The organism is Saccharopolyspora hordei (assembly GCF_013410345.1).
Classification (GTDB): domain Bacteria; phylum Actinomycetota; class Actinomycetes; order Mycobacteriales; family Pseudonocardiaceae; genus Saccharopolyspora; species Saccharopolyspora hordei.
Map to the genome: position 1 here is coordinate 4,896,970 of NZ_JACCFJ010000001.1, position 45,531 is coordinate 4,942,500.

Here is a 45,531-nt window from a genome sequence, read left to right on the forward strand (position 1 = left end):
GTGGGCGGGCCCGGGACTCGGCGTGCTTCGACTCACGGAGGTCCGCAGCATGAGCGTCGTGAGTGCGGAAGCCGGTTGCAGGCGGCTTCCGCACTCACGAGCGGGGCGTCAGCCGCAGTGCTCGAAGGGGCTCTCGTAGGACTGGGAGCCGACCGAGCCTCCCCACTTCACGCAGGTGGCACCGGCCTCTTGGCGGACCGGGCCCGCGTAGTAGGTGAAGTCACCGGAGTCGGTCGTCCGCTTCCCGCCCTGGACCTCCAGGAAGGCCGCCGTCGGGGACGCCTTGCCCAGCGAGGTCGACTTCAGCGTCACCACGCAGTTGTTCTTGTTCGAGCTGTTGTACAGCAGGTAGACCGTGCCGGCCCCGGACAGGCCCTTCTGGTCGATCACGCTGTAGCCCGAACCGCAGACCTCGGTCGGCGTGTACGGGTTGCCGCTGCAGTTGTTCTTGCTGGTGAACGGCGTCTTGGCGAAGTACGGCACGGCCACGCCGTTGAGCTTGGCCTTGACCACCGTCCCGTTCTGGCGCTGCTCGTAGTGCAGGTGCGGGCCGGTCACGCCACCGGTGGCGCCCGCGGTGCCGATCTTCGCGCCCTGGGAGACCTTCTGGCCCACCGAGACGGTCTGCGTGGACAGGTGGGCGTAGCGGGTGCGCCAGCCGCCGCCGTGGTCCAGTTCGATCCAGCGGCCGTAGCTGGTGTTGCCCTCGTTGGCGACCCGGGTGACCGTGCCCGCCGCCGAGGCGAGCACCGGCATGCCGGTGATGCCGTCCTTCTGGAAGTCCACCGAGTTCGCCGGGTTGTGGCCGCTGAAGGTCGCGGCCGTCACCGTGACGCCGCACTTGAACGGGACCTGGAAGTTCGGCGCGGCGGACGCGGGCGCCTGTCCGAGCCCGACCACGCCGAGTGCCGCGAGCGCGACTGCCGCCACGCCCGAACCTAATCGACGCAACATGAACCACCTCCAGAGTTCAGTTCAGGGAGGGATCCATGCGATCACGACGATCCTGGGAAGAACAGACCTGTTAGGCGGATTCTTGGTTAATCCTTCCCAACCACACCGTGGTCGCGCCGGGCAGCACGCCGTCCCAACTGGTCGCGGCGTCGCTGCGGCACAGCAGGCCACCGGGCAGGTCCAGGGAGACGGGTTCCGCGCCGAAGTTCGTGGCGCACACGAAGTCCGCGCCCCGGCGGAAGACCAGCACGCCCTCCGGGGCGTCCAGCCACTCCAGCTCCCCGTCACCGAGGGCCGGGTGCGCGCGCCGCAGCGCCAGGGCGTCGCGGTAGGTGCGCAGCACCGAGCCCTCGGTGCGCGCCTGCGCGGCCACCGTGGCGCTCGCCCACTCCGCGGGCGCCGGCAGCCAGCTCTTCCCCGTGCTGAAGCCGAACGGCGGCTCGTCGCCCGACCACGGCATCGGCACCCGGCAGCCGTCGCGGCCCGGGTCGGTGCCGCCGGAGCGCTTCCAGATCGGGTCCTGGCGGGCCTCGTCGGGCAGCTCCAGCACTTCCGGCAGCCCGAGCTCCTCGCCCTGGTAGACGTAGACCGCTCCGGGCAGCGCGAAGCTGAACAGCGCCGCGGCCCGGGCCCGCCGCAGGCCGAGCTCGCCGCCGCCGTAGCGGGTCACCGGGCGCTGCACGTCGTGGTTGCCGAGCACCCACGTGGTGGTGGCGCCGACCGCCGCGGTGGTGGCCAGGGACTCCTCGACCACCCGCCGGAAGTCCGGGGCCGACCAGGGCACTTCGAGCAGCGCGAAGTTGAAGGCCTGGTGCAGCTCGTCGGGCCGCACGTACCGGGCCAGCCGTTCGCTCGTCGACGCCCACGCCTCGGCCACCCCGATGCGCGTCCCCTCGTAGGAGTCGAACAGCTGCCGCCAGTCGCGGTAGATGTCGTGCACCTCGTCCTGGTCGAAGTACGGCAGCTCCCCGCGCCCCAGCAGGGAGATCTGCCCGTCCAGCCCGGTGTCCGGCAGGTCGGGGTGCTTGATCATGCCGTGCGCGACGTCGATGCGGAACCCGTCGACGCCCCGGTCCAGCCAGAACTCGAGCACCTTGCGGAAGGACTCGCGCACCTGCGGGTTGCGCCAGTTCAGGTCGGGCTGCCGCGGGTCGAACAGGTGCAGGTACCACTGGCCGTCGGCGACCCTGGTCCAGGCCGGGCCGCCGAAGACCGACTCCCAGTCGTTGGGCGGCAGTTCGCCGTGCTCGCCCCGGCCGTCGCGGAACAGGTACCGCTCGCGGGCGGGATCGCCGGGCGCGGCGGCCAGCGCCTCGACGAACCACGGGTGCTCGTCGGAGGTGTGGTTGGGCACCACGTCGACGATGACCCGCAGGCCGAGCTCGTGCGCCTGGGCCAGCAGCGCGTCGAAGTCGGCGAGGGACCCGAACAGCGGGTCCACGTCGCAGTAGTCGGCCACGTCGTACCCGCCGTCGGCCATCGGCGAGGGGTAGAACGGGGTCAGCCACACGGCGTCCACGCCGAGGTCCACCAGGTGCGGCAGCCGGTCGCGGATCCCGGCGAGGTCGCCGACCCCGTCACCGTCTCCGTCGGCGAAGCTGCGCACGTAGATCTGGTACACGACGGCGTCACGCCACCACTTCGTCATCCCTGCTCCTCGTGAGGTCGCGGCACGGCAGCCCGGCGGTCACAGCGGCCGGGTGGATTCGCGGACGATCAGGTTCGGCCGGAACATGCGGCTGAAGTTGGTCGAGGTCCGCGGCGGCTCGTCCGGGTCGAGCTGGCGGGTCAGCTCGTCGACGGCCGCGGCGGCCATGTCGCGGATCGGCTGGGCCAGCGTGGTCAGCGCGGGCTGGCAGTACGCGGCCAGCGGGATGTCGTCGAAGCCGACCACCGAGACGTCCTCCGGCGTGCCCAGTCCGCGCCGGCGCGCCTCCCGCATCGCGCCGAGCGCCATGACGTCGGAGGAGCACAGCACCGCGGTCGGGCGCGGGCCGTCGAGCAGTTCGCCCATCGCCTGCGCGCCGCCCTCCGCCCCGAACGGCGCGTGGGCGACCAGGTCCGCGCTCGGCTCCACCCCGGCCTCCTCCAGCGCCGCTGCCCAGCCGGCCCGCTTCATCCGGGACGGCAGGGCGCGCGCCGGGCCGCTGACGAAGCCGATGCGGCGGTGGCCCAGTTCCAGCAGGTGCCGCGCCGCGGTGTACCCGGCCAGGTGCTCGTCGACGGTGATGTCCGGGACGTCCAGGCTCGGCGCGCTGCCGTTGACGAAGACCATCCGGATGCCTTCGGCGCGCAGCTTCTCGTAGTAGCCCCGGCTGCGGCGCTCGTCGTTGTCCGGGTTGGCGATCTCCGGCGAGACGAAGACCATGCCCTCGACCCCGCGGGCCACCAGCATCCGCACGTAGTCCTTCTCCGTCATCGCCGCCCGGGTGTTGCACAGCAGCGACGAGTAGCCCGCCAGCGAGGCGCGGCTCTCCAGCGCCTCGGCGAAGGCGGGGAACACCGGGTTGGTCAGCTCCGGCACGAGCAGCCCGATGACCCCGGTGCGACGCAGCGCCCCGGTGCCGCGCGCGGTGTGCGGCATCTGGTTGAGCACCTCGAGGACGCGCTGCCGGGTCTCCTCCTTGATGCCCGCCTTGCGGTTGAGCACCCGGCTCACCGTGGACACGCTCACCCCTGCCGCCCGGGCGATCTCGGCCAGACCCGCCACTGCTCCGCTCCTGTCGCGCTGGAACCACCTGTCGCCACGATCCTGCACGTGACCGCAATGTTTTGCAAACGACCTGTTCCGATCGCGGCCTCTCTGGTGACGGTTTTCCACCAAGAGCCTTGACGTTCACCACATCTGGGGTATGCAATCTAACGCCAAGCGCTCGCAAAAACTTGCACACAGGAGGCCATGATGAGACGCAAGGCCACGGTCGGCGCCGCCCTGGGCCTGGTCGGCGCGCTCGCCGCGGGGTGCGGCGGCAGCAGCGGCGACCCCGGCGAGGTCGTCTTCTGGGACACCAGCGGCCCGGCCGAGAGCGGGGTGTTCCAGGAGGTCGCCACCGACTGCGCGCGGACCGGCGGCTACCGGGTGCGCGTCGAGACCGTCTCCTTCGACCAGGCGCTGAACAACTACAAGACCGCCGCGCAGGGCGGGCAGGGCCCGGACGTGCTGCGCGCCGACGTCGGCTGGGTCGCGCAGCTCGCGCAGGCCGGGCTCATCCAGGACCTGACGGGCACTCCCCTGGCCGCCGACACCGCCGACTTCCTGCCCGCCCCGCTGGCCTCCACCCAGCACGAGGGCAAGACCTACGCCGTCCCGCAGGTCACCGACGCGCTCGCGCTGTTCTACAACAAGGCACAGCTGGCGCAGGCCGGCGTCGAACCGCCGAAGACCTGGGAGGAGCTGAAGCAGATCGCGCCCCAGCTCGGCGGCGACCGGGCGCTGTTCCTCAACAACGACGAGTACTACGCGCTGCCGTTCCTCTACAGCCAGGGCGGCGACCTGCTCGACGTCGACTCCCGCACCATCACGGTGAACTCGCCGGAGGCGGTGCGCGGCGTGCAGGTGGCCAAGGACCTGCTCGACGCCGGGGCCGCCCGCACCGCGCTCGACCAGCCGAACTCCTACACCACGATGAAGGCCGCGTTCACCTCCGGCGACGTGGCGATGGTGGTCGACGGGCCGTGGGCGGTCCCCGAGTACACCCAGTCCGGGCAGTTCGCCGACCCGGCCAACCTCGGCATCGCACCGCTGCCCGGGAAGGGCACCTCGCCGGTCGGCGGCCACGACTACGTGATCCGGCAGGGCAGCGACGCCACCGAGGCCTCCATCAAGTTCGTGCAGTGCATGAGCAGCACCGAGAACCAGGCGAAGATCGCCGCGCGGCTCGCCCTGCTGCCCACCCGGCAGTCCGCCTACGACGACCCGGCGGTGGCGCAGCACCCGGTGGTCTCGGCGTTCCGGCCGCTGGTGGCCGACACCCACGACCGGCCGTGGATCCCGGAGAACGCCGAGCTGCTGGAACCGCTGCAGACCGCCTACGCCGACATCCTGGCCGGCCGCAAGGAGACCGGCGCCGCGCTCGACGAGCTCGCGCGCACCTACCAGACCTCCGTCGTCCCCGACTACGCCCAGCGCTGAGGCCCGAGATGCGACTGCGGAACCTGCTGGCGCGGCACTGGTTCGCCTACGCGATGGTCGCCCCCGTCGTGGCGGTGCTCGCGCTGCTCGTCGTCTTCCCCCTGCTGCAGGGGCTGTTCTTCACGTTCACCGACATCAACGACACCACCATCGCCAACCCGGTGCTGGACCGCGAGGCGAGCTACGAGTTCGTCGGGCTCGACAACTACCTCAACGTGCTGTCCGGGGACCCGGCGCACGGCTCGTTCTGGGCGACCCTGCTGCGCACCGTCATCTGGACCGGGGCGTGCGTGGTCTGCCACTACGTGATCGGCCTGGCGCTGGCCGTGCTGCTCAACCGGCAGCTGCGGTTCCGCGGGCTGTACCGGGTGCTGCTGATCCTGCCGTGGGCGGTGCCGGTGTTCATCAGCGCCTTCGCCTGGCGGTACCTGTTCAACTCCGAGTACGGGCTGGTCAACCGGGTGCTGGAGGCGGTGGGACTGCCGGCGCAGGTGTGGCTGGGGCAGTCCGACCTGGCGCTGGTGTCGGTGGTCGTGGTCAACGTCTGGCTGGGCGTGCCGTTCATGATGGTGGCGCTGCTGGGCGGCCTGCAGTCCATCCCGTCCGACCTGTACGAGGCGGCCGAGATCGACGGGGCGTCGGCGTGGCAGCGGTTCGTGCACGTGACGCTGCCGGGCCTGCGGTCGGTGTCGAGCTCGGTGGTGCTGCTCGGGGTGATCTGGACGTTCAACATGTTCCCGGTCATCTACCTGATCACCGAGAACAACCCGCACACCCGGATCCTGGTCACCTACGCCTTCGAGCGGTTCTTCTCCGGCGCGACCCGCGACTACGCCCTCGCGTCGACCTACGGCGTGCTGATCCTGTCGGTCCTGCTGGTGTTCGCCGCCGTCTACCGCCGCGCGATGCGCCGGCAGGGGGAGGTGCTGTGAGATGACGATCGAAGCGGCCTCGTTGCGCGCCACACCGGCCACCGCCCGGCCGGTGTCCCGGCGCAAGCGGTCCGTCGCGGCCAGCGTCGGCCTGCACACCGCCCTGGTGGTGGCCTCGCTGATCGCGGTGTTCCCGGTCTTCTGGGTGGTCGTGGTGTCGTTCAAGCCGGACGCCGAGGCCATCGCCCCGACACTGTCCGGTGAGACCACAGTGGACAACTACCGGGACGTGCTGTCCGGCGCCAAGGGCGCGTTCCTGAGCTGGTTCGGCAACTCGGTGCTCATCGCGGCGCTGACCACGGTGCTCGGGGTGCTGCTGGCGGCCACCACCGCCTACGCGGCCAGCCGGTTCCGCTTCCCCGGCCGGCAGTGGCTGCTGCTGTCGTTCCTGGTGGTGCAGATGTTCCCGTTCGCGGTGCTCATCGTGCCGCTGTACAACGTCCTGCTGACGCTGGGCCTGCAGGGCAGCGCGCTCGGCCTGGTGCTGGTCTACTGCAGCACCGCGATCCCGTTCTGCACCTACATGCTCAAGGGCTACTTCGACGGGATCCCCCGCGAGATCGACGAAGCCGGGCGGGTGGACGGACTCTCGCCGTTCGGGGTGTTCTGGCGGCTGGTGCTGCCGCTGGCCCGGCCGGGGCTGGCGGTGACCGCGTTCTACTCGTTCATCGTGGCCTGGAGCGAGGTGGCCTTCGCCTCGGCGTTCCTGTCCGCCGAGGACCGGTCGAAGACCCTCGCCGTCGGCCTGCAGGTGTTCGTGCAGCAGAACCGGGCCGAGTGGGGCCACCTGGCGGCGGCCTCGGTGCTGGTGGCCGTCCCGGCGGTGGTGGTGTTCTACCTGGTCCAGCGCTTCCTGGTCGGGGGCCTCACCGCGGGCAGCGTGAAGTCGTGAGCGCCGGTGGCCGCCGCGCCCGCGGGACTCGTGCGGCCACCGGCGGCGGCACTACCCTGGGTGGATGAACGCGTTCCCGCTCGGTGGTGCGACCACGATCCTCGACGGCGGTCTGGCCACCGAACTGGAGGCGCGCGGTCACGACCTCTCCGACGCGCTGTGGTCGGCCAGGTTGCTGGCCGACGCGCCGGAAGAGATCGTGGCCGCGCACGCGACGTTCTTCCGCGCCGGGGCCGACGTCGCCACCACGGCCAGCTACCAGGCCAGCTTCGAGGGCTTCGCGGCGCGCGGCATCGACCGCGGGGACGCCGCCGCGCTGATGCGCCGCAGCGTGGAGCTGGCCCGGCTGGCCGGAGACGTGGAACCGGGGCGGCACCGGTGGGTGGCGGCGTCGATCGGCCCGTACGGCGCGATGCTCGCGGACGGCTCGGAGTACCGCGGCCGCTACGGCCGCACCCGGCGGGAACTGCGCGACTTCCACCGCCCGCGGATGGAGGTGCTGGCCGAGTCCCGCCCGGACGTCTTCGCGCTGGAGACCGTCCCGGACGTCGACGAGGCCGAGGCGCTGGTGGACGCGCTCGACGGGCTGGACGTGCCGGCCTGGCTGTCGTACACCGTCGACGGCGACCGCACCCGGGCGGGGCAGCCGCTGGCGGAGGCGTTCGCGGTGGCCGAGCACGACGGCGTCGTCGCGGTCGGGGTCAACTGCTCCGCCCCGGACGACGTGCTGCCCGCGATCGAGATCGCGCGCGTCACGACGACGAAACCGGTCGTGGTGTACCCGAACAGCGGTGAGGGCTGGGACGCGCAGCGGCAGGCCTGGACCGGCGAGTCGCGCTTGTCGCCGTCCCTCGCGCGCAGCTGGCGGGACGCCGGTGCGCAGCTGATCGGCGGCTGCTGCCGGGTGCGTCCCGACGACATCTCGGCGATCGCCGAAGCGCTGCTCGACCCGGAGGGCTGACAACCGGTCGCCCGCGCGCGATCGTCCGCTCCAACTGGAGCGCACCCGTTCCCAGGGGGGCGCGTGGTTCGGCTGCTTCTCCGGCGAGGACGACAGGCGGGTCCTGGCCGCACGCGTCGCCGCGACCGGGCGGGAGGTGTGCGGTGGAGCTGAACGACGTCGTCGCCCCCGCTACCTGCCCGCGGTGGTCCACGAGGTCGGCGAGGACGTGGTGGTCGGCCAGCACGACCTGGACCCGGTCGGCTTCCGCTCCCGGGGCGCGCGCACCGTCGTCCGCGGTGGCCGCGAGCGGACCGTCCGCTGGTCGGTCCGCTCGTGTGCACCGTCCCCGGAACTGCGGGACCGGTTGCGGCAGGCGGGTTCCCGCGACGTCCAGGCCCTCGGCGAGGACGGCGCCCCGCTGACCCGCGAGCACCGGCGGCGCGTCGTCACCGCCCGCAGCGCACCCCGTGGTGCCGCGCGGCGCCACGGGGTGCTCGGGAGCTCAGAGCTTCGCGCCGACGTGCAGCGCGACGCCGGAGTTCGGCGCGACGGTGGTGGTGAACCCCCCGTCCTCGCCGACCTCCACGGTCCCGCCGGTGCACGCGCCGTCCACCAGCTCACCGCTCATCACGTCGCAGTAGGTCCCGGCGGGCAGTGAGGTCTGGAAGGTCTGCGACAGCTCGCCGCCCTCCCGGTTGACCACCACGAACCCCTTGTCACCGCGGCCGAACGCGATCTGGCCGCCGCCGTTGTCCCACCAGTCGACCAGCTCGGTGCCCTGCACCGCCCCGTGGAACCCGGCCATGCCGGCGATGATCGGCCGCCGGTGCTCGCAGGTCCAGGCCGGGTCGTCGCAGCTGGCCGGGCGCGTGGTCCCGTCCGCCTCGGCGGGCGGCCCGGCGTCGGGGTCGTCGAAGGCGAAGCCGGAGATCAGCTGCGGCGTCCCGTACGGGTAGGCCAGTTCGAAGGCGACCGCCAGGTCGTAGACCTCGCCGTCCTCGTAGGTCAGGATCGGCGAGCTGCGCTGCGTGTCGTGGTTGTCGATGAACACCACGGCCTGGTCGCTGGGCAGCTCCATCCGCTCCGGCAGGTTCGCCAGCTGCGCCAGCGCCCCGTCCCGGAAGGCGTTGGCCACCACGCCGTAGTAGCCGAACTCGGTGACGTCGCCGTTGCCGGTGTACTCGCCGCCGGTCGTGGTGCCGTCGGCGATCACCTCCTGGAAGACGTAGGGGCGGCCGCCCTCGGGGAGGTCGCGCACCGCGCCGAAGATCGCGCCGACGTCCTCCGGCGGCATGTGCTTGACGCCGTCCACCCGGAACCCGGAGACCCCCAGTCCCACCAGGTCGTCGAGGTAGGCGGTCAGCCTGCTGCGCACGTGGTCGGACTCGGTGGCCAGGTCGGCGAGCCCGACCAGCTCGCAGTTGCGCACCTCCCACTTGTCCTCGTAGTCGGCGATGTCGCGGCGGCAGCCGTGGAAGTCGGGGTCGGAGTAGATGCCCGGGTAGTCGTACTTCTCGTAGGTCGAGCCGCCGCTGCCCGGCCCGCTGCCGGCCGAACCGCTGCCGGTCATGTGGTTGACCACCGCGTCGGCGTAGATCTCCACGCCCGCGGCGTTGCAGGTCCGCACCATCTCGGCGAACTGCTCGCGGCTGCCGCGGCGGCTCTCCAGCTGGTAGCTGACCGGTTGGTAGTCCTGGTACCAGGGGTGGCCCTGGTCGGCGAGGACGACGTGCTCCTGCGGCGGCGACACCTGGACGGCGCCGAACCCCCTCGGCCCCAGGAAGTCCGTGCACTCCCGCGCGATGGACTCCCACGGCCACTGGAACATCTGGACGATGGGGCCGCTCACCGGAGCGGCGGTGGGCACTCCCGCGGTCGCGGCGGGCACCAGCGCGGTGCCGCCGATCGCCGCGGAGAGCGCGAGCAAGGCCAATCGCATGACAACCTCCCTGCACCGACGTGTGGGGTCGTCATCAATCACATTTTCTTGCGCGCGTCAAGTCAATCCGCCATCGGAACCAGAGGTGAGCTGCTCCAATGCTTGCAAAAATTTGCAGGACTACGACAACATCGGGGCCACGTCCGCCGCCGCGGCGGCCCCGTAGGCGTCGGTGAAGCGGCGCAGCGCACGACCGTGGTCCAGCGACCACTCCTGCGTCCCGGTCACCTCCAGGACGTGCACCGCGACCAGCGACCCGAGCTGCGCGGCCCGCTCCCAGGACAGCCCGCTCTGCACCCCGGCGAGGAAGCCCGCCCGGAACCCGTCGCCCACCCCCGTCGGGTCGACCCGGCCGCGGTCCGGCACCGCGGGCACGTGCAACCGCACGCCGTCGCGACCGACGACCTCCGCGCCCTTCGCGCCGAGCGTGGTGATCCGGACGCCGACAAGCTCCCGCACGTCGGCCTCGGTCCACCCGGTCTTCTGCAGCAGCAGGCCCCACTCGTACTCGTTGGTGAACAGGTACTCCGCGCCGTCGACCACCTGCCGCACCTGCTCGCCGTCCAACCGGGCCAGCTGCTGCGACGGGTCGCTGGCGAACGGGTAGCCGCGCTGGCGGCACTCGTCGACGTGCCGCAGCATCGCCAGCGGGTCGTTCGGGCCGACCAGCACCAGGTCCACGCCGGCGCGCTCGATCACCGGGGCCAGCTCGACGTTGCGCGCCTCGGCCATCGCGCCCGTGTAGAACGACGCGATCTGGTTGAACTCCTCGTCGGTGGTGCACACGAAGCGGGCGGTGTGCGCGACCTCCGAGACGTGCACGCCCGAGCAGTCCACGCCGTTGCGCTCCAGCCAGGAGCGGTAGTCGGCGAAGTCGTCACCGACCGCCCCGATGAGCACCGGCCGCTGCCCCAGCAGGCCCAGCGCGAAGGCGATGTTGGCCGCGGCCCCGCCCCGCCGCACCACGAGGTCGTCGACCAGGAAGCTCAGCGAGACCTGCTCCAGGTTGCCGGCGACGAGCTGGTCGGTGAACCGGCCGGGGAAGTGCATCAGGTGGTCGGTGGCGATGCTTCCGGTGACGGCGACGGGCACGGCGACCTCCGGGATGTCGCAGCTGGTGATCGGACGCGCACCGAGCGTAGCGCCACCAGGGGTGCCCGGCCGCCGCGCGCGGCCGCGGACAATGGGCGCATGCGCGAAGTGGAGATCCGGGACGGCGCGATCCGGCTCGGCCAGCTGCTGAAGCTGGCGGGACTGGTCGAGCACGGCGCGGAGGCGAAGGAAGTTCTGGAGGAGGGCTTGGTGCAGGTCAACGGCGAGGTCGAGACCCGCCGCGGCAAGCAGGTGACCGCGGGCGACGAGGTCACCCTCGGCGACGAGACGGTCCGGATCGTCAACCGCTGACGGTCGCGCGCCGGCGGCCCGGGCCGCGGGTCACCGGCGGACGCACACCTCCGGAAGAGCGAGGAGGCCGGCACCCCGGAGGGGGTACCGGCCTCGTGCCAGATCGGCTCGCCCGCTCAGTGGAACGAGTCGCCGCAGGCGCACGACCCGCCCGCGTTCGGGTTGTCGATGGTGAAGCCCTGCTTCTCGATGGAGTCGACGAAGTCGATGACCGCGCCCTCCAGGTACGGGGCGCTCATCCGGTCGACGACGACGCCCAGGCCGTCGAACTCCCGCCGCGCGTCGCCGTCGAGGGTGCGCTCGTCGAAGAAGAGCTGGTACCGCAGCCCCGCACAGCCACCCGGCTGGACGGCGATGCGCAGGTGCATGTCGTCGCGACCCTCCTGCTCCAGCAGGGCCTTGGCCTTCTTGGCCGCCGCGTCGGTCAACGTGACACCGTGGGCGGGCGCCTCGCTCTCGGTCGTGGTGTTCGGGGCGGTCATGGACTCTCCCTAGAGGTCTCGCTCATCCGATTCCGGCCTGTGGTGCAACCGCGGACCGGACCAGCCTATTCCCACGGGCGGACCCGGGGACGTGCCGTGTGTCCACGTCCCATGGTGGCACAGCGGGTCGCCGAGCTGGCGTGACGTGGCACGACCCACTCCTCGGGCCCGACGGAGAGGGGACGCGCCCTCCCCCGTGGCGCGGGCCGAGCACCACCCGCACGACGAAGGCTCTCTGACCTGCGGCGATGCACACCGAACACCACCCCGGCGCCGCCGGGGGGTGATCCAGGAAACCGCAGGAAATCGGGCGTACCTTACCCTGTTGGGGTGAGGTTCCTTCGCCGCAGCAGCACTGAGCAGGCCGACAGCCCGGAGTCTGAGAACGAGGCTGCCCAGTCCTCAGCGGAGCACGCCCCCAACCACACTCCCAAGAAGGGGCGCCCCACCCCGAAGCGCCGGGACGCCGAGGGGCGGCGCCGCGGCCCGGTCCCGCCGCCGCCGAAGACGCAGCGCGAGGCGATCAAGCGTGCGCGCGCCAACAAGGAGGAGCGGCGCGCCGCCGCCCGGGAGCGGCGCGAGCGGATGATGCAGGGCGACGACCGCTACCTGATGCCCCGCGACAAGGGCCCGGTGCGCGCCTACGTCCGCGACCTGGTCGACACCCGGCGCCACCTGATGGGCCTCTTCATGCCGCTGGTGCTGGTGGTGTTCGTCAGCACCCTGTCGCAGAACCTCCTGGTGCAGCAGTACGCGACCCTGTTCTGCATGGCCCTGCTGATCATGATGATCGTCGAGGGCACCATGCTGGGCCGCTACGTCAACAAGCGCGTCCGCGCCAAGTTCCCGGACGCCAAGGACGGGTCCTTCGCCCTGGGCTGGTACGCCTTCACCCGGGCGATGCAGATCCGCAAGCTCCGCGTCCCGCGCCCCCGCTACACCCCCAAGGACATCGCCAAGCTCAGCTGATCGGGGCCCGTGGTGCGCACGTTGGTGCTCGGTGGGGCGCGGTCCGGCAAGTCCGCGCACGCCGAAGGGCTCGTCGACGGGGACGCGGCGGTCACCTACGTGGCCACCGCCCGGCGGGTCGAGGGCGACCGCGAGTGGGACGAGCGGATCGCCGCCCACGTCGCCCGGCGGCCGGACCACTGGCGGACCGCGGAGGCGCCGGACACCGAGTCGCTGTGCCGGGTGCTGGCGGAGGCTCCCGCCGGTTCGTCCGTGCTGGTCGACGACCTCGCCACCTGGTTGACCGGGGTGCTCGACGACGCCGGGGCCTGGGACCGGGACGCGGCCGCGATGGAGGTCGTGGCCGGGCGGTGCGCCGAGCTGGTCGACGCCGTCACCGGCTGCGCCGGACGGCTGGTGGTCGTCTCCGCCGAGGTCGGGTTGGGCGTCGTCCCGGCCACCCGGTCTGGGAGGCTGTTCCGGGACGAGCTCGGGGCGCTCAACGCCCGGCTGGCCGAGGTGTGCGACGAGGTCGTCCTGCTCGTCGCCGGTCTCCCGCTCCGACTGCGCTGACATCGACACGGAGGTTCGCTTGCCCGACCAGAACGAGATCAGCTTCCCGGCGGTGCCTGCCCCGGACGAGCAGGCCCAGCGCCAGGCGGTCGCCCGGCACGAGCAGCTGACCAAGCCCGCGGGCTCGCTGGGACGGCTGGAGGAGCTGGGGGTCTGGGTCGCCGCCCGGCAGGGGCTCTGCCCGCCGCGGCCGTTCACCCGCCCGCGGGTCGTCGTCTTCGCCGGGGACCACGGCGTCGCCGAGCACGGCGTCTCCGCCTACCCCAGCGAGGTGACCAGCCAGATGGTCTCGAACTTCCTGGCCGGCGGTGCCGCGGTCAACGTGCTCTCCGCCGCTGCGGGCGCGACCGTGCGGGTCGTGGACATGGCCGTCAACGCCGACACCCCGCCGGTGGTCAGCGCGCACAAGGTCCGGCGCTCCTCCGGGGCCATCGACCGCGAGGACGCCCTCACCGACGCCGAGGTGCGGGCCGCGCTCACCGCGGGGCGGACCATCGCCGACGAGGAGATCGACTCCGGCGCCGACCTGCTCATCGCCGGCGACATGGGCATCGGCAACACCACGCCCGCCGCGGTGCTCATCGCGGCGCTCACCGGGACCGAGCCGGTGGCGGTCGTCGGCCGCGGCACCGGCATCGACGACAACGCCTGGATGCGCAAGACCGCGGCGATCCGCGACGCGCTGCGCCGGGCCCGCAAGGTGCTCGACGACCCGGTGGCGCTGCTGCGCACCTCCGCCGGAGCCGACATCGCCGCGCTCACCGGGTTCCTCGCCCAGGCCGCGGTCCGCCGCACGCCCGTGCTGCTGGACGGCGTCGTGGTGGGCGCGGCCGCGCTGGTGGCCGAGGAGCTCGCGCCGGGCGCGCGGCAGTGGTGGCTGGCCGGGCACCGCTCCGCCGAGCCGGGCGGGCCGCTGGTGCTCGACCACCTCGACCTGACGCCGGTGCTGGACCTGCAGATGCGGCTGGGTGAGGGCTCCGGGGCGCTGACCGCGCTGCCGGTGGTGATGGCCGCGACGCGGGTGCTGGGCGAGATGGCGACGTTCGCCGAAGCCGGTGTCGGCGGCCCGACCGGAGCCGAGGCCACCGGCCCGAAGTCGTGACCCCGGACGGCCTCCGCCTGGCCGTTTCGTGGCTGAGCGTGCTGCCGGTGCGCGCCGGCCGCGTCGACGACGCCACCTGCCGCCAGGCGATCGCCGCCGCTCCCCTGGTCGGCGCACTGGTGGGCGGGACCGGCGCGCTGGCGCTGTGGGGGCTGTCCGCGCTCGGTGCGCCCCCGCTGCTGGCCGGGCTGCTGACCGTGGCGGTGCTGGTGCTGGTCACCCGGGGCATGCACGTGGACGGGCTGGCCGACACGGTGGACGGCCTGGGCTGCTACGGACCGCCGGAGCGCGCGCTGGCCGTGATGCGCGACGGCGGCGCGGGCCCGTTCGCGGTGGTCGCGCTGGTGCTGGTGCTGGGTGTGCAGGCGGTGAGCCTCGCCGAGGTCTCCGCCGACCCGCTGGTGCTCGTCCTGGCGTGCGCGGTCGGCCGGGCGGGCTTCGTGCTGTGCTGCCGGCGGGGCGTGCTGTCCGCCCGCCCGGAGGGCATGGGCGCGCTGGTGGCGGGCAGCCAGCCGACGTGGCTCGTCGCGGCCTGGTGGCTGGTGCTGCTCGCGGCGGCGGTCGCCGTCGACTGGCGCGTGGCGCTCGCGGTCGCCGTGGCCGCGGGGCTGCTGCTCGCCCTCACCCACCACGTCCAGCGGCGCTTCGGCGGGATCACCGGCGACGTCCTCGGCGCGGCCTCCGAACTCGCCACCACGACGGTCCTCGTCGGCGCCGCCCTCACCTGACCGGGGGCTCGTGAGTGCGCAAGCCGCCTGCAACCGGCTCACGCACTCACGACCCGACCCCCACGCGGATCGGGGTCCCGGGGTCAGCCGAGCTTGGTCATCCAGCCGTGGGTGTCCGCCACCGTGCCGTGCTGGATGCCGGTGAGCTTCTCGCGCAGCTTCATCGTGATCTCGCCCGGCCCGCCGTCGGCGATGGTGAACTCACCGTCGCGGTGCTTGACGTGGCCGACCGGGGTGATCACCGCCGCGGTGCCGCAGGCGAAGACCTCGGTGAGCTCGCCGGTCGCGGCCTTCTTCTCCCACTCCTCGACCGTCACCTTGCGCTCCTCGACCTGCATGCCGAGCTCACGCCCCAGCTCCAGCAGCGACGAGCGGGTCACGCCGGGCAGCAGGCTGCCGCTGAGCTCGGGAGTCACCAGACGGGCGTCGGCGCCGGAGCCGAACACGAAGAACAGGTTCATGCCGCCCATCTCCTCGACCACGTGCCGCTCGCACGCGTCGAGCCAGACCACCTGGTCGCAGCCCTGCTTGACGGCCTCGGCCTGCGCGGCGAAGGACGCGGCGTAGTTGCCCGCGAACTTGGCCGCACCGGTGCCACCGGGCGCCGCGCGCACGTACTCGTGGCTCAGCCACACGGTGACCGGCTTGATGCCGCCGGAGAAGTACGAGCCGGACGGCGAGGCGATCACGGCGTACAGGTAGGCGTTGGACGGGTTGTTGACCCCCAGGCCGACCTCAGTGGCGATCATGAACGGCCGGAAGTAGAGCGAGCTCTCCCCGCCGCTGGGCACCCAGGCACCGTCCACCGCGACCAGCTGGCGCAAGGACTCGAGGAACAGCTCTTCCGGCAGCTCGGCCATCGCGATCCGCTTGGCGGAGTCCCGGAACCGCCGCGCGTTGGCGTCCGGCCGGAACGCCGCGATGGAACCGTCGGGCTGCCGGTAGGCCTTGAGGCCCTCGAAGATCGCCTGCGCGTAGTGCAGGACGGAGGTCGCCGGGTCCAGCTCGAGCGAGTGGTAGGGCTCGACGCGGGCGTCGTGCCAGCCACGGTCCTCGGTCCAGCGGATGGTCACCATGTGGTCGGTGAAGTGCCGTCCGAACCCCGGATTGGCCAATACTTCCGCACGCCGCTCGTCGCTGGCCGGTTGCGGGTTGGTGGTCCGGGTGAAAGACAGCGCTTCAGTCATGCGCGTACCGTATCGCGCCCTCTCGAACAGTGGAAACCGGATCATCGTACGTTGGTCATCCAACTGTCCGGCTTCCGATCACGCGCCGCGCCCCGGGCGCCACCGAGCGTGACGCGAAACCTCCCGGAACTCCGCGTACCGGGCTCTATGATGTGCTCATGAACCAGCAGGCTCCCGCTCCGGTCCCCACCACGGTGTCGCAAGACGCGCTGGCCGCCACCCTGGCGGCGCTGCTGCCCCTGGGTGGCGGCTTGCTCGTGGCGCTCGGCTACGCCTGGCTCGACGTGTTCGGACTGGTCCTCGGCCTGGCCGGCGCCGTCGGGTGGGCGTTCTGGTGGCGCGGCAAGCACCAGGTGTTCTTCCCGAAGGACCTGCGTGGCAGCTCGGTCGGCGGGGTCGGTGCCCTGGTCGCGCTCATCGTGGTGCTGCTGTTCGTCTCGGTGTCCTGACCCGGTCAGTCCCGCAGCAGTCCGTCCGGCAGGGACGGCAGCGCCCACTTCGGATCGGGCCGGGCGTCGCAGTGGGTCCCGTCGAACGGGAACAGCCGCGCTTCGGCGAGCGCGATCATCCGCTCGCCCTCGGCCCGCAACCGCTTGAGGTGCCAGCGGTCGAACCGGCCGGCGGCCATCGCGTCGGCCAGCTCGTTCTCGTCCTTCCACTGCCACGACCCGTCCGGGAACACCTCGACGTCCAGCACGCCGTCCACGCGCCGCACGCCCAGCTCGTCGCGGCCGAGCGGCACCTCGAGGTTGACGTACCAGTTGCGGAAGGTCCCGTCGGCGTCGAAGAACCACCACACCGACGCCCACCGGTGCTCGTAGACCAGGCGCAGCGTCGAGGTGCCGCGCCAGGTCGACTTCGCGGGCACCCGCGGGCCGTTGAAGCGCTCGTGCAGCGGCATCTCGCGCGGCGCACGGCCGTCCGGCGAGGTGGTGATCCGGATCGGGGTGCCGTCCAGGACCCAGCACAGCATCTGGTCGCCGTCGTCCTCGACGACCCGTGCGGGGTGGACGGTGCCCAGCGAGCCGTCAAGACGCCAGAAGCTGTAGAGCGCTTCCTCGCCGGGGAGCCAGACCGGTTCTCGTATGGGTTGCAACGGAAGGGTGCCCACGTTCGCGTTCAGCATGACCCGCCTCATCTCCAGCGACGGGACACACCTCCCGTCGCCAAAGGACCGACAACAACGACAACAAGCGTTGCAAGCATCGCAGAAATCGGCATGCTCATCGCGATGACGACGGAGAGCCCCATGCCCAGGCAGGCCGCGCGCATCGGCCAGCCGCCCTCGTCGGCCAGCAGCAACCGGGCTCCGGCGTTGGCGAAGGCGCAGTGCACCAGCAGGCTGCACGAGGCGAAGGCCATCGCCGCCACGGGCTCGACCAGCAGCGCGACCGCGACCGCGGCGACCCCGACGCCGACGTCCACCAGGAAGGGCGTGCCCGCGCGGCTGCGCCGCTCCAGCCCGCGCGGCAGGTCCCCGTCCCGCACCAGGCCCAGCGCCGTGGACCGGGCGGACTCCAGCGCGGCCAGCAGCACCGGGAGCAGCGCCACCGCGGCACCGGCGCCGACCAGCGGCGCGAGCTCGGACGCCGCCGCGGCGGCCAGGACGTCACGGACCGGGGTCGGCGACAGCGCCAGCCGCGACCAGCCGAGCTGGTGCACCAGCGCCGCCGTCACCACCGCCAGCACTGCGCTGACCACGGCGAACGACACCACGACACCGCGCTTGACCACTGCCGGCGGGACCCGGTCGCGGCCCTCGGCCGGCGAGGTCAGCCGCTCGAAGCCGAGGAAGGCGAAGAACAGCACCCCGGCCGCCCCGGTGATGCCCACCGCGCTGTCCTCGGGCGCGGCGCCGGCCGGCAGCGGCGGGACGGGGTCGATGGCGAAGCACGTGACGACCACCAGGCCCAGCACCGCGCCGGTCAGCACCAGCCACGTCCACGCCGCGGCCCCGCGGATCCGCAGTCCGGTCGTCGCCGCGAGCACCACGAGCAGGACCGCCACCGAGGCCACCACCGGCGCCGAGCCGGGCAGCAGGAAGTCCCCCAGCACGCGCGCGACCGCGGCCAGGGCGGCGACCTGCCCGGCCAGGTGCGCGCTGGCGGCGACGCGCGCGGGCAGCAGGCCCATCCGTCCCCGGACGCACGCGTCGGCCGGTGCGGGCCCGCGGTAGGCGGCCGCCTGGTGCGCGGTCGCCGAGGCCGCGCAGGCCGCGGTCAGCACCGCGACCAGCAGCCCGAACGGCGACCACATCCCGGCCGCGGCTGCCGCGGGCGACGGTCCTACGAGCACACCGGCACCGAGCATCCCGCTGAGCACCAGCGGGACCGCTCCGGCGCCCGAGGACAGCCGGCCGCTCGATTCCACCTGTTGGGCCACCTGACCACCCTCGCAGACGAACACAGACGGTGCAGCCACCTGTCGGTGGACAGCGCGCTGCACTGCGTCCCAGCGTAGGACGGCGCCCCGCAGCACCGTCCTGGTCGGATCCTCCAGCGCGCCGCGTTCTAGAGTGCGAACGGACCCCTATTCCGGCGCGGCAGCTTCAACGGAGGATGACCAGTGACAACCCCGAAACTCACGCTCACCGACACCGCGGTGACCAAGCTGGCCGTGGACGCGCTCATCGTCGGCACCGTGCAGGACGGCGACGGCCTGCAGCTCGCGCCCGGCACCGAGCAGGTCGCCGCGGCGTTCGACGGAGACCTGCGCCAGGTGCTGACCTCGCTGGGCGCCACCGGGAAGGGGGACGAGGTCGTCAAGCTGCCCGCCGGCGGGAAGTTCCGCGCCTCGGTCCTGGTCGCGACCGGACTGGGCAAGGTGGGCACCGACGGGCCGACCGGCGAGCAGGTGCGCCGCGCGTCCGGTGCGGCCGCCCGCGCGCTGACCGGTGTGGAGCGTGCCGCCACCACGCTGTCCGCTGTGGACCTGTCGGCCGCGGTGCAGGGCACCGTGCTGGGCGCGTACGCCTTCACCGGCTACAAGTCGAACTCCGGTGACGCCCCGGTGTCCGAAGTGGAGTTCGTGGTCGACGACGCCAAGGCGGACGCCAACGTGCACGCGCTCAAGGGCGCCACCGCGATCGGCGAGGCGGTCAACACCGCGCGCGACCTGATCAACACCCCGCCCAACGACCTGTACCCGGCGTCCTTCGCCGAGCGGGCCAGCGAGCTCGGCCGCTCCGTCGGCCTCGAGGTCGAGGTGCTCGACGACGCCGCGCTGCGCAAGCAGGGCTTCGGCGGCATCCTCGGCGTCGGCTCGGGCTCGTCCCGCCCGCCGCGGCTGGTGCGCCTGCGGCACAAGGGGCCGAAGGCCGCCAAGAAGGTCGCGCTGGTCGGCAAGGGCATCACCTTCGACACCGGCGGCATCTCGATCAAGCCGGGCCCCGGCATGGAGGAGATGACCTCGGACATGTCCGGTGCGGCGTCGGTGGTCGCCACCATGGTGCTGGCGGCCCGGCTGAACTACCCGCTGGACATCACCGCGACCGTGCCGATGGCCGAGAACATGCCCTCCGGCACCGCCTACCGCCCCGGCGACGTGCTGACCATGTACGGCGGCAAGACCGTCGAGGTGCTCAACACCGACGCCGAGGGCCGGCTGGTCCTGGTCGACGCGATCACCCGCGCGTGCGAGGACGAGCCGGACTACCTCATCGAGACGTCCACGCTGACCGGCGCGCAGGTCGTGGCGCTGGGCAAGCGCACGCCGGGCGTGATGGGCAGCGACGAGTTCCGCGACCGGGTGGCGCGGCTGTCGCAGGCCGTCGGTGAGGGCGGCTGGCCGATGCCGCTGCCCGAGGAGCTGCGCAGCGACCTGGACTCCAAGCTCGCCGACCTGGCCAACATCACCGGGCACCGCTGGGGCGGCATGCTCGCGGCGGGCGTCTTCCTCCGGGAGTTCGTGGCCGACGGCGTGGAGTGGGCGCACATCGACATCGCGGGTCCGGCGTACAACAGCTCCGGTCCGTGGGGCTACACCCCGAAGGGCGGCACCGGCGTCCCGGTCCGCACCCTGGCCGCGGTCCTCGCGGACATCGCCGACCACGGCTGACCTCCGCGGGGCGCTCCGGGTCCGCGCGGCGGCCCGGGGCGCCCGCCGGGAGGGGGGAGGCGTTCCCACCCGTGGCGCATTTGTGACGCGGAACGCACGGGGATCACCACGGCACCCCCGGTCGATGGAACGATGGGGTGATGACCGAATCGACACCGGCCTCGCCGAAGACGGCCCGGCACGGCTACCAGGTCGACGTGGTGTGGACCGGCAACACCGGCCAGGGCACCAGCTCCTACCGCAGCTACGAGCGCACCCATGAGGTGCGCGCGGACGGCAAGAGCGCCATCGACGCCTCCGCCGACCCGGTCTTCCTGGGCGACGCCGACCGCTACAACCCCGAGGAACTGCTGGTCGCCTCGCTGTCGCAGTGCCACATGCTGTGGTTCCTGCACCTGGCGGCGGACAGCGGCGTCGTGGTCACCGGCTACCACGACCAGGCCCGCGGCATCCTCACGGAGAACCCGGACGGCACCGGCCAGTTCGAGTCCGTCGAGCTCGCCCCGGCGGTCACGGTGGCCGACCGCGCCAGCGTCGACGTGGCCGAAGCGCTCCACGAACGCGCCCACGAGCTCTGCTACATCGCCAAGGCGGTGAACTTCCCGGTGCACTGCTCGCCGACCACGCGGATCGCGAACTGAGCGCGGTCAGCCCTCGTCGGCGGCGCGGCGCTGACGCTCCCGGAGGATGCGCTGGCGGGCCTGGTAGTCGCGCATGCGCTGCGGGTAGCCGACCTTGGCCACCTCGTAGAGCGGGATGCCGAGCTTGCGGGTCAGCCGGTGCGCCCCGGCCGGGCCGTCCACGCGGCGGCGGGTCCACTCACCGTCGTGCGCGATGAGCATCAGCGTCGTCTCGGTGACCGTGGTGCGCGGTTCCAGGTAGGCCTCGACCCCTCGGTGCTGCTGGGCCCAGGTGGTCAGGTGCTCGACGTCCGCCGAGGTCGCGCCGCGCACCTCACCGGCACGGCGCCTGCGGAACCGGTCGAAGAGGCCCACTGCGCTTCGCCTCCAGTCGACATCCGAACAGCAGCCTGCGACCGATGGTGCCATCACTGGTGTGGGGGACGTGTCAAATTCACCCGGGCTCCCCCGCGGCGCGATGCAGTGCAGATCACCCAGCCCACGTCGCGTCGGCGTGTCCCGTGGTGACAAGATGGCTCCCAGGTGCCCGTGACCGACCATCCGGTCCGGTGAAGCGCTGTCAGCGAGTCCACGATGCCTGTCGAGGAGTGCGAAGTGACCGACACGTCCGCCGATCTAGTCATTCTCGGTGGCGGTTCGGGCGGCTACGCCTGCGCCTTCCGCGCAGCCGAGCTAGGCCTGTCCGTCGTCCTGGTCGAAAAGGACAAGCTCGGTGGCACCTGCCTGCACCGAGGCTGCATCCCGACCAAGGCGCTGCTGCACGCCGCGGAGGTCGCCGACTCCGCGCGCGATGCCGACCAGTTCGGCGTGAAGACCGCCCTCGAGGGCATCGACATCGACGGCGTCAACAAGTACAAGGACGGCATCATCGCCGGCCTGTACAAGGGGCTGCAGGGCCTGGCCAAGGCGCACAAGGTGACCTTGGTCGAGGGCGCGGGCACCCTGGTCGACGCCAACACCGTCGAGGTGAACGGCACCCGCTACACCGGCAAGAACGTGGTGCTGGCCACCGGTTCCTACTCCAAGACGCTGCCCGGCCTGGAGCTGGGCGGGCGGATCATCACCAGCGAGCAGGCGCTCAACCTCGACTTCGTGCCGAAGAAGGTCGTGGTGCTGGGCGGCGGCGTGATCGGCGTGGAGTTCGCCAGCGTCTGGCGCTCCTTCGGCGCCGACGTGACCATCGTCGAGGCCCTGCCGCACCTGGTGCCCAACGAGGACGAGTTCGTCTCCAAGCGCCTGGAGCGGGCCTTCCGCAAGCGCGGCATCACCTTCAAGACCGGTGTGAAGTTCACCGGCGCCGAGCAGACCGACTCCGGGGTCACGGTCAGCCTGGAGAACGGCGACATCCTCGACGCCGACGTGCTGCTGGTCGCGGTCGGCCGCGGCCCGAACACCGCGGGCCACGGCTTCGAAGAGGCCGGGGTGCACCTGGAGCGCGGCTTCGTCCGCACCGACGAGCGCCTGCGCACCAACCTGCCGGGCGTCTACGCGGTCGGTGACATCGTGCCGGGCCTGCAGCTGGCGCACCGCGGCTTCCAGCAGGGCATCTTCATCGCCGAGGACATCGCCGGGCTCAACCCGCAGCCCATCGACGAGGCCGGCATCCCGCGCGTGACCTACTGCCACCCCGAGGTCGCCTCGGTGGGCCTGACCGAGGCCGCCGCCAAGGAGCAGTACGGCTCGGTGCAGACCTTCACCTACGACCTGGCCGGCAACGGCAAGAGCCAGATCCTCAAGACCCAAGGCGCGGTCAAGCTGGTCCGCGTGCCCGACGGCCCCGTCGTCGGCCTGCACCTGGTCGGCGACCGCGTCGGTGAGCTCATCGGCGAGGCGCAGCTGATCTACAACTGGGAAGCGCTGCCGGAGGACGTCGCTCCGCTGGTGCACGCCCACCCGACCCAGACCGAAGCCCTGGGCGAGGCGCACCTCGCCCTGGCCGGCAAGCCGCTGCACGTGCACGGCTGACGTCGGCTCCGCAGTCAGCCAGGCACCCCGCCACACCCACGAGGAGTCAGCAGAGAGATGGCCTTCTCCGTCCAGATGCCGGCGCTCGGCGAGAGCGTCTCCGAAGGCACGATCACCCGGTGGCTCAAGCAGGAGGGTGACACCGTCGAGGTCGACGAACCCCTGCTCGAGGTCTCCACCGACAAGGTCGACACCGAGATCCCGTCGCCCGCCGCAGGCGTGCTGCAGCGGATCATCGCCAAGGAGGACGACACGGTCGAGATCGGCGCCGAGCTCGCCGTGATCGGCGACGCCAGCGAGGCGTCGGCGCCCGCCCCGGCCGAGCAGCCCGCCCCGGCCGCCGAGGAACCGGCCCCCGCCGCCGAGCAGCCCGCCCCGGCCCAGCCCGCTCCGGCGCCCGCCGCCCCGGCCGGCGGCGCGCAGGGCACCGACGTGACCATGCCCGCGCTCGGTGAGAGCGTCACCGAGGGCACCATCACCCGGTGGCTCAAGCAGGTCGGCGACACCGTCGAGGTCGACGAACCCCTGCTCGAGGTCTCCACCGACAAGGTCGACACCGAGATCCCGTCCCCGGCGGCGGGCACCCTGCTGGAGATCGCGGCCAACGAGGACGACACCGTCGAGGTCGGCGCCAAGCTCGCCGTGATCGGCTCCGCGGAGGCGGCCCCGGCCGCGGCGCCGCAGCAGCCGGCCCCCGAGCCCCCGGCTCCGCAGGCCGCCGAGCCGCAGGCCCCGCAGGCGGCTGCTCCGTCGGCTCCGGCCGCGCCCGCGGCCCCGGCCCCGGCGCCCGCCGCTGCCCCGGCCCCGGCCGCTCCGGCGCAGACCGACGCGGCACCGTCCGGCACCACCCCGTACGTGACGCCGCTGGTGCGCAAGCTGGCCAACGAGCACGGCATCGACCTGTCCACCATCAAGGGCAGCGGTGTCGGCGGCCGGATCCGCAAGCAGGACGTGCAGGCCGCCATCGACGCCAAGAAGTCCGCGCCGGCCCCGGCCGAGCAGCCGGCTCCGTCGGCCGCCACGCCGAGCGCTCCGGCGGTGGAGCCGTCGGAGGAGGCCAAGGCGCTGCGCGGCACCACGCAGAAGATGTCGCGCCTGCGGCAGCTGCTGGCCAGCCGGATGGTGGAGTCGCTGCAGACCGCTGCGCAGCTGACCACGGTGATCGAGGTCGACGTGACCCGCATCGCCCGGCTGCGGGAGCGCGCCAAGGCCAGCTTCGAGGCGGCCGAGGGCGTCAAGCTGTCGTTCCTGCCGTTCTTCGCCAAGGCGACGGCCGAGGCGCTGAAGCTGCACCCGAAGCTGAACGCCTCGATCAACGACGAGACCAAGGAAGTCACCTACCACGGCGCCGAGCACCTCTCGATCGCCGTGGACACCGAGCGCGGTCTGGTCTCGCCGGTGATCCACGACGCCGGGGACCTCAACCTCGGCGGGCTGGCCCGCAAGATCGCCGACCTGGCGGCGCGGACCCGCAACAACAAGATCAAGCCCGACGAGCTGTCCGGTGGCACCTTCACCATCACCAACACCGGCAGCCGCGGCGCGCTGTTCGACACGCCGATCCTGAACCCGCCGCAGGTGGGCATGCTCGGCACCGGCGCGGTCGTCAAGCGCCCGGTCGTGGTCGCCGACGAGAACGGCGGCGACACCATCGCGATCCGCTCGATGGTGTACCTGGCGCTGTCCTACGACCACCGCCTGGTCGACGGTGCGGACGCCGCCCGCTTCCTGACCACGCTCAAGCAGCGGCTGGAGGAGGGCGCCTTCGAGGCCGACCTGGGTCTCTGACCCGACCAGCGAGGAACGGCCGCTCACCGCTCGCGGTGGGCGGCCGTTCGTCGTCCCGTGCCTGTCCCGGTCGGGGAGGTCGCTCCGGGCCGACCGGTGCGGCACGATGCGAGCATGCGGGTGGTGGTGGCCGGTTCGTCCGGTCTGATCGGCACGTCCCTGGTGGCCGGGTTGCGCGCGGCCGAGCACGAGGTGGTCCGGCTGGTGCGGCGGAGCCCGGCCGCGCCGGACGAGCGGGGGTGGGACCCCGAGGCCGGGTGGTTGGACGCCGACGCGCTGGACGGCGCGGACGCGGTGGTGAACCTCTGCGGCGCGGGCGTCGGCGACGCGCGGTGGACCCCGGAGCGCAAGCGGCTGCTGGTGCGCTCGCGGGTCCGCCCGACCGAGGTGCTGGCCCGGGCGGTGGCCGAGGCCGGGGTCCCGGTGCTCGCCAACGGCTCGGCGGTCGGCTACTACGGCGACACCGGTTCGCAGCCGGTGACCGAGGCGGCCCCGCCGGGTGAGGACTTCCTGGCCGACCTGTGCCGGCGCTGGGAGGCCGCGACCGCGCCCGCAGCGGAGGCGGGTGCCCGGGTGGTGCTGCTGCGCACCGGCTTGGTGGTGGCCCCGTCGGGCGGGCTGCTCGGCCGGCTCCGCCCGCTGTTCCGGCTGCTCCTGGGCGGGCGGTTGGGCGACGGCACGCAGTACGTGCCGTGGATCTCGCTGGACGACGAGGTGGCGGCGATCCGGTTCGTGCTGGAGCACCCCGAGGTCTCCGGCCCGGTGAACCTCACCGGACCCGACCCGGTGACCAACGCGGAGTTCACCAAGGCGCTCGGCGAGGCGCTGGGCCGCCCCGCGCCGTGGGTCGTGCCGGCCTTCGCGCTGCGCCTCGCGCTCGGCGAGCTGGCCGACCAGGTGCTGGCCGGGCAGCGCGCGGTGCCCACGGTCCTGGAGTCGCACGGGTTCTCCTTCCAGCACCCGGCGATCGGCGCGGCCCTGGCCGCCGCAGTCGGGTGAGGACGTGGTGCACCCCGCAGTCGCGGCTGCTTCGGCCGCGGCGGACGCAGGCGTAGCCTGACCCGCGTGAGTCGTGCGAATTCTTCGTGCCGCGCCTCTTCGGACCCCGTTGACGTGCGCTACCTGGGAACCATCGATTACCTCTCCGCCTGGGACCTGCAGCGGGAGCTGGCGTCCGGGCGGGCCGAGGGGCGGAACCCGGACACCATGCTGCTGCTGGAGCACCCCTCGGTCTACACGGCGGGCAAGCGCACCGCCCCGGAGGACCGGCCCACCGACGGCACCCCGGTCATCGACGTCGACCGCGGCGGCAAGATCACCTGGCACGGCCCGGGGCAGATCGTCGGCTACCCGATCGTCGAGCTGACCGACCCGATCGACGTGGTCGACTACGTGCGCCGGATCGAGCAGGGCTTGATCTGGGTGTGCGACCAGTTCGGGCTGGAGGCCGGCCGCGTCGAGGGCCGCAGCGGGGTGTGGCTGCCCGCCGCCGACGGCCGCCCGGAGCGCAAGATCGCCGCGATCGGCATCCGCGTGCAGCGCGGCATCACGATGCACGGGCTGGAGCTGAACTGCAACGCCGACCTGCGCGAGTTCGACCGGATCGTGCCGTGCGGCATCAGCGACGCGGGCACCACCTCGCTGTCCGCCGAGCTCGGCCGGGACGTGCCGACCTCCGAGGCGTTCCCGCTGGTCGAGCGGGGCGTGCTGGACGCGCTGGACGGCCGGCTGCCGGTCACCGAGCGGAACATCCCGCGCTCGGAGGCCAGCGCGGCCGGGGTGACGCTCGCGCTGGACCCCAGCTTGCGCTGACGACCGCCTGACAACAGAGCTCCACTTCTCTAGAATTCCGTAATTACGGAACTACTGGAGGAGTGGAGCATGCTGCTGTCCCGACGACACCTGCTCGCTGCCGCAGCGGCGACGACCCCGCTGCTGCTCGCGCCCCGCGCACTCGCCCAGCCCGCACCGCCGGACCTGGCGACCGCGGAGGGCTGGCTGGACTGGATCAGCGCGCACCGCGACGGGCTCGGCCTCGTCCTGGACGACGGCCGCGGCCACCGCCTGGTGCACCGCCCGCACGCCGCCCAGCCGCTCGCCTCCGCGGTCAAGGTCGTCCACCTCGCCGCCTACTCCACCGCGGTCGCCGAGGGACGGCTGGACCCGCAGGAGCAGGTCCGCGTCGGCGACTGGGAGCGCTTCTACGTGCCCACCGACGGGTTGGCGCACGTCCACGCCCTCGAGCACCTGGGCGTCGGCCTCGACGCGACCGGCCTGCGCGCCGCCGACCCCGAGCACCGGGTGCGGCTGGACGACATGGTCGCGGTGATGGTGCTGTTCAGCGACAGCGCGGTCCCGGACTACCTGCGTGAGCGGCTCGGCGAGGACGCGCTGCACGCGGCGGCGGCCGCGGGCGGCTGGCACCGGCCCGACCTCCGCTCGATGTGCGCGGAGTACCTGTTCGTGCTGCCGGAGTTCGCCCCGCCCGCCCACCTGCCGACACCCGCCCGCCGCGCCTGGGGCCACCGGCTGGAACGCCGGTTCAGCACCGACGCCCGGCTGCGCGACCGCGTGCTGGACCGGCTCCTGCAGGGCGGGCTCCCTCCCTACGAGCAGCAGGTGGCCTGGGCCGACCGGACGATGTCGGCGACCGCCGCCCAGCTCGCCGCGCTGCACCGCGCGATCGCCACCGACGAGTTCCCGCCCGAGGCGGCGGCGGTGGCGCGCCCGCACCTGGAGCGACCGCTCAGCGGTCACCTGCCGCCGGGCGTGGTGGGGATCGGCGTGAAGGGCGGCAGCCTGCCCGGTGTCCTGACCTGCGGGCTCACCGTCCGCCGCGCCGACGGGACCACCGCGTCCGGGGCGCTGCTCGCGCACGGCGGCATCTCCCCGGAGCAGCTCACCAGCGGCGACCCCGGTCTCCCGCTGCTGCTGGCGGCGGAGCGACCGGACTGGCGGGACCGGCTCGCACGGGCGCTGGCGGGCTGAGAGAAGCTCGTCCCGTGGACTCGGAGGACGTGCAGCAGCGGATCGAAGCGCTGGAACGCCGCGTCGCGGCGCTGGAGGGCGCGCAACGCGCCGAACCGGTCGAGCCCAGCGGCGGGGTCGTGCAGTACCAGGGCAAGCTCGTCGAACCGGCCGAGCTGGAGTGGCAGATCCAGGTCGACCCGGCGGGGGTCCTCGCCCTGCCGGACGGCCCGCGCACCGACGTGCTCGCCGCGCTGGGCCACCCGGCGCGGGCCGCGATCGTGCGGCTGCTCGCCGGGTCCGGCCCCCAGCACACCGCGGCGCTGCAGGAGGCGGCGGGGCTGAGCTCCACCGGCCAGCTCTACCACCACCTCAAGAGCCTGACCGGCTGCGGGCTCGTCGAGCAGGACGGGCGCGGCACCTACCGGCTCCGCGCCCAGGCCACGATCCCCGCGCTGGTCCTGCTCACCGCGGCCGCCGACGTCGCCGGGCAGCTCCGCCCCTGACGCGGCGCACGGCCCGCCGGTCGCCGACGGGCCGTGCCGCGCTCAGAGCTGGCGCGCGACCTCGTCGGCGACCAGGTCCAGGTGGTCCAGGTCGGAGAGGTCCAGCACCTGCAGGTACAGCCGGCTGATGCCGGTGCGCTCGCGCCAGGTGCCGATCTTGTCGACCGCCTCGGCCGGGCTGCCGGCCAACCCGTTGAGCCGCACCTCGTCGACCTCGCGGCCGATGGCCTCGGCGCGGCGGGCGATCTCCTTCTCGTCCCTGCCGACGCACAGCACCAGCGCCGCCGAGCGCACGATCTCTCCGGGGTCGCGCCCGATGGCCTCGCACGCCGCGTCGACCCGCTCGAACTGCGCGGCGGCCGTGTCGACGTCGACGAACGGCAGGTTGAACTCGTCGGCGAAGCGCGCGGCCAGGGCCGGCGTGCGCTTCTTGCCCATCCCGCCGATCAGCACCGGCGGCCGCGGCTGCTGCACCGGCTTGGGCAGCGCGGGCGACTCGGACAGCTGGTAGTGCTCGCCGTCGAACCGGAACGTCTCGCCGGGCGGCGTGGCCCAGAGCCCGGTGATGATCTCGAGCTGTTCCGCGTAGCGGTCGAACCGCTCCCCCAGTGAGGGGAACGGGATGCCGTAGGCGGTGTGCTCCTCCTGGTACCACCCGCTGCCGATGCCGAACTCGACGCGGCCGCCGGACATCTGGTCCACCTGCGCCACGGCGATCGCCAGCGGGCCGGGCAGCCGGAAGGTGGCCGCGGTCATCAGCGTGCCCAGCCGCAGCCGGGTGGTCTCCCGGGCCAGGCCGGCCAGCGTCACCCAGGCGTCGGTCGGGCCGGGTTCGCCGGTCACCTCACCCATCTTGAGGTAGTGGTCGGAGCGGAAGAACGCGTCGAAGCCGGTCGCTTCCGCGTGCTTGGCGACCCGCAGCAGGTCGTCGTAGGTCGCCCCCTGCTGGGGCTCGGTGAAGATCCGCAACGTGAAGTTCTCGGTCACGGTTCCCGAGGCTAGTGAAGCGGCCGCGGACTCGCCGCCCGCTCCGCTCAGCGCGGCCGCAGTCCCTCCAGGACCCGCCGCACGCAGGCCTCGACCTCCACCTTCGCCTGCTGCGGCGAGTCCGAGCCGGCGATGGCGGTGGCGCCCGCCGACAGCGCGCCGAACACCACGCGGGCCAGCGCGTCCACCGGCAGCGGGTCGATCGACCCCGACTCGACCAGCCCGGCGACCACGGTCCGGACCACCCCGAAGGTGTAGGACTCCTCGGCCGCCCGCCAGCGCTCCCAGCCCATCACCGCGGGCCCGTCCTGGACGACGATGCGCTGGTAGGACGGCTCCAGGCAGACCTCCAGGAAGGCGCTCAGCCCGGAACGGGTGGCCTGCCACTGGTCCCCGGCCCCGGACAGCACCTCGGCCAGCCGCGCGACGACGCCGGTCTCCACCGCGTCGAAGGCCGCTTCGAACAGCGCCTGCTTGCCGCCGAAGTGGTGGTAGAGCGCGCCCTTGGTCACCCGAGCGCGCTTGGCGATCTCCTCCAGCGAGGTGCCCGCGTAGCCGTGCTCGGTGAACAGCTCAACGGCGGAGTCCACCAGCGCCTTGCGGGTGGTCTCCGAGTACTCCACACGTCGCGGTCGAGCTGTTGCCATGGGCACAACACTAAGACATACCGACGGTACGGAGGCGTGGTACCCTGGGTACACCGACATACTCTCGGTATGCCGCACACCCAGGGTAGGAGAGCGAACATGGGTTGGAACGACTTCCGCCAGCGGCAGCACGCGATCGCCACCGTCCTGGACAACGCCCGCCGCGACCCGAGCGGAGCGCTCGACGAGGTCCCCGCGCCCTTCACCGACACCACCGAGCTGCTGCGCGCTCTGCAGTGCAAGTGGACGCAGCAGCTCATCGGCCGGATCGAGGTCGCGCTCGCCGAGACCGCCGACGCCGCGCACGGCGACCGGATCCAGGCGGTCACCGAGGCCTGGCGGCGCACCGCAGCGGCGAACCCGGAACTGCGGGAGCTGCTCGACCGGCACCAGGCGGACCCGGCGCTGCGCAGCGCCGTCGCGCGCGAGCACCGCATGCTCGCGCTGGCCACCGGCCTGGCCGAGCACGACGAGCCGGAGTCGGAGGTCGCCCGCGTCGGCCAGGCCTTCCTCCAGCTGGTCCGCGCCACACCGAGCAAGCCCCGCAGGCCCCGCCTGCTGTCGTTGCGCTGATCAGCACGAGCGCGGCTGGGGCCGCGCCAGCGCTGCGGTCGCCTGGGCCGGCCGCAGGTCCGGCACCGGTAGCCGGACGGCGTGCGCGGCAGTGAGCTCGCGTCGCGCGCGCACCGACGCCGACCACGCCGGGACCATCGCCGACGGCTCGACGGAGTCCCGCCGGACCAGCTCCACCGGCCAGGGCAGCACGCGGCAGAGCCGGAGCAGGACGACGAACGGCAGCAGCACGAGCTGCGCCGCCAGTTCCAGCGTCGCGCCGGCGGACAGGACCGCGGACCAGAGCAGGAACGGGACCACGATGATCGCGGAGATCGGGTCGTCCCCGACCCCGCTGGGCAGGCTGTCCAGCGCGGCCTCGAACGACATCCTCCGCCGCCACAGGAACCAGCGCCGCCGCCCGTAGGGGCTCAGCCGCTTCTCGACCAGCCGCCAGCGTCGCGGGGAGACCGCCACCGGGGTGAGCTCCGCGCGCTCCTCCGCCAGCAGCTCCGCCACGCCGTCGAGGCCACCCCGGCGCTCCAGGTGCTCGCGCAGCGCGCGGCGCACGCGACGGGCGGCGGCGAAGCTGCTCACGCGCACGACCCCGACGCGGCACCCGTGGGCGCTCACCTCCACCCGCCAGCTCCCCTCGAGCGCCCGGACGAGCAGCACGAACGGCATCAGCGCGAGCACGAGGAGCAGTTCCAGCCAGCACCCGAGCAGCACCACGCCGAGCAGCGGGAACCAGGCGAGCCGCAGCGCCACCGAGACCGGTCCTTCGCTCAGCCGCGGCCACCGGTCGCCCGCCAGGCGCAGGCGCAGCACACGGGACCACGGAGCCCACCGGACGTGCACGCTCCACGACATCGCCACCACGGGAGCAGTATCCCTGCCCAAGATCACCAGCCCCTCTGGAACAGCGAACCTACCCGGAGTAAGTTCCAGGCATGACGAGGTGGACCGCAGCCGACATCCCCGACCAGACCGGGCGGACCGTGCTGATCACGGGCGCCAACTCGGGCCTGGGACTCCGCAGCGCACAGGCCCTCGCCGAACGCGGCGCCCACGTGCTCATCGCCTGCCGCGACGCCGAGAAGGGCCGCGCCGCGCTCGCCGAGGTCTCCCGCACCGCGACCACGGCACCCGAGCTCGTCGAGCTGGACCTCGCCGACCTCGCCTCGGTGCGCCGGGCCGCCGAGGAGGTCCGCACGCGCACCGACGGCCTGGACGTCCTGATGAACAACGCCGGGGTGATGGCCACGCCCCACCGCCGCACGCGGGACGGCTTCGAGCTGCAGATCGGCACCAACCACTTCGGGCACGCCGCGCTGACCTGGCTGCTCCTGCCGGCGCTGCGCGCCGGCGCGCGCGTGGTGACGGTGTCGAGCCTCGCCCACCGCGGCGGCGGACTGGACCTCGACGACCTCCACTTCACCCGCCGCCGCTACACCCCGACCCGGGCCTACAGCCAGTCGAAGCTGGCCAACCTGCTGTTCATGCTGTGGCTCGACCGGGAGGCGCAGCGCGCCGGGCGCGACCTGGTCAGCGTCGCCGCGCACCCGGGCGTGGCCGGCACGGAGCTGACCCGCAACACCGCCCGGACGTACGCGCTGCCCGGTCCGGTGCGCGACGCCGTCGGTGCCGTCACCCGGCTGTTCACCCAGCCCGCCGAGCGGGGCGCGCTGCCGCAGCTCTTCGCCGCCACCGCACGGGGCGTCCGCGGCGGCGACTACTTCGGCCCCAGCCGGCTCGGGGAGATGCGCGGGCACCCGAGCCGCGTCCGCCCGAGCCGGGCCGCGCAGGACGCCCGCACCGCCGAGCGGCTGTGGGAGGTCACCATCGAGCAGACCGGCATCGCGCCGGACTGGTCGTGACCCAGCTCACCAGCGGATTCTCCACCCGGAGCGAGATGACCACGCCAGCCCCGGAGGCGTAGCCTGGGGCGCGTGACTGTGGCGCCGGAGGGTCGCAAGCTGCTGCGGTTGGAGGCCCGCAACAGCCAGACCCCGATCGAGAAGAAGCCGTCGTGGATCAAGACCCGCGCGCGGATGGGGCCCGAGTACCAGGAGCTCAAGGGCCTGGTCCGCCGCGAGGGGCTGCACACCGTCTGCGAGGAGGCGGGCTGCCCCAACATCTTCGAGTGCTGGGAGGACCGCGAAGCGACGTTCCTCATCGGCGGGGACCAGTGCACCCGCCGCTGCGACTTCTGCCAGATCGACACCGGCAAGCCTGCCGCGCTGGACGTCGAGGAGCCGCGCCGGGTCGCCGAGTCGGTGCAGGCCATGGGCCTGCGCTACTCGACCGTCACCGGTGTCGCCCGTGACGACCTGCCCGACGGTGGGGCGTGGCTGTACGCCGAGACGGTGCGGCAGATCCACGAGCTCAACCCGGGCACGGGTGTGGAGCTGCTGATCCCGGACTTCAACGCCGACCCGGACCAGCTGGCCGAGGTCTTCAGCTCCCGCCCGGAGGTGCTCGCGCACAACCTGGAGACCGTGCCGCGCGTGTTCCGCCGGATCCGGCCGGGCTTCCGCTACGAGCGGTCGCTGAAGGTCATCAGCGAGGCGCGGGACGCGGGTCTGGTGACCAAGTCGAACCTCATCCTCGGCATGGGCGAGACCCCGGAGGAGGTGCGGCCGGCGCTGCAGGACCTGCGCGACGCCGGCTGCGACATCATCACCATCACCCAGTACCTGCGCCCCAGCCCGCGGCACCACCCGGTGGACCGGTGGGTCAAGCCGGAGGAGTTCGTCGAGCACACCAAGGCGGCCGAGGAGATCGGCTTCCCCGGCGTGATGGCCGGACCGCTGGTGCGCTCCAGCTACCGCGCGGGTCGGCTGTACGCGAAGGCGACCGTGCACCGCGGCATGCCCCTCCCGGAGAACCTGGCCCACCTGGCCAAGGAGGGCACCGCGGCCCAGGAGGCCACCAGCCTCCTCTCCCGCTGACGCGACCCGCCTCCGACGCCAGGCGCGAGCACGTCGATCCGGCGTGCACGCGCCTGGCGCTCGGCGCATCCGGGACCGTGTCTGCACCCGCCGCGGCCAGCGCCGTATCCTGGAACCCATGGCCAAGGAGGACAAGGCCGCCAAGAAAGCGGCGGCCAAAGAACGGCGCAAGGCATCTCAGGGACGCTTCAAGCAGATCCTCGAGGTGTTCACCATGCAGCGCCGGGAGGACAAGCTCCTCCTCCCGCTGATGCTCGGCGTGTTCCTCGGCGTGACCGCCGTGGTCTTCCTGCTGGGCATGATCTGGGGGCTGCACTGGGTGTTCCTCCCGGTGGGGCTGGCCTTCGGGCTGCTGGGCGCGGTGATCCTCTTCGGCCGCCGCGTGCAGGCGAGCGTCTTCCGCAAGGCCGAGGGCCAACCGGGTGCGGCCGGGTGGGCGCTGGACAACCTGCGCGGGCGCTGGGTGCTGAACCAGGCCGTCGCCGGCACCGCCCAGCTCGACGCCGTGCACCGGCTGATCGGCCGCCCCGGCATCGTGCTGGTGGGCGAGGGTGCCCCGCACCGGGTCAAGCAGCTGATGTCGCAGGAGAAGAAGCGCGTCGCCCGGCTCGTCGGCGAGACCCCGATCTACGAGATCGTGGTGGGCAACGAGGAGGGCCAGGTCCCGCTGTCCAAGCTGCAGCAGCGCATCATGAAGCTGCCGCGCAACATCGGCCCGGCGCAGATCGACTCGCTGGAGAACCGGCTCGCGGCGCTGGCCAACCGCAACAGCGCGATGCCGAAGGGCCCGATCCCGCAGGGCGCCCGGATGCGCAACGTCCAGCGCGCGGTGCGCCGAGCGCGCTGACCCGGACGAGAGAGCGGGCCCGGGGACGCACCCCGGGCCCGCTCTGCTTCGTCGGCCCGCTCAGCGGCGCAGCACGATGGTGCCGGTGAGGCGGTCGTGCCAGGAGCGGTTGTCGAAGTTCCACACCACGGCGGGGATGATCAACGCGGTCAGCACGCAGCGCACCAAGGCGCGCCACGGCCCCACCATGGTGGCGCCGTCGACGCGCGCCACCCAGATCCCCAGCGCCACCATGCCCGGCGTGGCGCCGAAGAAGCTCACCGGGATCACCGTGATGGCCGCCCAGGCCACCAGGCTCCAGTTCTCCGGGTAGTCCGGCATGGTGAACAGCGCGGCGACCAGCGCGGCCAGCACGATGTCGATGAGGAACGCGCCCAGACGCCTGCCCGCCGGCGCCGCCGAACCGGGTCCGCGCTCGGGCAACCCCAGGTTCTGCCCGCGCCACTGGGGTCGTTCTTCGTTCGCCTGCTCGCGCAGGTTGTTCAGCGCGGCCCGTGGGCCGTCCAGCCAGCTTCCGACTCTTCGCACGTCAACCAGGGTACGTCGCGGTCTCGCTGATACCCTCGGAGCACCACGATGGGCCGCTGAGCGCAACCTCAACCACCCGATCGGGTCGTCGTTAACGCCTGCGAAACATTCGGGTAGCGACGGGGCAACACCGCCGACATACCGTGAGACTCGAGCCGGCGGCGGACGTGCGACGTGGCGTCGGTGAGCTGTACGAGTGCTGAAGGAGCCACCGAGCTTGTTCAAGAATCCTGACGAGGTCCTGCGCTTCATCGCTGACGAAGGCGTGAAGTTCGTCGATGTCCGGTTCTGCGACCTGCCGGGCGTGATGCAGCACTTCACCGTGCCCGCCGCGGCGTTCGACGAGGACGCCTTCACCGAGGGGCTGGCCTTCGACGGCTCGTCCGTGCGTGGCTTCCAGTCCATCCACGAGTCGGACATGCTGCTGCTGCCCGACCCGTACACCGCGCGGATCGACCCCTTCCGGGCCGAGAAGACGCTCATCCTGAACTTCTTCGTGCACGACCCGTTCACGCTGGAGCCCTACAGCCGTGACCCGCGCAACATCGCGCGCAAGGCGGAGGAGTACCTCAAGGAGTCGGGCATCGCCGACACCGCGTTCTTCGGGGCCGAGGCCGAGTTCTACATCTTCGACTCGGTCAAGTTCGGCGAGGCCCCGAACAAGACCTTCGCCGAGGTCGACTCGATCGAGGGCTGGTGGAACACCGGCCGCGACGAGGAGGGCGGCAACCGCGGCTACAAGACCCGCATGAAGGGCGGGTACTTCCCGGTCTCGCCGTACGACCACTTCGCGGACCTGCGCGACCAGATGGTCACCCAGCTGATCAACTCCGGCTTCACCATCGAGCGGGCGCACCACGAGGTCGGCACCGGTGGCCAGGCCGAGATCAACTACAAGTTCAACACCCTGCTGCACGCCGCCGACGACCTGCAGCTGTTCAAGTACATCATCAAGAACACCGCGTGGCAGAACGGCAAGACCGTGACGTTCATGCCCAAGCCGCTGTTCGGTGACAACGGCTCCGGCATGCACAGCCACATGTCGCTGTGGAAGGACGGCAGCCCGCTGTTCTACGACGAGTCCGGCTACGCCGGCCTGTCGGACATGGCGCGCCACTACATCGGCGGCATCCTGCACCACGCGCCGAGCCTGCTGGCCTTCACCAACCCGACGGTGAACTCCTACCACCGCCTGGTGCCGGGCTTCGAGGCTCCGGTGAACCTGGTGTACTCGCAGCGCAACCGGTCGGCCTGCATGCGCATCCCGATCACCGGTGCGAACCCGAAGGCCAAGCGCGTCGAGTTCCGCTGCCCGGACCCGTCCGGCAACCCGTACCTGGCGTTCGCCGCGATGATGATGGCCGGTCTGGACGGCATCAAGAACAAGATCGAGCCGGCCGACCCGATCGACAAGGACCTCTACGAGCTGCCGCCGGAAGAGGCCAAGAACGTGCCGACCGTGCCGGACAGCCTGGCCAAGGTCATCGACAACCTGGAAGCCGACCACGACTTCCTGCTCGAGGGCGGCGTGTTCACGCCGGACCTGGTCGAGACCTGGATCAACCTGAAGCACGAGAACGAGATCGACCCGATCCGCCTGCGGCCGCACCCGCACGAGTTCTCGCTGTACTTCGACGTGTGACGGTCCGCCGTTGACGAGCGGGGCGGGGACTCCGGTCCCCGCCCCGCTCCGCGTCGTGGGTCAGATCCCCCGCCAGGGGGTGAGCGCCGCGCCGGGCACGCCGGGCCGGAAGCGCAGCAGCGCCCCCGCGCAGGGGTCCTCGAGGAACGCCAGCTCGTCGTAGCCGTAGCAGGCGGAGGTCACGTACATCTCCTCCAGCCGGGGCCCGCCGAAGGCGAGGCTGGTGATCCTGCGGGTCGGCGCCCACAGGACGGTCTCGAGGTCCCCGGTGGGCGCGTAGCGGTGGATCCGCCCGGTCCAGTGCATCGCGACCCACACGCAGCCCTCGGCGTCCACCGCGATGCCCTCGGGGTCGCCCTCCGCCTCACCGCACACCACCCACTGCCGCCCCGCGGTCGCCAGCGCCCGCTCCGGGTCGTAGTCGTAGACCGAGATGGTGCGCGCGTCGACCAGGTACATCCGGCTGCCGTCCGGGCTCCAGGCCACGCCACCGGCCGCGGTCACCCCGTCGACCAGCAACCGCGCCCGGTCCCCGTCCAGCACGTACAGCCCGCTGGCCTGCAGCTCGCGCGAGTAGGTCTGGGTGCCGGCCACGAACCGGCCCACCGGGTCGCAGGCGCCGATGCCCGTGCGGTCGCCGTTGCGCACCTGGACCACCGGCTCCAGGGCCGCGCGCGCGAGGTGCACGCGGGCGAACCCGCGCCCCGCGGCGGCGATCAGCTGCCCGTGCCGCGTCGCACCCAGCGCCGTCACCGGCTCCGGCAGCACCCGGACCTCGTCCGCGCCGGAATCCCGGTGGTAGGTGTGCAGCTCCCGGCGCAGCGGGTCCACCCAGTGCACGCTGTTGAGCGCGGGCATCCACAGCGGGCTCGCCCCGCACAGCGCCTGCCTGTCGACGAGCACCTCGAAGTCCTCGGACATCGGCAGTCCCCTGTTCGCCGCCGTCGCTTCCCCTGCACGCAGAGTACTGACGATCACCGCGACGCGGGACCGCCGACCGGGTCCGCGCAGGGACCACCCGTTGCGCGCTGTCCGACCGCGTCCCGTCACGCTCCCCGCCGGGCACCCTGCGGCGGCGCGGTCATCCCCTGCGCGCGGTGCCGATGAGGGTGCCGACGTGGTCGGGTTCGGGGGCCGGCTCGACCCAGACGCGCACGTCGGTGAAGCCGTGCTCGGTGAGCAGGTCGGCCCAGGTGCCGGGTTCGTGGGCCCACCGGTGGATCCACACCTGGCGGCCGGTGAAGCCGTCGCCGCACATGCCCTGGACCCCGTGGGAGCCGGGGACGGCGGGGGCGTGGGAGAACGCCCGCCGGGCGCCACGCGGGCGCGCACCAGCGGCAGCAGGCGGCGGGGGTCGGTGAACCACAGCGCGCCCCTGACCGTGCACGACGTGCGCACCCGGCAGCCCGCCCCAGGTCCGGAGGGCGAGGCGGTGGTGCTCGCCGGAGAGGTCGACGCCGGTGGCGTCGACGCCCTGGGCGGCCAGCGCCGCGACCGCGTCGCCGCGCCCCGAACCGAGCTCCAGCGCCGACCGCGGGCCCCCGAGCGGTTCGGCCCCGGGACCGCGCCCGTCGTACTGGGTCCAGCCGAAGGCCTCGTGCGACACGCGGTCGCCGTCCCGGCGGGCGTCGCGGTCCCAGTAGCCGACGACGTCGTCGATGTCCGTGGACGCCATGACCGGGCCCGCTGCCGCGAGTCCGCCCCGTCACCACGGGAGCGCCGAAACCGGTTGCGGCGCAGCGTCTCCCGCGAACCGGCGCCTGGCTCCGCCGCTCCCCCCAACGACCTTCGGCCCAGTCTGCGCCGAACGTGCCTCACTCCCCGTAGAACACGCGCTCCACGACGGCGCGGGCGTGCCGGGTGACGCGGAGGTAGTCGTCGACGACCTCCCCGGTGTCCACCTCCGCCGGGTAGCCCAGCGCGGCGGCCACCGCGTTCAACTCCCGCGACTGCCGGGGCAGCTGGTCCCCCGGCTTGCCGCGGACCAGCATCACCGCGTTGCGCACCCGCATCGCCAGCGTCCAGGCCTGCGCCAGCTGGTCGGCGTCCTCGGCGTCGAGCAGCCCGGCGTCCGTGGCGGCCCGCAGCCCGTCCAGCGTCGACGTCGTGCGCAGCCCGGGGTGCTCGTGCGCGTGCTGCAGCTGCAGCAGCTGCAACGTCCACTCCACGTCCGCGAGGCCACCGCGACCGAGCTTGGTGTGCGTGGCCGGGTCGGCGCCGCGGGGCAGCCGCTCGGAATCGACCCGCGCCTTGATCCGGCGGATCTCCCGGGCCTTGGCCTCGTCCAGCCCGCCCTCCGGGTACCGGACCGGGTCGATGGCCCGGCAGAACCGCTCCCCCAGTTCCCGGTCGCCGGCGACGTGCCGCGCCCGCAGCAGCGCCTGCGCCTCCCACACCTCGCCCCACCGCCGGTAGTACGACAGGTAGGAGTCCAGCGTGCGCACCAGCGGTCCCTGGCGGCCCTCCGGCCGCAGGTCGATGTCGACCTCCAGCGGCGGGTCCTGGCTCGGCGCGCCCAGCAACCGCCGCACCTGCTCCACCACCGCCGTCGCGAACCGCACCGCGGCCGCGTCGTCCGAGCCCTCCACCGGCTCGCACACGAACATCACGTCCGCGTCGGACCCGTAGCCGAGCTCGGCACCGCCCAGGCGCCCCATCCCGATCACCGCGATCCGTGCCGGGGGCTCGCCGGTCGTCCGGGCGGTGTCCCGGACCGACACGTCCAGGGCCGACTCCAGCACCGCGACCCAGATGTTCGACAGCGCCTGGAACACCGTGGTCGGCTCCACCAGGCCGAGCAGGTCACCGCACGCGATGCGCAGCAGCTCGTGCCGCCGCAGCGAGCGGGCCGCCGCGACGGCGCGCGCCGGCTCCGAGTACCGCGCCACGGTGCTGCGCAACGACACCGACGCCTCCATCGGGTCGCGCTCGGCCAGTGCGGGCGTGTCGGACAGCAGCCGCAGCACCTCCGGCGCCCGCACCAGCAGCTCCGGGACCAGCTTCGAGGTGCCGAGCAACTGCGCCAGCCGCTCCGCCACCACCCCCTCGTCCCGCAACAACCGCAGGTACCACGGGGTTTCGGCCAACGCCTCGGACACCTTGCGGTACGCGAGCAGCCCGCCGTCCGGGTCGGGCGTGTTCGCCAACAGGTCCAGCAGCATCGGCAACAGCGTGCCCTGGATGCTGGCCCGCCGGGACACACCGGAGGTCAATGCACCGATGTGGCGCAACGCCCCCTCCGGCGAGGTGTAGCCGAGCGCGGCGAGGCGTTCCACGGCCGCGGACGTGGTCAGGCGCAGCGCCGCGGTGGGCACCTTCGCGACCGCCTCCAGCAGCGGGCGGTAGAACAGCTTCTCGTGCAGTCGGCGGACCCGGTTGCTGTGCCGTCGGAACTCCGACACCAGCACCTGCGCCGCGGTGCTCCGGCCGCTGGCGCGCAGCCCGACGGCCCGGGACAGCACGTTCAGCGCTTCGGCGTCGTCGAAGGCCGGGAACAGGTGGGTGCGGCGCAGTTGCCGCAGCTGCAGCCGGTGCTCGAGCGTGCGCAGGAACCGGTAGGAGTCCACCAGGTCCGCCGCGTCGCTGCGGGCCACGTACCCGCCCTCCCCCAGGGCACGCAGAGCGTCCAACGTGGACGTGAGCCGGAGCGAGGTGTCGCTGCGGCCGTGGACCATCTGCAGCAGCTGCACCGCGAACTCCACGTCGCGCAGACCGCCGCGCCCCAGTTTCAGCTCCCGCTCGGAGATCTCGGACGGGACGTGGTCCTCGACCCGGCGCCGCATCGACCGCACGTCGGCGACGAAGCCCTCGCGCTCCGCCGCCGTCCACACCAGCGGCTGCACCGCGGCGAGGTAGTCGGCCCCGAGCGCGGCGTCCCCGGCGACCGGCCTGGCCTTGAGCAGGGCCTGGAACTCCCACGTGCGCGCCCAGCGGCGGTAGTAGCTGAGGTGGCCGTCGAGGGTGCGCACCAGCGCACCCGACTTGCCCTCCGGGCGCAGCGCCGCGTCCACCTCGAAGAACGCGGAGCCGGCCACGCGCATCACCAGGCTGGCCAGCCGGGTCGCGGTGGGGATGTCCGACTCCTGGTCGGCGACGAACACGACGTCGACATCGCTGACGTAGTTCAGCTCCCGGCCGCCGCACTTGCCCATCGCGATCACCGCGAGCCGCGGCACCTCGTCCACACCGGACTGCTGCAGCTCGGCGACCGCGACGGACAACGCCGCCCGCAGCGCCGCGACCGCGGCATCGGACAACGTCGCGGCCACCTCCTCGTAGGGCACGCTCGGCAGCGACGGGTCGACGACGGGGGCCATGTCCTGCCCGGCGACGTCCATGAGCAGACCGCGGTAGGCCCGGCGCAGCGCGCTGACCGCCTCGGACCCGCGCAGTGCCGCGACGGGCCCGCCCGGCGTTCCCGGGGCGCCGTCGCCGTCGGCGCCCACCGCGGCCAGGAGCACCGACGTCCGTTCTTCCAGCGTGCTCGGTGGGGTCACGCCCGAGCGCAGCCGCTGCCACTCCTCCGGGTGCGCCGCGAGGTGGTCGGCGAACGCGGTGGAGCTGCCGAGCACGCCGAGGAGCCGCGCGCGCAGTTCCCGGTCGTCCGCCAGTGCCTGCGCGAGCTCCGCCCAGCCGGCCTCGTCGGCGTCCTGGATGCGGTCCAGGGAATGCAGCGCCAGGTCGGGGTCCGGAGTGCGCGACAGCGCGGTCACGATCGGCTCGGCTGCCCCCGGACCGCGGTCCGACCACCACCCGGCACGTCTCAGCTGGGCCTCAGCACGTGGCGCGTCGGTGAACCCATAGCGAGCGGGAGACGGCACCGAACCCGAGCGCGACGAGTTGCTGTTGGCCATTGCTCGACAGTAGTCCGAGCCGCGCGCCGACGCGGACCCGATCTGATGAGGATCACGCCAACGGCAGGAACCTGCTGGCCCGACGGTCTTCCGGCGGTGTGCCCACGAACCGCACGAAGCGTTCCACCACCGGTTGCCAGGTCTCGGCCAGGTCCGCGTGGAACTCGTCGAGGTGCTCCGGATCGAGCTGGCCCGGCCGTGCAGCGGCCGCCACGTCCGGCGCGATGTCGGCCCACCGCAGCACCAGGTCGGTCGTGGTCTCGATGTGGAACTGCATGCCGTAGGCGCAGTCGCCGACGCGGAACAACTGGTTCTCGCACTTCGGGGAGGAGGCCAGCAGCTGTGCCGACGGCGGCAGGACCGCCACCTCGTCGGAGTGGAACTGCAGGACGTCGGGGGTCAGCGGGACCGGGCCGAACAGCGGGTCTTCCGCCGCCACGTCCCGCTTCGCGACGAGCAGCGTGCCGGCCTCCGGCCCCTTGCGCGCGGCCCGCACCTGTCCGCCGGTCGCAGCTGCGAGCAGTTGGGCGCCCAAGCACACCGCCAACACCGGAAGCCGCTCGCTCACCGCCTTGCTGAGCAGCGCCCGGACGTCGGCGAGCCAGGGGTGCGTGGCGTCGTCGTAGGCACCCATCTCACCGCCCAGCACGACCATCCCCTGGTGCGCGCTGAAGTCCGCGGGCAACGCCTGCTCGGACGGCAGCACCACGTCGACCTCGGCACCTGCAGCCACCAGCCACTCGCCGAGCGGCCCCGGAGGGTCCGACTGCGACGGCTGCACGACGAGGATCCGCACACCACCCATGCGGCCAGCCTACGACGCCACAGCCCGGGACCCCAGCCCGGCTGATCTTCCTCGAACGCGGAACCGACCACCGCCCGGCATCACACTGTCCGCCGGCGCGACCACGGACCAGGCAGGCACACACAAAACGGGCACAAAAAAAGGGGGAGGCCTTCGGCGTGTGTGTGGATCAACGAAAAAGGCTCTCTCCTTCCCGACCGCAATCCGTCAGGAAGGAGAGAGCCTTCTCTCCAAGTAATGTGTCGGCGGTGTCTTACTCTCCCACACCCTACCGAGTGCAGTACCATCAGCGCTGGGGAGCTTAGCTACCGGGTTCGGAATGGGACCGGGCGGACCCTCCCCGCTATCGCCACCGACAACCCTCACACCCCACACCCACGTGCGGGGAAACCTCAGGGTCACCAACAACAAACCATGTTCGGTTATCAAGCAGGGCACCTGGTTGCTGTCCCAGACACCGTATAGTGAGTGCGCAACATCTTCATGTAACAAGTCCTCGGCCTATCAGCACCAGTCAACTCCACACATTACTGTGCTTCCATCTCTGGCCTGTCAACCCAATCATCTCTTGGGGGCCTTACCCCTATCACAGGGTGGGAGACCTCATCTAGGAACAGGCTTCCCGCTTAGATGCTTTCAGCGGTTATCCCTCCCGAACATAGCCAACCAGCCACGCCCTTGGCAGAACGACTGGCACACCAGAGGTTCGTCCATCCCGGTCCTCTCGTACTAGGGACAGCCTTCCGCAAGTCTCCTACGCGCGCGGCGGATAGGGACCGAACTGTCTCACGACGTTCTAAACCCAGCTCGCGTGCCGCTTTAATGGGCGAACAGCCCAACCCTTGGGACCAACTCCAGCCCCAGGATGCGACGAGCCGACATCGAGGTGCCAAACCATGCCGTCGATATGGACTCTTGGGCAAGATCAGCCTGTTATCCCCGGGGTACCTTTTATCCGTTGAGCGACACCGCTTCCACCAGCCAGTGCCGGATCACTAGTCCCTGCTTTCGCACCTGCTCGACCCGTCAGTCTCACAGTCAAGCTCCCTTATACACTTACACTCAACACCTGATTGCCAACCAGGCTGAGGGAACCTTTGGGCGCCTCCGTTACCCTTTAGGAGGCAACCGCCCCAGTTAAACTACCCACCAGGCACTGTCCCCGATCCGGATCACGGACCCGAGTTAGATGCCCAGAACGACCAGAGTGGTATTTCACCAACGACTCCACCCCAACTAGCGTCAGAGCTTCACAGTCTCCCACCTATCCTACACAAGCCGAACCAAACACCAATACCAAGCTGTAGTAAAGGTCCCGGGGTCTTTCCGTCCTGCCGCGCGAAACGAGCATCTTTACTCGTACTGCAATTTCACCGGGCCTGTGGTCGAGACAGCGGAGAAGTCGTTACGCCATTCGTGCAGGTCGGAACTTACCCGACAAGGAATTTCGCTACCTTAGGATGGTTATAGTTACCACCGCCGTTTACTGGCGCTTAAATTCTCCGCTACACCCCAAAAGGGGTTCACGGGTCCTCTTAACGTTCCAGCACCGGGCAGGCGTCAGTCCATATACATCGCCTTACAGCTTCGCATGGACCTGTGTTTTTAGTAAACAGTCGCTTCTCCCTGGCCTCTGCGACCACCACCAGCTCCCCCAGCACGTGGGATCACCAGCAGTGGCCCCCCTTCTCCCAAAGTTACGGGGGCAATTTGCCGAATTCCTTAACCACAGTTCACCCGACCGCCTCGGTATTCTCTACCTGACCACCTGTGTCGGTTTCGGGTACGGGCCGTGCACACACTCGCTAGAGGCTTTTCTCGGCAGCATGGGATCACTCACTTCACCACAACGGCTACGCATCACCCCTCACCCACACGGCATGCGGATTTCCCTACACACCGGGCTACAGGCTTACACCAGTACAACCACTCACTGGCAGAGCTACCCTCCTGCGTCACCCCATCACTTAACTACTACCCCATCAGGTCCCATGCACCCGGAAACATCATCCGAAGAATCAGCAACCAAGCGGATGGTTAGTCTCAAGGGATTCGTTATGGACGCATGCGCACGGGTACGGGAATATCAACCCGTTATCCATCGACTACGCCTGTCGGCCTCGCCTTAGGCCCCGACTCACCCTGGGCGGACGAACCTTCCCCAGGAACCCTTGGTCATCCGGCGGAAGAGATTCTCACTCTTCACTCGCTACTCATGCCTGCATTCTCACTCCCACACACTCCACCACCGGTTCACACCATGGCTTCACCGCATGCAGGACGCTCCCCTACCCAACAACACCAAACAGTGCTCTTGGCATGGCTTCGGCGGTACGCTTCAGCCCCGCTACATTGTCGGCGCAGGACCACTTGACCAGTGAGCTATTACGCACTCTTTCAAGGATGGCTGCTTCTAAGCCAACCTCCTGGTTGTCTCAGCGATCCCACATCCTTTCCCACTAAGCGCACACTTAGGGGCCTTAGCCGATGCTCTGGGCTGTTTCCCTCTCGACGATGAAGCTTCTCCCCCACCGTCTCACTGCCACGCTCAAACTCAAGCGTATTCGGAGTTTGGCTGATCTCAGTAACCCGCGAAGGCCCATCAACCAACCAGTGCTCTACCCCACCCAAGCAGAAAACGTGACGCTGCACCTAAATGCATTTCGGGGAGAACCAGCTATCACGGAGTTTGATTGGCCTTTCACCCCTACCCACAACTCATCCCCCAGGTTTTCAACCCTGGTGGGTTCGGGCCTCCACACGGTCTTACCCGCGCTTCACCCTGGCCATGGGTAGATCACCCCGCTTCGGGTCTACACCACGCGACTCAACGCCCTCTTCAGACTCGCTTTCGCTCCGGCTACCCCACAACAGGTTAACCTCGCCACGCAGCAGTAACTCGCAGGCTCATTCTTCAAAAGGCACGCCATCACCCACAAAAGGCTCTGACGGATTGCAGGCACACGGTTTCAGGAACTCTTTCACTCCCCTCCCGGGGTACTTTTCACCATTCCCTCACGGTACTCATCCACTATCGGTCACCAGGAAGTATTTAGGCTTAGCGAGTGGTCCCGCCAGATTCACAGCGCCCTCCACGGAAACGCTGCTACTCGGGAACACCACCACACACCCACCACGCATTTTCGCCTACGGGACTCTCACCCACTCCGGTCAGGCATCCCAACCTGTTCGACTAACACGCAGCAACAGTGCTGGCGGGCTGGTAGACCCACCCAGCAGTGCCCCACAACCCCGCACACGCAACCCCTACCAGGTATCCCACGCGCACGGTTTAGCCTCCTCCGCTTTCGCTCGCCACTACTCACGGAATCACCAGTGTTTTCTCTTCCTACGGGTACTAAGATGTTTCACTTCCCCGCGTTCCCCCCAACACCCTATACATTCAGGCGCTGGTAACCCGACATCACTCGGGCTGGGTTACCCCATTCGGACACCCTCGGATCACAGCTCGGTTGACAACTCCCCGAGGACTATCGCGGCCTCCCACGTCCTTCATCGGCCCCTGGTGCCCAGGCATCCACCATGTGCCCTACACAACTTGAAACACAAAGATGCTCGC

The 45,531-nt window shown here is 71.6% G+C and carries 41 protein-coding genes and 2 rRNA genes; 23 read left to right on the plus strand and 20 right to left on the minus strand.

The window, feature by feature from the left end; all coding sequences use genetic code 11:
* Positions 1–108 precede the first annotated feature (108 nt).
* From HNR68_RS22435 to HNR68_RS22445, 3 genes are all read right to left on the minus strand, one after another.
* Positions 109–954, minus strand: coding sequence for a M23 family metallopeptidase (locus HNR68_RS22435; protein WP_179723724.1), 846 nt, complete (start codon positions 952–954; stop codon positions 109–111).
* A 70-nt stretch (positions 955–1,024) separates the two neighbouring features.
* Complete coding sequence (locus HNR68_RS22440) at positions 1,025–2,602, minus strand: glycoside hydrolase family 13 protein (protein WP_179723725.1); 1,578 nt, start codon at positions 2,600–2,602, stop codon at positions 1,025–1,027.
* Between the two features lie 39 nt (positions 2,603–2,641).
* Positions 2,642–3,664, minus strand: coding sequence for a substrate-binding domain-containing protein (locus tag HNR68_RS22445; protein ID WP_179723726.1), 1,023 nt, complete (start codon positions 3,662–3,664; stop codon positions 2,642–2,644).
* A gap of 189 nt (positions 3,665–3,853) precedes the next feature.
* On the opposite strand from HNR68_RS22445, the gene HNR68_RS22450 reads away from it, so the two are divergent.
* From HNR68_RS22450 to mmuM, 4 genes are all read left to right on the plus strand, one after another.
* Positions 3,854–5,086, plus strand: a complete 1,233-nt coding sequence (locus HNR68_RS22450; RefSeq protein ID WP_246330517.1) for an extracellular solute-binding protein — start codon at positions 3,854–3,856, stop codon at positions 5,084–5,086.
* Between the two features lie 8 nt (positions 5,087–5,094).
* Positions 5,095–6,018 (plus strand): carbohydrate ABC transporter permease, encoded by a 924-nt coding sequence (locus HNR68_RS22455; protein ID WP_179723728.1) that lies wholly within the window; start codon positions 5,095–5,097, stop codon positions 6,016–6,018.
* Position 6,019: 1 nt separating this feature from the next.
* Positions 6,020–6,910 (plus strand): sugar ABC transporter permease, encoded by an 891-nt coding sequence (locus HNR68_RS22460; RefSeq protein WP_179723729.1) that lies wholly within the window; start codon positions 6,020–6,022, stop codon positions 6,908–6,910.
* A gap of 64 nt (positions 6,911–6,974) precedes the next feature.
* Positions 6,975–7,871 (plus strand): homocysteine S-methyltransferase, encoded by an 897-nt coding sequence (gene mmuM, locus HNR68_RS22465; protein WP_179723730.1) that lies wholly within the window; start codon positions 6,975–6,977, stop codon positions 7,869–7,871.
* Between the two features lie 484 nt (positions 7,872–8,355).
* On the opposite strand, the gene HNR68_RS22470 is transcribed toward mmuM, so the two are convergent.
* Positions 8,356–9,792, minus strand: a complete 1,437-nt coding sequence (locus HNR68_RS22470; protein WP_179723731.1) for an alpha-amylase — start codon at positions 9,790–9,792, stop codon at positions 8,356–8,358.
* Between the two features lie 120 nt (positions 9,793–9,912).
* Positions 9,913–10,842 (minus strand): carbohydrate kinase family protein, encoded by a 930-nt coding sequence (locus HNR68_RS22475; RefSeq protein WP_179725386.1) that lies wholly within the window; start codon positions 10,840–10,842, stop codon positions 9,913–9,915.
* Between the two features lie 141 nt (positions 10,843–10,983).
* On the opposite strand from HNR68_RS22475, the gene HNR68_RS22480 reads away from it, so the two are divergent.
* Complete coding sequence (locus HNR68_RS22480) at positions 10,984–11,196, plus strand: RNA-binding S4 domain-containing protein (protein WP_179723732.1); 213 nt, start codon at positions 10,984–10,986, stop codon at positions 11,194–11,196.
* 116 nt (positions 11,197–11,312) lie between these two features.
* On the opposite strand, the gene HNR68_RS22485 is transcribed toward HNR68_RS22480, so the two are convergent.
* Positions 11,313–11,678: a HesB/IscA family protein gene (locus HNR68_RS22485; protein WP_179723733.1), complete on the minus strand. Its 366-nt coding sequence runs from the start codon at positions 11,676–11,678 to the stop codon at positions 11,313–11,315.
* Positions 11,679–12,008: 330 nt separating this feature from the next.
* Here HNR68_RS22485 and HNR68_RS22490 point away from each other — a divergent pair, with 330 nt between their 5' ends.
* The 4 genes from HNR68_RS22490 to cobS are packed head-to-tail and all read left to right on the plus strand — an operon-like array spanning position 12,009 to position 15,029.
* Complete coding sequence (locus tag HNR68_RS22490; protein WP_179723734.1) at positions 12,009–12,647, plus strand: DUF3043 domain-containing protein; 639 nt, start codon at positions 12,009–12,011, stop codon at positions 12,645–12,647.
* Between the two features lie 9 nt (positions 12,648–12,656).
* The gene (gene cobU, locus HNR68_RS22495; protein ID WP_179723735.1) at positions 12,657–13,199 is read left to right on the plus strand and encodes a bifunctional adenosylcobinamide kinase/adenosylcobinamide-phosphate guanylyltransferase; all 543 of its coding nucleotides are present in this window, start codon (positions 12,657–12,659) and stop codon (positions 13,197–13,199) included.
* Positions 13,200–13,218: 19 nt separating this feature from the next.
* Positions 13,219–14,301: a nicotinate-nucleotide--dimethylbenzimidazole phosphoribosyltransferase gene (gene cobT, locus HNR68_RS22500; protein ID WP_179723736.1), complete on the plus strand. Its 1,083-nt coding sequence runs from the start codon at positions 13,219–13,221 to the stop codon at positions 14,299–14,301.
* The gene (gene cobS, locus HNR68_RS22505; RefSeq protein WP_179723737.1) at positions 14,298–15,029 is read left to right on the plus strand and encodes an adenosylcobinamide-GDP ribazoletransferase; all 732 of its coding nucleotides are present in this window, start codon (positions 14,298–14,300) and stop codon (positions 15,027–15,029) included. Before cobT ends, cobS begins: the two co-directional genes overlap by 4 nt.
* An 83-nt stretch (positions 15,030–15,112) precedes the next feature.
* On the opposite strand, the gene HNR68_RS22510 is transcribed toward cobS, so the two are convergent.
* Entirely contained in the window at positions 15,113–16,216 is a 1,104-nt protein-coding gene (locus tag HNR68_RS22510) for a branched-chain amino acid aminotransferase (protein WP_179723738.1), read from the minus strand.
* Between the two features lie 158 nt (positions 16,217–16,374).
* On the opposite strand from HNR68_RS22510, the gene HNR68_RS22515 reads away from it, so the two are divergent.
* Complete coding sequence (locus tag HNR68_RS22515) at positions 16,375–16,665, plus strand: hypothetical protein (RefSeq protein WP_179723739.1); 291 nt, start codon at positions 16,375–16,377, stop codon at positions 16,663–16,665.
* A gap of 5 nt (positions 16,666–16,670) precedes the next feature.
* On the opposite strand, the gene HNR68_RS22520 is transcribed toward HNR68_RS22515, so the two are convergent.
* Together HNR68_RS22520 and HNR68_RS22525 are read right to left on the minus strand one after the other, a co-directional pair.
* Positions 16,671–17,342: a ribonuclease FAU-1 family protein gene (locus HNR68_RS22520; RefSeq protein ID WP_179723740.1), complete on the minus strand. Its 672-nt coding sequence runs from the start codon at positions 17,340–17,342 to the stop codon at positions 16,671–16,673.
* 8 nt (positions 17,343–17,350) lie between these two features.
* The gene (locus tag HNR68_RS22525) at positions 17,351–18,598 is read right to left on the minus strand and encodes an amino acid permease (protein ID WP_179723741.1); all 1,248 of its coding nucleotides are present in this window, start codon (positions 18,596–18,598) and stop codon (positions 17,351–17,353) included.
* A gap of 183 nt (positions 18,599–18,781) precedes the next feature.
* Here HNR68_RS22525 and HNR68_RS22530 point away from each other — a divergent pair, with 183 nt between their 5' ends.
* Both HNR68_RS22530 and HNR68_RS22535 read left to right on the plus strand, forming a co-directional pair.
* On the plus strand, positions 18,782–20,272 hold the full coding sequence (locus HNR68_RS22530; protein ID WP_179723742.1) for a leucyl aminopeptidase: 1,491 nt from the start codon (positions 18,782–18,784) through the stop codon (positions 20,270–20,272).
* 140 nt (positions 20,273–20,412) lie between these two features.
* Complete coding sequence (locus HNR68_RS22535; protein ID WP_179723743.1) at positions 20,413–20,913, plus strand: OsmC family protein; 501 nt, start codon at positions 20,413–20,415, stop codon at positions 20,911–20,913.
* 6 nt (positions 20,914–20,919) lie between these two features.
* Here the strand turns inward: HNR68_RS22535 and HNR68_RS22540 are convergent, their stop codons facing one another.
* Positions 20,920–21,267: an oxidoreductase gene (locus tag HNR68_RS22540; RefSeq protein WP_179723744.1), complete on the minus strand. Its 348-nt coding sequence runs from the start codon at positions 21,265–21,267 to the stop codon at positions 20,920–20,922.
* A 240-nt stretch (positions 21,268–21,507) separates the two neighbouring features.
* Here HNR68_RS22540 and lpdA point away from each other — a divergent pair, with 240 nt between their 5' ends.
* The 6 genes from lpdA to HNR68_RS22570 all read left to right on the plus strand — a co-directional run bounded on the left by lpdA (position 21,508) and on the right by HNR68_RS22570 (position 28,139).
* Positions 21,508–22,878 carry a dihydrolipoyl dehydrogenase gene (lpdA, locus tag HNR68_RS22545; RefSeq protein ID WP_179723745.1) on the plus strand — a complete coding sequence of 457 codons (1,371 nt, stop codon included), beginning with the start codon at positions 21,508–21,510 and terminating at the stop codon, positions 22,876–22,878.
* Between the two features lie 57 nt (positions 22,879–22,935).
* Positions 22,936–24,666: a 2-oxoglutarate dehydrogenase, E2 component, dihydrolipoamide succinyltransferase gene (sucB, locus tag HNR68_RS22550; protein WP_179723746.1), complete on the plus strand. Its 1,731-nt coding sequence runs from the start codon at positions 22,936–22,938 to the stop codon at positions 24,664–24,666.
* Positions 24,667–24,780: 114 nt separating this feature from the next.
* The gene (locus HNR68_RS22555) at positions 24,781–25,665 is read left to right on the plus strand and encodes a TIGR01777 family oxidoreductase (protein WP_179723747.1); all 885 of its coding nucleotides are present in this window, start codon (positions 24,781–24,783) and stop codon (positions 25,663–25,665) included.
* Positions 25,666–25,731: 66 nt separating this feature from the next.
* On the plus strand, positions 25,732–26,478 hold the full coding sequence (lipB, locus tag HNR68_RS22560) for a lipoyl(octanoyl) transferase LipB (protein ID WP_179723748.1): 747 nt from the start codon (positions 25,732–25,734) through the stop codon (positions 26,476–26,478).
* 69 nt (positions 26,479–26,547) lie between these two features.
* Positions 26,548–27,654 carry a serine hydrolase gene (locus HNR68_RS22565; protein ID WP_179723749.1) on the plus strand — a complete coding sequence of 369 codons (1,107 nt, stop codon included), beginning with the start codon at positions 26,548–26,550 and terminating at the stop codon, positions 27,652–27,654.
* A gap of 14 nt (positions 27,655–27,668) precedes the next feature.
* A complete protein-coding gene (locus tag HNR68_RS22570) occupies positions 27,669–28,139 on the plus strand; it encodes a helix-turn-helix domain-containing protein (protein WP_179723750.1) in 471 nt (156 codons plus the stop codon).
* A gap of 42 nt (positions 28,140–28,181) precedes the next feature.
* Here HNR68_RS22570 and HNR68_RS22575 read toward each other — a convergent pair whose 3' ends face one another.
* Together HNR68_RS22575 and HNR68_RS22580 are read right to left on the minus strand one after the other, a co-directional pair.
* Positions 28,182–29,126, minus strand: a complete 945-nt coding sequence (locus HNR68_RS22575; RefSeq protein ID WP_179723751.1) for a TIGR03560 family F420-dependent LLM class oxidoreductase — start codon at positions 29,124–29,126, stop codon at positions 28,182–28,184.
* 47 nt (positions 29,127–29,173) lie between these two features.
* On the minus strand, positions 29,174–29,773 hold the full coding sequence (locus HNR68_RS22580; RefSeq protein ID WP_179723752.1) for a TetR/AcrR family transcriptional regulator: 600 nt from the start codon (positions 29,771–29,773) through the stop codon (positions 29,174–29,176).
* A gap of 99 nt (positions 29,774–29,872) precedes the next feature.
* Here HNR68_RS22580 and HNR68_RS22585 point away from each other — a divergent pair, with 99 nt between their 5' ends.
* On the plus strand, positions 29,873–30,346 hold the full coding sequence (locus HNR68_RS22585) for a hypothetical protein (protein ID WP_179723753.1): 474 nt from the start codon (positions 29,873–29,875) through the stop codon (positions 30,344–30,346).
* Here the strand turns inward: HNR68_RS22585 and HNR68_RS22590 are convergent, their stop codons facing one another.
* The gene (locus tag HNR68_RS22590; protein ID WP_179723754.1) at positions 30,347–31,195 is read right to left on the minus strand and encodes a hypothetical protein; all 849 of its coding nucleotides are present in this window, start codon (positions 31,193–31,195) and stop codon (positions 30,347–30,349) included. It lies immediately after the preceding gene.
* 80 nt (positions 31,196–31,275) lie between these two features.
* On the opposite strand from HNR68_RS22590, the gene HNR68_RS22595 reads away from it, so the two are divergent.
* The 3 genes from HNR68_RS22595 to HNR68_RS22605 all read left to right on the plus strand — a co-directional run bounded on the left by HNR68_RS22595 (position 31,276) and on the right by HNR68_RS22605 (position 34,123).
* Positions 31,276–32,202, plus strand: coding sequence for an oxidoreductase (locus HNR68_RS22595; protein WP_179723755.1), 927 nt, complete (start codon positions 31,276–31,278; stop codon positions 32,200–32,202).
* A gap of 72 nt (positions 32,203–32,274) precedes the next feature.
* Positions 32,275–33,276 (plus strand): lipoyl synthase, encoded by a 1,002-nt coding sequence (gene lipA / locus HNR68_RS22600; RefSeq protein WP_179723756.1) that lies wholly within the window; start codon positions 32,275–32,277, stop codon positions 33,274–33,276.
* A gap of 118 nt (positions 33,277–33,394) precedes the next feature.
* Positions 33,395–34,123, plus strand: a complete 729-nt coding sequence (locus tag HNR68_RS22605; protein ID WP_179723757.1) for a DUF4191 domain-containing protein — start codon at positions 33,395–33,397, stop codon at positions 34,121–34,123.
* Positions 34,124–34,183: 60 nt separating this feature from the next.
* Here HNR68_RS22605 and HNR68_RS22610 read toward each other — a convergent pair whose 3' ends face one another.
* Positions 34,184–34,651: an RDD family protein gene (locus tag HNR68_RS22610; RefSeq protein ID WP_343050336.1), complete on the minus strand. Its 468-nt coding sequence runs from the start codon at positions 34,649–34,651 to the stop codon at positions 34,184–34,186.
* A gap of 217 nt (positions 34,652–34,868) precedes the next feature.
* Between HNR68_RS22610 and glnA the strand changes: the two genes are divergently transcribed.
* Complete coding sequence (gene glnA, locus HNR68_RS22615) at positions 34,869–36,293, plus strand: type I glutamate--ammonia ligase (protein WP_179723758.1); 1,425 nt, start codon at positions 34,869–34,871, stop codon at positions 36,291–36,293.
* A gap of 60 nt (positions 36,294–36,353) precedes the next feature.
* Here glnA and HNR68_RS22620 read toward each other — a convergent pair whose 3' ends face one another.
* The 6 genes from HNR68_RS22620 to HNR68_RS22645 all read right to left on the minus strand — a co-directional run bounded on the left by HNR68_RS22620 (position 36,354) and on the right by HNR68_RS22645 (position 45,516).
* A complete protein-coding gene (locus HNR68_RS22620; RefSeq protein WP_179723759.1) occupies positions 36,354–37,214 on the minus strand; it encodes an SMP-30/gluconolactonase/LRE family protein in 861 nt (286 codons plus the stop codon).
* A 160-nt stretch (positions 37,215–37,374) separates the two neighbouring features.
* Positions 37,375–37,968, minus strand: coding sequence for a class I SAM-dependent methyltransferase (locus HNR68_RS22625; RefSeq protein WP_218888396.1), 594 nt, complete (start codon positions 37,966–37,968; stop codon positions 37,375–37,377).
* Positions 37,969–38,107: 139 nt separating this feature from the next.
* Complete coding sequence (locus HNR68_RS22630) at positions 38,108–41,146, minus strand: bifunctional [glutamine synthetase] adenylyltransferase/[glutamine synthetase]-adenylyl-L-tyrosine phosphorylase (protein WP_179723760.1); 3,039 nt, start codon at positions 41,144–41,146, stop codon at positions 38,108–38,110.
* Between the two features lie 52 nt (positions 41,147–41,198).
* A complete protein-coding gene (locus HNR68_RS22635; RefSeq protein WP_179723761.1) occupies positions 41,199–41,951 on the minus strand; it encodes a type 1 glutamine amidotransferase in 753 nt (250 codons plus the stop codon).
* Between the two features lie 240 nt (positions 41,952–42,191).
* Positions 42,192–42,308 (minus strand): 5S ribosomal RNA (rrf, locus tag HNR68_RS22640).
* A gap of 127 nt (positions 42,309–42,435) precedes the next feature.
* A 23S ribosomal RNA gene (locus tag HNR68_RS22645) occupies positions 42,436–45,516 on the minus strand.
* Between the last annotated feature and the right edge of the window lie 15 nt (positions 45,517–45,531).

Coding starts and splice junctions, on each gene's coding strand:
- HNR68_RS22435 (WP_179723724.1), bottom strand. CDS start 954: ATGTTGCGTCGATTAGGTTCGGGCGTGGCGGCAGTCGCGCTCGCGGCA.
- HNR68_RS22440 (WP_179723725.1), bottom strand. CDS start 2,602: ATGACGAAGTGGTGGCGTGACGCCGTCGTGTACCAGATCTACGTGCGC.
- HNR68_RS22450 (WP_246330517.1), top strand. CDS start 3,854: ATGATGAGACGCAAGGCCACGGTCGGCGCCGCCCTGGGCCTGGTCGGC.
- HNR68_RS22455 (WP_179723728.1), top strand. CDS start 5,095: ATGCGACTGCGGAACCTGCTGGCGCGGCACTGGTTCGCCTACGCGATG.
- HNR68_RS22460 (WP_179723729.1), top strand. CDS start 6,020: ATGACGATCGAAGCGGCCTCGTTGCGCGCCACACCGGCCACCGCCCGG.
- mmuM (WP_179723730.1), top strand. CDS start 6,975: ATGAACGCGTTCCCGCTCGGTGGTGCGACCACGATCCTCGACGGCGGT.
- HNR68_RS22470 (WP_179723731.1), bottom strand. CDS start 9,792: ATGCGATTGGCCTTGCTCGCGCTCTCCGCGGCGATCGGCGGCACCGCG.
- HNR68_RS22475 (WP_179725386.1), bottom strand. CDS start 10,842: ATGCACTTCCCCGGCCGGTTCACCGACCAGCTCGTCGCCGGCAACCTG.
- HNR68_RS22480 (WP_179723732.1), top strand. CDS start 10,984: ATGCGCGAAGTGGAGATCCGGGACGGCGCGATCCGGCTCGGCCAGCTG.
- HNR68_RS22485 (WP_179723733.1), bottom strand. CDS start 11,678: ATGACCGCCCCGAACACCACGACCGAGAGCGAGGCGCCCGCCCACGGT.
- HNR68_RS22510 (WP_179723738.1), bottom strand. CDS start 16,216: ATGACTGAAGCGCTGTCTTTCACCCGGACCACCAACCCGCAACCGGCC.
- HNR68_RS22515 (WP_179723739.1), top strand. CDS start 16,375: ATGAACCAGCAGGCTCCCGCTCCGGTCCCCACCACGGTGTCGCAAGAC.
- HNR68_RS22520 (WP_179723740.1), bottom strand. CDS start 17,342: ATGCTGAACGCGAACGTGGGCACCCTTCCGTTGCAACCCATACGAGAA.
- HNR68_RS22535 (WP_179723743.1), top strand. CDS start 20,413: ATGACCGAATCGACACCGGCCTCGCCGAAGACGGCCCGGCACGGCTAC.
- sucB (WP_179723746.1), top strand. CDS start 22,936: ATGGCCTTCTCCGTCCAGATGCCGGCGCTCGGCGAGAGCGTCTCCGAA.
- HNR68_RS22555 (WP_179723747.1), top strand. CDS start 24,781: ATGCGGGTGGTGGTGGCCGGTTCGTCCGGTCTGATCGGCACGTCCCTG.
- HNR68_RS22565 (WP_179723749.1), top strand. CDS start 26,548: ATGCTGCTGTCCCGACGACACCTGCTCGCTGCCGCAGCGGCGACGACC.
- HNR68_RS22580 (WP_179723752.1), bottom strand. CDS start 29,773: ATGGCAACAGCTCGACCGCGACGTGTGGAGTACTCGGAGACCACCCGC.
- HNR68_RS22585 (WP_179723753.1), top strand. CDS start 29,873: ATGGGTTGGAACGACTTCCGCCAGCGGCAGCACGCGATCGCCACCGTC.
- HNR68_RS22590 (WP_179723754.1), bottom strand. CDS start 31,195: ATGTCGTGGAGCGTGCACGTCCGGTGGGCTCCGTGGTCCCGTGTGCTG.
- HNR68_RS22595 (WP_179723755.1), top strand. CDS start 31,276: ATGACGAGGTGGACCGCAGCCGACATCCCCGACCAGACCGGGCGGACC.
- HNR68_RS22605 (WP_179723757.1), top strand. CDS start 33,395: ATGGCCAAGGAGGACAAGGCCGCCAAGAAAGCGGCGGCCAAAGAACGG.
- HNR68_RS22620 (WP_179723759.1), bottom strand. CDS start 37,214: ATGTCCGAGGACTTCGAGGTGCTCGTCGACAGGCAGGCGCTGTGCGGG.
- HNR68_RS22625 (WP_218888396.1), bottom strand. CDS start 37,968: ATGGCGTCCACGGACATCGACGACGTCGTCGGCTACTGGGACCGCGAC.
- HNR68_RS22630 (WP_179723760.1), bottom strand. CDS start 41,146: ATGGCCAACAGCAACTCGTCGCGCTCGGGTTCGGTGCCGTCTCCCGCT.
- HNR68_RS22635 (WP_179723761.1), bottom strand. CDS start 41,951: ATGGGTGGTGTGCGGATCCTCGTCGTGCAGCCGTCGCAGTCGGACCCT.